Source organism: Mesorhizobium sp. M1A.T.Ca.IN.004.03.1.1, assembly GCF_003997555.1.
GTDB lineage: Bacteria > Pseudomonadota > Alphaproteobacteria > Rhizobiales > Rhizobiaceae > Mesorhizobium.
This window is the reverse complement of the sequence record NZ_RZTV01000005.1, coordinates 497,950-545,691: the sequence shown is the minus strand read 5'-3', so window position 1 is coordinate 545,691 and position 47,742 is coordinate 497,950. Positions and strand designations below refer to the sequence as shown.

50 protein-coding genes are annotated in these 47,742 nt (G+C 64.1%); 18 read left to right on the top strand and 32 right to left on the bottom strand.

From position 1 onward, the window contains the following. From EOD29_RS19800 to EOD29_RS19770, 7 genes are all read right to left on the bottom strand, one after another. The coding region (locus tag EOD29_RS19800) for a hypothetical protein (protein ID WP_206520476.1) at positions 1-864 on the bottom strand (864 nt) is incomplete at its 3' end. 49 nt (positions 865-913) lie between these two features. Beyond that, positions 914-1,174: a hypothetical protein gene (locus EOD29_RS19795; protein WP_127247525.1), complete on the bottom strand. Its 261-nt coding sequence runs from the start codon at positions 1,172-1,174 to the stop codon at positions 914-916. A gap of 27 nt (positions 1,175-1,201) precedes the next feature. Further along, complete coding sequence (locus EOD29_RS19790) at positions 1,202-1,801, bottom strand: hypothetical protein (protein ID WP_127247524.1); 600 nt, start codon at positions 1,799-1,801, stop codon at positions 1,202-1,204. A gap of 472 nt (positions 1,802-2,273) precedes the next feature. Then, on the bottom strand, positions 2,274-3,413 hold the full coding sequence (locus EOD29_RS19785; RefSeq protein ID WP_164763789.1) for an integrase: 1,140 nt from the start codon (positions 3,411-3,413) through the stop codon (positions 2,274-2,276). A 401-nt stretch (positions 3,414-3,814) separates the two neighbouring features. After that, positions 3,815-4,615, bottom strand: a complete 801-nt coding sequence (locus EOD29_RS19780; protein ID WP_127247522.1) for a class I SAM-dependent methyltransferase — start codon at positions 4,613-4,615, stop codon at positions 3,815-3,817. A gap of 476 nt (positions 4,616-5,091) precedes the next feature. Then, positions 5,092-6,177 carry a nitronate monooxygenase gene (locus EOD29_RS19775; RefSeq protein WP_245475366.1) on the bottom strand — a complete coding sequence of 362 codons (1,086 nt, stop codon included), beginning with the start codon at positions 6,175-6,177 and terminating at the stop codon, positions 5,092-5,094. Positions 6,178-6,242: 65 nt separating this feature from the next. Then, complete coding sequence (locus EOD29_RS19770; RefSeq protein WP_164763788.1) at positions 6,243-7,358, bottom strand: LacI family DNA-binding transcriptional regulator; 1,116 nt, start codon at positions 7,356-7,358, stop codon at positions 6,243-6,245. A 543-nt stretch (positions 7,359-7,901) separates the two neighbouring features. Here EOD29_RS19770 and EOD29_RS19765 point away from each other — a divergent pair. From EOD29_RS19765 to EOD29_RS19755, 3 genes are all read left to right on the top strand, one after another. After that, positions 7,902-8,864, top strand: coding sequence for a sugar-binding protein (locus EOD29_RS19765; RefSeq protein WP_067323936.1), 963 nt, complete (start codon positions 7,902-7,904; stop codon positions 8,862-8,864). A 121-nt stretch (positions 8,865-8,985) separates the two neighbouring features. Next, on the top strand, positions 8,986-10,551 hold the full coding sequence (locus tag EOD29_RS19760; RefSeq protein WP_067003266.1) for a sugar ABC transporter ATP-binding protein: 1,566 nt from the start codon (positions 8,986-8,988) through the stop codon (positions 10,549-10,551). Further along, complete coding sequence (locus EOD29_RS19755; protein ID WP_067323934.1) at positions 10,548-11,543, top strand: ABC transporter permease; 996 nt, start codon at positions 10,548-10,550, stop codon at positions 11,541-11,543. Before EOD29_RS19760 ends, EOD29_RS19755 begins: the two co-directional genes overlap by 4 nt. A gap of 142 nt (positions 11,544-11,685) precedes the next feature. Here the strand turns inward: EOD29_RS19755 and phnN are convergent, their stop codons facing one another. The 9 genes from phnN to EOD29_RS19710 all read right to left on the bottom strand — a co-directional run bounded on the left by phnN (position 11,686) and on the right by EOD29_RS19710 (position 21,352). After that, positions 11,686-12,312, bottom strand: a complete 627-nt coding sequence (phnN, locus tag EOD29_RS19750) for a phosphonate metabolism protein/1,5-bisphosphokinase (PRPP-forming) PhnN (protein ID WP_164747336.1) — start codon at positions 12,310-12,312, stop codon at positions 11,686-11,688. Then, positions 12,309-13,448 carry an alpha-D-ribose 1-methylphosphonate 5-triphosphate diphosphatase gene (locus EOD29_RS19745; protein WP_127247521.1) on the bottom strand — a complete coding sequence of 380 codons (1,140 nt, stop codon included), beginning with the start codon at positions 13,446-13,448 and terminating at the stop codon, positions 12,309-12,311. Before EOD29_RS19745 ends, phnN begins: the two co-directional genes overlap by 4 nt. Before the next feature lie 30 nt (positions 13,449-13,478). Then, positions 13,479-14,186: a DUF1045 domain-containing protein gene (locus tag EOD29_RS19740; protein WP_095799078.1), complete on the bottom strand. Its 708-nt coding sequence runs from the start codon at positions 14,184-14,186 to the stop codon at positions 13,479-13,481. Between the two features lie 149 nt (positions 14,187-14,335). Further along, positions 14,336-15,148, bottom strand: coding sequence for a 5-deoxy-glucuronate isomerase (iolB, locus tag EOD29_RS19735; RefSeq protein ID WP_095825587.1), 813 nt, complete (start codon positions 15,146-15,148; stop codon positions 14,336-14,338). A gap of 14 nt (positions 15,149-15,162) precedes the next feature. Continuing rightward, positions 15,163-15,375: a hypothetical protein gene (locus tag EOD29_RS19730; protein ID WP_067003268.1), complete on the bottom strand. Its 213-nt coding sequence runs from the start codon at positions 15,373-15,375 to the stop codon at positions 15,163-15,165. A 62-nt stretch (positions 15,376-15,437) separates the two neighbouring features. After that, positions 15,438-16,352 carry a myo-inosose-2 dehydratase gene (iolE, locus tag EOD29_RS19725; protein ID WP_127247520.1) on the bottom strand — a complete coding sequence of 305 codons (915 nt, stop codon included), beginning with the start codon at positions 16,350-16,352 and terminating at the stop codon, positions 15,438-15,440. Positions 16,353-16,514: 162 nt separating this feature from the next. After that, positions 16,515-18,365 (bottom strand): 3D-(3,5/4)-trihydroxycyclohexane-1,2-dione acylhydrolase (decyclizing), encoded by a 1,851-nt coding sequence (gene iolD, locus EOD29_RS19720; RefSeq protein WP_127247519.1) that lies wholly within the window; start codon positions 18,363-18,365, stop codon positions 16,515-16,517. A gap of 51 nt (positions 18,366-18,416) precedes the next feature. Then, complete coding sequence (gene iolC, locus EOD29_RS19715; protein WP_127247518.1) at positions 18,417-20,351, bottom strand: 5-dehydro-2-deoxygluconokinase; 1,935 nt, start codon at positions 20,349-20,351, stop codon at positions 18,417-18,419. Between the two features lie 155 nt (positions 20,352-20,506). Continuing rightward, positions 20,507-21,352: a MurR/RpiR family transcriptional regulator gene (locus tag EOD29_RS19710; RefSeq protein WP_164763794.1), complete on the bottom strand. Its 846-nt coding sequence runs from the start codon at positions 21,350-21,352 to the stop codon at positions 20,507-20,509. 158 nt (positions 21,353-21,510) lie between these two features. Between EOD29_RS19710 and EOD29_RS19705 the strand changes: the two genes are divergently transcribed. After that, a complete protein-coding gene (locus EOD29_RS19705; protein ID WP_095799073.1) occupies positions 21,511-22,620 on the top strand; it encodes a Gfo/Idh/MocA family oxidoreductase in 1,110 nt (369 codons plus the stop codon). Positions 22,621-22,632: 12 nt separating this feature from the next. Here EOD29_RS19705 and EOD29_RS19700 read toward each other — a convergent pair whose 3' ends face one another. Then, positions 22,633-23,334, bottom strand: a complete 702-nt coding sequence (locus EOD29_RS19700; RefSeq protein ID WP_067323916.1) for a YafY family protein — start codon at positions 23,332-23,334, stop codon at positions 22,633-22,635. A 127-nt stretch (positions 23,335-23,461) separates the two neighbouring features. Between EOD29_RS19700 and EOD29_RS19695 the strand changes: the two genes are divergently transcribed. After that, positions 23,462-24,097: a LysE family translocator gene (locus tag EOD29_RS19695; protein ID WP_127247516.1), complete on the top strand. Its 636-nt coding sequence runs from the start codon at positions 23,462-23,464 to the stop codon at positions 24,095-24,097. Positions 24,098-24,118: 21 nt separating this feature from the next. On the opposite strand, the gene EOD29_RS19690 is transcribed toward EOD29_RS19695, so the two are convergent. The 9 genes from EOD29_RS19690 to EOD29_RS19650 form a co-directional block, all read right to left on the bottom strand. Beyond that, positions 24,119-25,210 carry a 3-deoxy-7-phosphoheptulonate synthase gene (locus tag EOD29_RS19690; protein ID WP_067323911.1) on the bottom strand — a complete coding sequence of 364 codons (1,092 nt, stop codon included), beginning with the start codon at positions 25,208-25,210 and terminating at the stop codon, positions 24,119-24,121. Positions 25,211-25,495: 285 nt separating this feature from the next. After that, complete coding sequence (locus EOD29_RS19685) at positions 25,496-25,918, bottom strand: type II toxin-antitoxin system VapC family toxin (protein ID WP_067323909.1); 423 nt, start codon at positions 25,916-25,918, stop codon at positions 25,496-25,498. Next, entirely contained in the window at positions 25,915-26,181 is a 267-nt protein-coding gene (locus EOD29_RS19680) for a type II toxin-antitoxin system Phd/YefM family antitoxin (protein ID WP_067323907.1), read from the bottom strand. Before EOD29_RS19680 ends, EOD29_RS19685 begins: the two co-directional genes overlap by 4 nt. Before the next feature lie 155 nt (positions 26,182-26,336). Then, complete coding sequence (locus tag EOD29_RS19675) at positions 26,337-27,131, bottom strand: SDR family oxidoreductase (protein ID WP_127247515.1); 795 nt, start codon at positions 27,129-27,131, stop codon at positions 26,337-26,339. Between the two features lie 32 nt (positions 27,132-27,163). Further along, positions 27,164-28,156, bottom strand: a complete 993-nt coding sequence (iolG, locus tag EOD29_RS19670) for an inositol 2-dehydrogenase (protein ID WP_127247514.1) — start codon at positions 28,154-28,156, stop codon at positions 27,164-27,166. 83 nt (positions 28,157-28,239) lie between these two features. Beyond that, positions 28,240-29,010, bottom strand: a complete 771-nt coding sequence (locus EOD29_RS19665) for an ATP-binding cassette domain-containing protein (protein WP_067003269.1) — start codon at positions 29,008-29,010, stop codon at positions 28,240-28,242. Positions 29,011-29,012: 2 nt separating this feature from the next. Next, the gene (locus tag EOD29_RS19660) at positions 29,013-30,089 is read right to left on the bottom strand and encodes an ABC transporter permease (protein WP_127247513.1); all 1,077 of its coding nucleotides are present in this window, start codon (positions 30,087-30,089) and stop codon (positions 29,013-29,015) included. 180 nt (positions 30,090-30,269) lie between these two features. After that, positions 30,270-31,211, bottom strand: coding sequence for a sugar ABC transporter substrate-binding protein (locus tag EOD29_RS19655; RefSeq protein ID WP_067323901.1), 942 nt, complete (start codon positions 31,209-31,211; stop codon positions 30,270-30,272). A gap of 368 nt (positions 31,212-31,579) precedes the next feature. After that, entirely contained in the window at positions 31,580-32,611 is a 1,032-nt protein-coding gene (locus EOD29_RS19650; RefSeq protein WP_095799066.1) for a LacI family DNA-binding transcriptional regulator, read from the bottom strand. A 176-nt stretch (positions 32,612-32,787) separates the two neighbouring features. Between EOD29_RS19650 and EOD29_RS19645 the strand changes: the two genes are divergently transcribed. From EOD29_RS19645 to EOD29_RS19630, 4 genes are read left to right on the top strand one after another with little or no spacing between them, the layout of a single operon-like run. Further along, complete coding sequence (locus tag EOD29_RS19645) at positions 32,788-33,894, top strand: fatty acid desaturase family protein (protein ID WP_127247539.1); 1,107 nt, start codon at positions 32,788-32,790, stop codon at positions 33,892-33,894. Positions 33,895-33,940: 46 nt separating this feature from the next. Continuing rightward, positions 33,941-34,255 (top strand): MocE family 2Fe-2S type ferredoxin, encoded by a 315-nt coding sequence (locus EOD29_RS19640; RefSeq protein ID WP_127247512.1) that lies wholly within the window; start codon positions 33,941-33,943, stop codon positions 34,253-34,255. Positions 34,256-34,271: 16 nt separating this feature from the next. After that, entirely contained in the window at positions 34,272-35,489 is a 1,218-nt protein-coding gene (locus EOD29_RS19635) for an FAD-dependent oxidoreductase (protein ID WP_245475365.1), read from the top strand. Positions 35,490-35,526: 37 nt separating this feature from the next. Continuing rightward, positions 35,527-36,336 carry a 3-methyl-2-oxobutanoate hydroxymethyltransferase gene (locus tag EOD29_RS19630; protein WP_127247510.1) on the top strand — a complete coding sequence of 270 codons (810 nt, stop codon included), beginning with the start codon at positions 35,527-35,529 and terminating at the stop codon, positions 36,334-36,336. 18 nt (positions 36,337-36,354) lie between these two features. On the opposite strand, the gene EOD29_RS19625 is transcribed toward EOD29_RS19630, so the two are convergent. The 5 genes from EOD29_RS19625 to hslV form a co-directional block, all read right to left on the bottom strand. Beyond that, positions 36,355-37,314, bottom strand: coding sequence for a DUF1402 family protein (locus EOD29_RS19625; RefSeq protein WP_127247509.1), 960 nt, complete (start codon positions 37,312-37,314; stop codon positions 36,355-36,357). Positions 37,315-37,443: 129 nt separating this feature from the next. Then, positions 37,444-38,754 carry an ATP-dependent protease ATPase subunit HslU gene (gene hslU / locus EOD29_RS19620; RefSeq protein WP_127247508.1) on the bottom strand — a complete coding sequence of 437 codons (1,311 nt, stop codon included), beginning with the start codon at positions 38,752-38,754 and terminating at the stop codon, positions 37,444-37,446. A 5-nt stretch (positions 38,755-38,759) separates the two neighbouring features. Beyond that, a complete protein-coding gene (locus EOD29_RS19615) occupies positions 38,760-39,359 on the bottom strand; it encodes a DUF2585 domain-containing protein (protein WP_067002893.1) in 600 nt (199 codons plus the stop codon). 5 nt (positions 39,360-39,364) lie between these two features. Then, entirely contained in the window at positions 39,365-39,889 is a 525-nt protein-coding gene (locus EOD29_RS19610) for a GNAT family N-acetyltransferase (protein ID WP_127247507.1), read from the bottom strand. A 49-nt stretch (positions 39,890-39,938) separates the two neighbouring features. Next, positions 39,939-40,490, bottom strand: a complete 552-nt coding sequence (hslV, locus tag EOD29_RS19605) for an ATP-dependent protease subunit HslV (protein WP_067002895.1) — start codon at positions 40,488-40,490, stop codon at positions 39,939-39,941. A 203-nt stretch (positions 40,491-40,693) separates the two neighbouring features. Here hslV and hisB point away from each other — a divergent pair, with 203 nt between their 5' ends. The 9 genes from hisB (at position 40,694) to coaA (ending at position 46,470) form a co-directional block, all read left to right on the top strand. Further along, positions 40,694-41,293 (top strand): imidazoleglycerol-phosphate dehydratase HisB, encoded by a 600-nt coding sequence (gene hisB, locus EOD29_RS19600; RefSeq protein ID WP_127247506.1) that lies wholly within the window; start codon positions 40,694-40,696, stop codon positions 41,291-41,293. Between the two features lie 4 nt (positions 41,294-41,297). Beyond that, a complete protein-coding gene (locus tag EOD29_RS19595; RefSeq protein WP_127247505.1) occupies positions 41,298-41,774 on the top strand; it encodes a DUF2628 domain-containing protein in 477 nt (158 codons plus the stop codon). A 1-nt stretch (position 41,775) separates the two neighbouring features. Continuing rightward, positions 41,776-42,426: an imidazole glycerol phosphate synthase subunit HisH gene (hisH, locus tag EOD29_RS19590; RefSeq protein ID WP_095825520.1), complete on the top strand. Its 651-nt coding sequence runs from the start codon at positions 41,776-41,778 to the stop codon at positions 42,424-42,426. Next, complete coding sequence (locus EOD29_RS19585) at positions 42,427-42,717, top strand: DUF1330 domain-containing protein (RefSeq protein ID WP_127247504.1); 291 nt, start codon at positions 42,427-42,429, stop codon at positions 42,715-42,717. Positions 42,718-42,719: 2 nt separating this feature from the next. Beyond that, the gene (gene hisA / locus EOD29_RS19580; RefSeq protein WP_095776890.1) at positions 42,720-43,466 is read left to right on the top strand and encodes a 1-(5-phosphoribosyl)-5-[(5-phosphoribosylamino)methylideneamino]imidazole-4-carboxamide isomerase; all 747 of its coding nucleotides are present in this window, start codon (positions 42,720-42,722) and stop codon (positions 43,464-43,466) included. Further along, positions 43,463-44,302, top strand: a complete 840-nt coding sequence (locus tag EOD29_RS19575) for an arginase family protein (protein ID WP_127247503.1) — start codon at positions 43,463-43,465, stop codon at positions 44,300-44,302. The genes hisA and EOD29_RS19575 overlap by 4 nt, the downstream gene beginning before the upstream one ends. Beyond that, entirely contained in the window at positions 44,299-45,093 is a 795-nt protein-coding gene (hisF, locus tag EOD29_RS19570; protein WP_067003275.1) for an imidazole glycerol phosphate synthase subunit HisF, read from the top strand. The genes EOD29_RS19575 and hisF overlap by 4 nt, the downstream gene beginning before the upstream one ends. A gap of 9 nt (positions 45,094-45,102) precedes the next feature. Next, positions 45,103-45,426: a phosphoribosyl-ATP diphosphatase gene (locus EOD29_RS19565; RefSeq protein WP_127247502.1), complete on the top strand. Its 324-nt coding sequence runs from the start codon at positions 45,103-45,105 to the stop codon at positions 45,424-45,426. Between the two features lie 84 nt (positions 45,427-45,510). Next, positions 45,511-46,470, top strand: a complete 960-nt coding sequence (coaA, locus tag EOD29_RS19560) for a type I pantothenate kinase (RefSeq protein ID WP_067002907.1) — start codon at positions 45,511-45,513, stop codon at positions 46,468-46,470. A gap of 114 nt (positions 46,471-46,584) precedes the next feature. Here coaA and EOD29_RS19555 read toward each other — a convergent pair whose 3' ends face one another. Next, complete coding sequence (locus EOD29_RS19555; protein ID WP_127247501.1) at positions 46,585-47,709, bottom strand: phosphatase PAP2 family protein; 1,125 nt, start codon at positions 47,707-47,709, stop codon at positions 46,585-46,587. Positions 47,710-47,742: the final 33 nt, after the last annotated feature.

Below are 47,742 nucleotides of genomic sequence, written 5' to 3'. Positions count from 1 at the left end.
GACGAACCGACTTACGAAAACGCCACCCCATGACATCGCCCCCTCATTGCCCCTGAACAGCTTAACCCCGTCCACGATGTGAGCGTCTGTTTCTTCCGTGGCGTTTGCTGGCTTTGCCAGAGGCGCAACGACGCTCGACAAGTCGGTCGGTTTGTAACGTCGGCCTGGCTCGGCCAGAATGACGCGCGCTAGGCGCTTCACCCGGCCTTTGGCGATCTTCCCCGGTGTCGGGAGGTTCGGCGAGCCGGGGAGGCGCAACAGCCTGTCGATGTTCTGCACAGCATCGCCGCCGAGCTCGTGGGCCAGCGCTCTACCCTGGCCCTCCGCCCATGAGAGGAATTGGGCCGGGTCCAGCTTTTCCTTGAGCAGCCAGAGATATTGGAAACCGCCGCCTGAATCGACAATCACGGTCGGAGGGATGGCGCCGGCCTTAAGTCTCTCTGCCTGCGCGGCAAGCGTGTCACGCGCTCGCTCCACTTCAACGCCGTCGGCGGGATCGACGTCGGCATAAACGGCTCGTATCCGACCGATATGTTCCTTGCGTAGTTTCCCTTGCGGGGCGGTCGCGCCCGGTTCGTTTGCGGTGAGATAGAGATTTGCAGTTCCACTGTGCCGGTCGACGAACTCGGCAATCCCGCTCCAATCGCCTGCGGCGAAGGTGCGCGCGGCGATGGGCGGCCCGCTGTCAACAGTGGGATCGAAGGCAACGAGGTTGTGGCGCCCCGTTGCGTCGATCATTTTGAGGAACTGGATCGCTTCAGTTGCCGCCGGCGAGATGGCCGGGGGCCGGGCCTTTCCGACGACGTCGCCAAAGACCGATGGTTGCGCGGGTGTGGGGACGTGCTGTATATTCACCGGGTCCAAATACCTTTCAGGCCGGTGCGCTCTGCCAGGAGCGGCCGGCCGTTGTTTTTCAGGTGTTGTCGACTGCCAGATAGAGCCGCGCCGGGCGCGGCGGTGGGGCCGCCTGCAGCGCGTCGTCCACGAGCTCGGCGAGGCTCGGCACGGTCACGACGAGCGGCCCACCTGGTGTAACGCGGCAGCCATGCAGCCGCCCTTCCGCAACACGGTTTCGAACCCAATCGGATGACCGGGCGACGATCTCGCCGGCTTCTGCGATCGACACGAAAGCCCGGTCGCGCCAAGGCACATATTCGGTCTTCTGGATTTGCATTTTGGTCGCCTTCCTACTGTGAGGACGCTATGGTGCGGGCGCAATTCGCGCCGAAAAAGGGGCGTGCCTGCTGTCCCTTTTGGCGTGGGAGGTGGCAACACGTTCCGCAGCCATCTTGGCGTCCAGCTTCTCGAGGTCGAGGATGACGTCGAGCAGGATCCGCGCCGAGTGCTCGGCTGCCTCGGCGCGCGACAGCCCGGCATAGGCAACATAGGCGTGCGAGAAAATTCGCCTGAACCTCTTTTCGCGCTTTTCGACTTTGTCTTTGGTCGCCGGTTCGCCGAGCCATTTCGCGGCGAGCGCTGCCGGATTTCGGTGCTCGCCCCCGAAGCGGTGCCGCGCCGCCGCATAGATGACGATTTCGAAAAGATCGGTGCGCGGCCGGCCCAAGTTGGCCGGTCCGAAAGACTTCCGCCACTCTCGCAGCCACGGCTCGACGTCGACTTCGGTGGCGTACTTAACAAGGCGCTCAACGTCGGCCGGCGAGCCATCCAACGCGCATCCGGACGCACTCAGCATGGCGATTGCGAGATCCCGAACATTGCCCGGGCCAAACAACTCGACGATGTCTTCGGGACCGCGGTCGAGATCCGTGAGCGCGCGTTGCAACAGCGATTGCGCAGCCACGGCTACGCCTCCCAAGCTGCGCGGGATCGTTCAGACCGCTTTGCGCGAGCGGCAGCGCCACGATTGGACGGCGTCCAAGATTCGGCCGTCTTGACTAGGGCAATCAGGCTCGACGTCTCGACGAGCGTACGCCCGGCCAAACGCCGGAAGTTCAGCCGCCCTTCAGCGGCAAAGCGATAGAGAGATGCGGGTGATACGCCGGCGATTTCTGCCGCCGTGGTGAGCGGCAGCATTGGGCGCTGTTGCCACGGGACATTGATAGAAGTTGCGGGCGCGCGAGATGACGCTGAAGCGGGCATGGCCGTCCTTTGCTTTGGATGGGGCGCCGCTTTCCAGTCCAGGACAGCCGGTTCAGCAGAAGAATCAATATCGGCGCGATATGCCTTTTAACGTAGCATAAATCGCCAAGGCATCAAGTCTCTCACTATAATAACATGCGGATCGGGAATTATTCTGTATTACAGAATCCAATCTATATTGCCAAGGCGGCGCGACGCGCCAGTTCCTCCGTCGCGTCCACGATGAACGCCGAATAATGCCGCTCGATCATCTCCGAACTCGTGTCATGAAGCGCCGCGACCAGGCGAACGGGCAAGCCCGCCTTTAGCCCGCGCACGATCGACGAGTGCCGGAAAGCATACATGATGGTGTCCGCCGGCACGCCGGCGCGCTCGACCGTGACTGCCCACCAGTTGTCGACCTCGTAGGCCGGTCCCCACGGACGCCGGTGGTCTTTCTCCCATTTCACCGGACCGACGCTGCGGTACGCCCAACGCTCCAGAAGCGGCTCATCAGCCTGGCGACCGGTCACCGCCGGCCGAAGCTTGTCCAGCGTCTCGGCGGTGATGGGGACCGACACTGGCGGCCTGGCTTTGGCCGAACGGCCTTTCGACGATCCAGGCATCATCATGCGCAGCTTGTCGATCTGAAGATCCCCTACGCGGAGCCGTCGCATCTGAGAGTGCCGCGCTCCAGTGACCCCGGCCACCAAGACCAGACGGCCGAAATCTTCATCGACTTCGAACGCCGCGGTGATGGTCGAGCGAATTTGCTCATCGGACAGTAGCTGCTTGCGGGCGTCATCGGTGACGCTCATTGCGCGCGTCCCCACCTTGATCTCGGCAGCCAGGTGCGCGGGCAGTTCGCGCCGGTGGCGCTCGGCGGCGTCGTTCAGCGCCGCGCGAAGATCATTCATGAGCCGGTTCACGGTCGACGGCGCGATCGGCTTGGGATTGTCCTCGCCCTCGTCGAGCTCGACGAAGCCGCTGATGGGCAATCTACCGCGCCAGCTTTCGAGATCGCTTGCCCGGAGCTTCGCCAAGGGCAGCGCGGCAAATTCTTTGTCGGAGAGAACATGGCGGGTCAGGCGCCCTTCTGCATTGCCGCCTTCGCGGGCGGAGCGCTTTTTGCGCTTGGCGACGTAGCTCTCGACGGCCGTTCGCACGGTCGGAACGCTCGAGCCGTTTGCGGCCGACTGCGCGGCAGCATATTGCCGCCTGCTCCAATCAAGCGCCGCGGTGACTGCAGCACGGTAGGTGAGCGCGCCAGCCGGCGCGCCGTCGTCATCAGCGCTACCAAGCTTCTCTTCGACGCGGCGGCCGTCGGCGACCATCTTGGCGATCCAGACACCAGCGCCGCGGTTCGGCTTTCTATAGCCCAGGCTCACACCACCCCGGCCGCCGCTGACGCCGCCCCAATACGGGTTTTTTCGCGGGTCTAGACGGGCGCGCTTCGAAGGGCTATCGATCTTGGAAGTTCGCTGTCCCACAGAGCGTCCCACACAGATTTGAGAGATGACTGTGATAAGCATAACGGCAAGTGGCTGGGAAACAAGGCTTTCAGGATATCATGTTTATCCACGACCGGCCTTCACTCCGCCCTCCGAAGGCAGAGGTCACAAGTTCGAATCTTGTCGGGTGCGCCAACTATTGGCACCGCTGGCTGCCAGCACTGGCCGGCTAGGCGACCGCAGTTTCCGCGACGCCGTCCGCGCAGCTCAGATAGCGCCAAAGGTCAGGGCACGATGCCGCGGCAGGCCCAGGCGACGCTGGCGAAAGACCTCGGCCCATCGGCACGACCGGCCTCATAGGCCTCGTGGACTGCAGCCTCGGTGCGGGTCCGCTCGGCGGCGTCGAGCGTGGTCATATATTTGCCGAGCGGGCCTTCGCCGGCGGCAATCGGCGCCCAGTAGTCGTCGAAATTCTGGTAATCCATGCGGATCATCAGCTCGGTTTCGGTGACGTCGGTCAGGCCCTGTTCGACAAAGGTCCGCTTCATTTCGCCGGGCTGCATCATCGGCTGAAAGCAGTAGCGATTGCGCATCTGGCGGCCGCTTTCGCTGAGCGCGGCAACGGTGTCAATCATCATGCGCATGGCCGGCATGCCGCCGAGGTGATCCCACACCACGGCCGCGACCACGCCGCCAGGCCGCGTCACGCGGCGCATCTCGGCCACCGCCTTGCCGGTCTCCGGCACGAAGTGAAGGACCAGCAGCGCCAGCGCACGGTCGAACACATTGTCCTCGAAAGGCAGCGCCGTGGCGTCCGCCTGCTCAATAGTGATGCGCGGATCGGTGTTCCTCTCCTTGGCCGCCGCGACGAAGACGGCTGAGAAGTCGATGGCCTGGATTTCGGCGAGATCGCGCGACTTCGCCAGTTCGAAGGTCAGGCTGCCGGTGCCGCAGCCGACTTCGAGGATCTTCTCGCCGCCGGCCAGGCCGACGAAGTCGATGAACTTGGGCGCGAGCCTGCGGCTCCAGCGGCCCATGAGTTGCTCATAGCCGGATGCGGCGTGAACGGTGAAGCTTGATGTCATCCCGTCCTCCCTTGCTGGTTTCAGCCTAGACCCACGCGGGAACCATGCCAAGCAACGAAACCAGCCTCGGTCCCGAGATCGCACAGGTGGGCGTTGGCAGGAGCATACGATGCCGAGGCCGAGCGCCAGTCCGCTCTATCGCAACCAGATTGCCGCCGAGCGAGCCCGGATCGCCGAGATGAACGCGCCGGCGGAGGCGTTGCCAGTCCGCCGCCGAATCCAGTCATGGCCCGGCTTTTCGCCGCCGCAAGCGAGGATGCCGACGTGTTCCGCAGCGTGATCGAGATCGCCATGTGCGCTTCGCAGCCGCAGATCACCAGAGCGCATATGGCGGCAAAACTGGCCGAGTTGGGCGGCCGCCCCATGCCGCCCATGCCAGCATCATCGGTCGCGCGGATGGCATGCCTGCCTGCCGGCCGATCTTGTCGCAGTCCGGATTGGGACTTGTCCGGGACGTCAACGAGCGGAGACTTCGCTCACGCGGACATCGTTTTGCCGGTCGAAAGCGCTTCGAACACCTCACCGGTTTCGGCCACGAGCGTCTGCATCAATTCGCCCGCAGGAAGCTCCCGGTTCAAGGCGGCCGCCTGCCCATAGAGATGGAAGGCGTAATCTCCTTTTGCACCGGCCTCGCCGAGCGGAGCGCTGAGCGCAACCATTTGCGGGAAGTCGGGGAGGCGCGCCCGGTTCACCTCCATCTCCAAGGCGAAGCGGGTGCGTCTTGCCCGCGCCGCGCGGCCGGTGAAGGCATCGGTGACCATCGTGTCCATGTCCGTGGCGGCGCGGATCAGGGCTCGGCGCGGTCCGTCGGTGCCGGCCTCGTCGCAAGACAGGAAGCCGGTGCCGATCTGCACGCCGCTGGCGCCAAGCGCGAAGGCGGCCGCTATGCCGCGGCCGTCGGCGATGCCTCCGGCGGCAATGACCGGCAGCTTGACGGCATCCACGACCTGGGGAACCAGCGCCAACGTTCCCACGCCGTCACCGGGACGGTTGGGGGCGTGCGATCCCCTGTGGCCACCTGCCTCCCAGCCCTGAGCTATGACCGCGTCGGCTCCGCTGTCGGCGAGTTGGCGCGCCTCGGCGACATTCGTCGCGGTGCTGAGAACCACGATCCCCGCCTGCTTCAACTTGGCGACCGCGGCCGCGTCCGGAATGCCGAAATGGAAGCTGACGACCGGTGGCCGGATCTCGAGCAGCAGTTCAAGCTTTTCTTCGTCGAAACCCGGTCCGCTCGGCGGAAGCCTACGCGAGGGTTCGTCGAGCGACAGCTCCTCGTAGTAGGGCCGCAACCTGTCGATGACCTGGGTCAGTACGGCGTCGCTGGTGTCTGGTCTGGGAAAAACAAAGAAATTGAGGTTGAAGGGACGCTCGGTCGAGGCGCGCAGCTGGCGCGCAGCGGTGCGCAAGCCGTCCGGCAGCATCGATGCGCAGCCGAGCGATCCCAGCCCGCCGGCGTTGCTCACCGCGGCGGCGAGTTCCGGAGTCGCCGAGCCGGCCATCGGAGCCTGGATGATCGGGTGCTCGATCTTTAAGAGATCGCATAAACGACGGTTCGGCCACACGAGCGTTTTTCCTGTGTCGGGAAAGGAACACGCGCAATCCATCATAGGCCTGGATCAAGACGGGGTCACCGGAATTGTGCGAGGCACGCTCCCACGCTCTCCCGCTCCACCAGCGGGCATTCAAGCTTGGTGATGGGATAGCGGCCGCGGCCGGGCGTCGGCGGCGCCTCCAATTGCTCGATCGCCCATTGGCCCATCGCCAGATGCGGTAGGATCGATGTGGTCAGCGGCGGGGAGAGGTGGCGGGCGATCTCCTCATCGTCATAGCCGATCACGGAAATGTCCTCGGGGATATGCAGCCCCGCCTCCTTCAGCGCTTCGTAACAGCCGATCGCCGTGCGGTCGTTCTGGCAGAAGATGGCGGTCGGGCGGTCCTTCAGCGCAAGCAGCTTCACCGTCGCGGCATAACCGGCGCTGGCCGACCAGTCGCCCTCCACCACCAGGTCCGGATCGAAGGGGATATCGGCGGTGGCCAAAGCGCGGCGATAGCCCTTCAGCCGATCCTGCGCCGCCTGCATCCACGGCTCGCCGGTGATGGTGGCGATGCGGCGGTGGCCGCGGCTGATCAGATGCCGGGTGGAGCTCTGGCCGCCGGCGATCTCGGAAGGCACCACGGCCGGGAAGGCATAGTCGGCGGTGTAACAGTTGAGCAGGATGACCGGAATGTCGAGGCTGTAGAGGAACTCGGGCGCTGTGATCTCGCGGGTGAAGATGGTCATGTAGATCAGCGCCGAGAGGCCGCGCCGGGTGAGCGCCTGGATGGCACGCGGCTCCATGACGGTGTCACCCATGGTCTGCGCCACCAGGAGCACGTTGCCGGCATTCCACGAGGCCTGGCGCGCGCCCTCGATGGCCACCACCGCCTCGGGGCTGGTGGCGAGCTGGTCGACGGCAAAGCCGATAACGCCATCCAGCCCTTCGAAGGGCGTGACGGGCGGACGCAACGCTGAAAAGACCGGCGGCGAATAGCCCAGCGCTCTAGCTGCCTCGATCACGCGGTCGCGCGTCTGCTGCGACAGCCTGATGCCCGGCGAATTGTTGAGCACGAAAGAGACCGTCGCCTGCGAACAGCCGGCGGCCCTCGCTATATCGGTCATGGTGACCCGGCCCTTGGGCTTGGCCGAGGCCTTGCGGCGTCTGGACGTTTCCCGTGGATCGCGCAGTTGCGTCGGTTCGCTCATGGTCTTTTCCCAAACCTGCCGGGCTGTTCCGCAAAGCCCGCCACCGAGCGGGTATGCTTATAACTATTATCACTAACAAGGGCGTTGGCACCAGCCACGGCACGCGGCGACAAAATGGCCAAAAAGGTTAGCAAAGCTGTCAATTTTCCCGAGTTTTGCCGACCCGACCAGCGCAAATCCTGCTTCCGCTGGCGCCCACCGCGGCACTCGGTTCGCCGTGGCTGGGGCGCCGGTCCGATCCCGCGACTAATACTATTTACTAATATCGGTAAGCGATCTACTGTCAACGCGTCGCCGGGCGAGCTGCGGCGACGGCATCTGGGAGGAGCGCAGGTTCGCTGCCCGGCAATTTGCCGGAAGAGGGCTGCCCTCATCCTCACGAAAATGTCAGACAAATCGGACTATTTACGAACGTCAAATCTGTGTCTAGTGTTTCGGTCGCGGCTGGATCGGCCCCGGACTTAGGTGCCAGACCCTTGAGGAGGAGGGCGTCCAGGCCGCAGCCGAGACAGCAGCGATGAGTTTCAAAAGGGAGGTTGAAGCATGAAATCCATGATACGCAACGCGTCCGTCGCCGCGGCGGCCTTGGCTATTGGCCTGACGGCCAGCGCAGCCGTGCGCGCCGACGACAAGCCGACGCTGGCCTTTGTCGTCAACGGCGCGTCAGACTTCTGGAAGGCGGCGGAAGCCGGCGTGAAGAAGGCGCAGGGCGAACTGCCCGACTACAATCTCGAGCTGAAATATCCCGAGCAGTCGTCGGTCGCCATCCAGCAGCGCCTGATGGACGACCTTGTGACGGCCGGCGTGAAGGGCATCATGGTGTCGGCGGTCGACCCCAAGACCTCGACCGACGGGCTGAACAAGATCGCGTCGCAGACGGCTCTGTTCACCACCGACAGCGACGCCCCGCAGACCAAGCGCGTCGCCTATATCGGCTCGTCCAACGTCGATGCCGGCAAGCAGGCGGCCGAGATCGCCAAGAAGGCGATGCCGAACGGCGGCAAGTGCCTGGGCTTCGTCGGCCTGCTCGGCGCCGACAATGCCAAGGAGCGCATCGAGGGCATGAAGGAGGGGCTTGCCGGCAGCAAGATCGAGCTGGTGGACGTGCGCGGCGACGACATCGACCAGGCACGGGCCAAGAAGAATGTCGAGGACGCGCTGGTCGCCAGCCCCGACATCACCTGCATGGTCGGCTTCTACTCCTACAATACGCCGCGCATCTATGAGGCGCTTCGCGACGCCGGCAAGCTCGGCCAGATCACCGTCGTCGGCTTCGACGACGATCCGATCACGCTGGGGGGCGTCAAGGAAGGCACGGTTGCCGCGACCGTGGTGCAGCAGCCCTTCGAATGGGCCTATCAGGGCATGAAGCTGATGGCCGCCTACCTCAAGGGCGACAAGTCGGGCATTCCGGCCAACGGCTTGATCATCGTGCCGACCAAGATCATCGGCAAGGACGATGTCGACGCCTATGCCGCAAACCTGAAGGCGATGGCCGGCAAGTAATCGATGCACAGTTGCGCCGGCTCAAGCTTCGCCTTGAGCCGGCGTCCGTATTGACGGGCCGCATGCGGCCCGTCAGTCTGCAGTCTACCGGCTGCCGATAAGCGCGATGAACAATGGCGTGATGAATTATTCCGACCCATCCATCGTCCAATCCGCTCCGTTCCTGAGCCTCGAGGCCGTGCGCAAGACCTATCCCGGCGTCGTGGCGCTGGACGGGTTCTCGATGGAGGTCAGGCCGGGCGAGGTGATCGGGCTGGTCGGCGAAAACGGCGCCGGCAAATCGACATTGATGAAGATCCTCGGCGGCGTGACGCGGCCGGACAGCGGCACCGTCACCGTCGACGGCGTCGCGCATGACGGCTTGACCGTGGAAGCCAGCATCGGCTCCGGCATCGCCTTCGTGCATCAGGAACTCAACCTGTTCGAAAACCTCGACGTCGCCGCCAACATCTTCTTCGGCCGCGAGCCGCTGAAGGCCGGGCCGCTGAGGCTGGTCGACCGCGCCAAGCTGCGCGAGATGGTGGCGCCGCTCCTGAAACGCGTCGGCGCCAATTTCTCGGCCGACGCGCCGGTCGCCTCGCTGTCGCTGGCGCAGCAGCAGATGGTCGAGATCGCCAAGGCGCTGTCGATCAAGGCGCGGCTGGTGATCCTCGACGAGCCGACCTCCAGCCTGCCGATCGCCGAGACCGAAAAGCTGCTCGACGTGATCAAGGGACTGCGGGCGGAAGGCATCAGCGTCATCTTCATCTCGCACCGCCTGCACGAGGTCGAGCGCGTCGCCGACCGCGTCGTGGTGCTGCGCGACGGCATGCTGGCCGGCACGCTGCCGAAGAGCGACATCAATCACGACCAGATGGTCAAGCTGATGATCGGGCGCATGCTTAAGCAGCGCGAGAAAGCAGCGGAGGCGGGGCGCGCGCCGGGCGGCGTCGCGCTCTCGGCAACAGCGGTGCGCACCAGCGCCTATCCCGATCACCCGGTCGACCTGGAGCTTCGGCGCGGCGAAATCCTCGGGCTTGCCGGCCTGGTCGGCTCCGGCCGCACGGAGCTCGCGCGCGTCCTGTTCGGCATCGACGAGCGGCTCGGCGGCAGTGTCGCGCTGGACGGCAAGGCGCTCAATGTCGGATCGGCCGCCGATGCGGTGGCGAGCGGCATCTTCCTGGTGCCCGAAGACCGCAAGCTGACCGGCATCCTGCTCGATCTCTCGATCGCGCAGAACATTTCGCTGCCCAATCTGCCGGCGCATGCGAAGCGCTCGCTGGTGTCGACCAGCGCGGAGCTCGCCACCGCCGAGAAGCAGAAGAAGGATCTCGGCATCAAGGCGCCATCGGTCCTGACCCGCACCGGCACGCTGTCCGGCGGCAACCAGCAGAAGGTGGTTCTGGCCAAATGGCTGGCGATGAACCCCAAGGTGATGATCCTCGACGAGCCGACGCGCGGCATCGATATCGGCGCCAAGGCCGAGATCTACGCGCTGATGCGGGCGCTGGCCGATGCCGGCGTCGCGGTGCTGATGATCTCCAGCGACATGGAGGAGGTGATCGGCGTCTCGGACCGCATCGCGGTCATGCATGAGGGGCAGATCTCCGGCATCCTCGACCGGGACGATTTCAGCCAGGAGAACGTGCTGTTGCTGGCAGTGGGCAAGAAGCCGAAGCTGGCGCAAGCCGCGGGAGGAGCGCAATGAGCAAGAAAGACCTCGGCCTGCTGGTCCTGATCCTGGTGGTCGGTGCGGTGGTCACGGCTATAAATCCGCGCTTCCTCTCGACGATCAATCTCGCCAACACCTCCAACCTGGTCGCGCTGTTCGGCATCCTTTCGATCGGCCAGGCCTTCGTCATCATCACCGGCGGCATCGAGCTTTCGGTCGGTTCGCTGATCGCGCTGCTCGGCACGCTGTTCATCGACTTCATCGCCGTGCGCGAGATGGACTGGCCGTTGGCCTTCGTGCTGATCATCGTGCTCGGCGCCATCATCGGCTTCGTGCATGGCTGGCTGATCACGCGGCTCAAGATGCAGCCCTTCGTGGTGACGCTTTGCGGCCTGCTGATCTACCGCGGCGTGGCCCGCTTCTACACCGCCGACGGCACGGCGGGCTTCGCTTTCGGCCAGAATTTCCCGGATCTCGAATTTCTGACCGCCGGCCGCTCCGGCGGGTTGCCGAATTCCTTCATCGCGCTGATCGTGATCGCCATCGTCATGTGGGTGGTGCTGCACCGCTCGGTGTTCGGACGCTATCTCTATGCCATCGGCAAGAATGAGGAAGCGGCGAAGTATTCGGGCATCCGCACCGGGCGCGTGGTGATCGCGGCATACGTGATCTGCGGTGTGCTGACGGCGCTGTCGGCGATCTACTTCGCCATGTACACGCGCTCGATCTCGCCGGCGAGCCACGGCCAGTTCTATGAGCTCTACGCCATCGCCGCGGCGGTGCTCGGCGGCTTCTCGCTGCGCGGCGGCGAGGGCTCGCTCGTAGGCGTCATCCTCGGCACCGTGCTGCTGCAGGAACTGCAAAACCTCGTCAATCTGCTCGGCATCCCGTCCTCACTGAACTTCGCGGTGATGGGCGGCGTCATCCTGATCGGCGTGCTGGTCGACCAGCAGTGGGGTGTGTTCCGCGCCCGGCGGCGGATGATGGAGGCGTCGCGCCGGAATGTCGCCGGCGCGCCGGCGGAGTAGCTTCCCTCGTCCGATCTCGGTAGGCAGCGGGGCAAATTCCAACTTCGCGTGCTGCACACATTTTTTTGGCGTTGGCGCCGACATCAACAAGTCTCGGCCCAACCTCCCACTCGCAAGCCGGCATCACCTGAATCAATACACCTCAGATCATGTCCGAAAGGTCCGAAAACGCCATCGCCTTGCGCAGCACCTCGGCGAAACGCTCGCCGGCGATCTCTCTGGCGCCGCTGTTGTCGATGGAGGTGACATCCGGCCCGGAAAGCGTCACGCTGGTGCTGCGCGCCAGACGCGCCAGCACCTCGCCGCGCGATTCACGGCCGCGCGCCGCCAGCCGCTCGGCGAGGATCTCCGGCGCAGCGGTGATCTCGACCACCGCCAGGTTGGCATAGCGCTCACGCAGCGCCGGGATGACGGCACGGGAAACGTTGGCAACGGCGACATGACCATTGGCGATCGCCCAATCGACATCGGCCGGCAGGCCATAGCGCAGGCCGTGCGCGTCCCAGCAGATGACGAAGGCGCCGTCCGCTTCCGCCTCGGCGAAGGCGGCGTCGGCCAGCGTATCGTGGTCCTCGCTGGCGGAGTCGCTCGGACGGGTGATGACGCGGCGGACGAACTCCAGCCCCGTCTCGCCGGCAAAATGCGCCTTGGCGTAGCCGATCACCGTGTCCTTGCCGGCGCCGCTCGGCCCGACCACCACGACGAAGACGCCGTTGCGGATCGGAAGGGTCTCGGTGAGCTCTCGTTCGATCAGCGCAGAAACCATCATGCGACGCGCCTGCCCTGACGCCAGACGTTGCGCACGACCGGCACATGCTGGTCGACGCGCACGCGCACGAGGTCGGCGCGCCGGCCGGGCTCGATGACACCGCGATCGCTAAGGCCGACCGCTTCCGCTGGGTTCTTCGAGACCATGGCGACCGCCTGCGGCAGCGAAATGCCTTCCACGACATCGCCGAGGAAGAAGGCGGACTGGATCAGGCTGAAGGGGATATAGTCGGACGACAGGATGTCGAGCAAACCGTCGCCGGCAAGCGAGCGCGCCGACACATTGCCCGAATGCGAGGAGCCGCGCATGACGTTGGGCGCGCCCATCAGCACGCCGAGCCCTGCCGCCTTCGAGGCTCTCGCTGCTTCCTCGGTGGTCGGGAATTCGGCAACGCGCACGCCCTGCTCCACCGCCTCGTCGACATGGCCGGCTGTCGCATCGTCGTGGCTGGCAAGCACGATGCCGCGCTCGCGGCAGGCGGCGGAAATGAAGACGCGGTTCGGCCCGGAATTCTTGGCCGATTCGGCCATACGCTTCGCGCAGAATTTCTCGAAGTCGCGGTCGGTCAGCTTCAGTTTGCGCTGGTAGCAATAGGCGTAGGTCTCGAGATCGACGAACTGGCGCGGGCCCGGCGCGTGGTCCATCAGCGAGGCGAGCTTCACCCTGTCGTCGGTCTCGAAATTGGCGAAGGCCTCGAGGCAGTCCGGCGCCGAGACCTCGCAGCGCAGATGGATGAAGTGGTCGGCCCTGAGCCGATCCTGGCGCACGCTGTCCTCGATCGCATCGGCGAGCTTGCGCACGTCGTCGGACTTCAGGTCGGCATCCTCGTCCATGCCGACGCGCAAGGCGTCGAGCACCGTGGTGATGCCGGCGGTCGCCACCTGCGCATCGTGGGCGAGCACGGCGGCGATCGGGTTCCAGCGCACTTTCGGACGCGGCGCGTAATGGCCTTCGAGGTGATCGGTGTGCAGTTCTACGAGACCTGGGATGATGTAGTCGCCGCCCATGTCCTCGCCGGTGCGGGCCGCACCCAGCTCGATCGCGGCGATCAGCCCATCGCGCAGCAGCAGCGAGCCCGCGACGATCTCGTCGGGCAGCACGATGCGGGCATTGTTCAAAACGGTCTCGGCGGTCATTTCAGCAGTCCTATCTCAGGCGGGCGGACATCAGGCGGTTTTTCTGGCCGGGCCGCGTCCAAGCACGTGGTGCGAGAGCACCATGAAGGGCGCGCCCGGTTCGGTTTCGACGAACAGCGTCAGCGCATCCACCGGCACCGGACGCTGCAGCACATCCGCGAACAGGCTGTCGATTGCAGCGCGAAGGCGCGGGCTTTCCTGTGGCCCGACCCGTCCGGAGAGCGTCATGTGGAAGCGGAACGTCTCGAAGACGTAGGGATAACCCCACTGGCAGAGGTTGCGGAACTCATCCGGCTTCAGCGAGTCTGGGCTGCGGCGCTCGATCTCGGCCTCGGTCAGCGGCGCACGGAAGCGGTCGAAAGCGCGCACGACCTCGCCGGCGAAACTGTTGAGCGGCTCGAAAGGACTTCCCGGCACGAGCGCGAAAAAGCCGTCGATCTGACCGACGACCAGACGCGGGACGACGACTGGTGCCGTGGCCTCGGCGAAATCGTCGAGCGCCGCCCGCAGCGAGGCTTCCGTTTCGCTGGGCGCCAGCCGGAACGGCGCCTTCAGCGTCGCGTGGAACCCATAGCGCCGTGCCGAGGCGGTGTGGAAGGCAACTTCCGCCGCCGACAGGTCACCCACACCCTCGACCGGCCGCGTCGGCGCGCCGAACGGGTCGCGCCCCAGCCAGTTAGCGGCAATCCGCGCCAGCGGCTCATCCTGCCTCGGGGTAAAGTAAATGGCATAGCGCATCGAAAATCCTCGTCAGACCGCTGCCATAGGTGATTTCCATGACGGATTGACGAAGCTTTCATGGGTTTTCGAAGGCAACCCAGGCTCCGGCGGTCCTTAGCCGACGATTTTCCCGAACTGGACCAACAGGTTGAGGGCTATGAAAAATCTCACGCCTTCATCAGCCACTCATGCTCGGCGGCGTTGTGGAATTTCCATGTCCGCTTCGGGCCGGCCATGACATTGAGATAATAGAGATCATAGCCGTGGCAGGCCGCACACGGGTGGTAGCCCTTCGGCACCAGCACGACATCGCCGTCCTCGATCGCCATCGCCTCGTCCAGATCGCGCACGCCATTTCTGTCGGCGTCGGTGTAGACGCGCTGGAAGGCGAAACCCTGCGGCGGGTTGAGGCGGTGATAATAGGTCTCCTCGAGATAGGACTCGGCCGGCAGATTGTCCTGGTCGTGTTTGTGCGGCGGATAGCTGGAGGTATGGCCGCCGGGCGTGATGACCTCGACCACCAGCAGCGAGTCGGCCGGCTTGCCCTCGGGCAGGATGTTGGTGACGTAGCGGGTGTTGGTGCCCTTGCCGCGCACTTCCTGACCGAGATCGTCGGGCGCAATGACGCGGGCGGGCAGGCTGCCGCCAAGACCGGGCGCCGAGCAGACGGCAAGCTCCAGCTCGGTGTCGGCGGTCACTGCCCAGTCGGAGCCTTGCGGCACATAGACCGACCAGGGCTTGCCTTCGAAGGGCGACATGCGCTCGCCGAGCAGGCCGAGATCCTTGCCGCCGGCCGCAGCCTTGCCCTTGCCGGTGACGAACACCAGGCAGACCTCGCGCTCGCCCGTCTTGCCGGCGGCCGTCTCGCCCGGCCGCAACCGGTGGAGATCGAAACCCACGTAAGTCCAGCCCGCGCTTTGCGGGGTGACGTGGGCGACGTGGCCGTGGCCCTTGTCGGCCTTGACGAGCAGTTTCGACATTTTTGTCTCCTGGGTCATTCCTTCGGCTCGGCCGGAGGCTTGGGCTCCTCGGCCGGCTTGTAGAGGTAGAAGAACTGCCACACCGCGTAACCGGCGAAGCCGAGCGCGATTACCCCCCAGAACGGCGTGCCGGAGGCGAATTCGATCACCGACCAGATTAGGCAGACGGCGACGACGGCAATGCGCCGCCACAGCGGTCGGAAGAAGGGGTGTTCATAGTCTTTCATCGCGCCAATCCGGGACTTGTCCAAACGCATCAGATAGAGCGAGCGGCCGGACGATCCACCGCTTACGCCGGGAAGCCCTGCGTCTCGACCGTATAGCCGGCGGCCGTCATCACCCGCATCAGCTCCTTATGGCCGACCTCAGCCATCCTCAGCGGCGGGTTCTTTTTCGGATCCTGCTCGGCCTCGACCACGAACCAGCCTTCATAGCCGTAGTCGGCGAAGCGTTGGACGATCGCGCCGAAATCGAGCGAGCCGTCGCCGGGCACGGTGAAGGCGCCGAGCGCGACGGCATCGAGGAAGGACTGTTTCGTGCGGTCGAGCCCGTCGATCACGTTCATGCGCACGTCCTTCACATGGACGTGGTTGATGCGCTTGTGGTGGTTGTCGATGGCGCGCAACACATTGCCGCCGGCGAAGGCGAGGTGGCCGGCATCGAGCAGCAGCGGGATGCCCTCGCCCGAATGATGGATGAAGGAATCGAGTTCCGGCTCGGTCTCGATCACGGCCGCCATGTGATGATGGTAGGAAAGCGGCATACCCTGGTCGGCGCACCATTCGCCGAATTCGGTGACGCGGCGGCCATAGGCCTTCATCTCGTCGCCGGAAAGCCGTGGCTTGGTGGCAAGAGGCTTGGTGCGGTCACCCTGGATGGAGCGGCCGACCTCGCCATAGACTATGCAGGGCGCGTTGACCGCCTTGAACAGGTCGATCATCGGCTGGATGCGATCCTTGTTGCTTGCCAGGTCCTCATCGACCAGCGTGCCGGAGAACCAGCCGCCGCAGAGCGTGACGTCGGCCTCTTTCAGGATCGGCAGCATCACCTTCGGGTCGTTGGGGAAGCGGCGGCCCATCTCCATGCCGGTGAAGCCGGCCGAGCGCGACTGGCGCAAACACTCCTCCAGCGACACATCATCGCTCAATTCCACGAGATCGTCGTTCCACCACGCGATGGGAGACATGCCCAGTTTGGCTTTCAAGTCGTCACTCCAGGTTCGGATCGTTCAACTTTCGCTCGTCGGCGCTGCCCTCATCCGCCTGCCGGCACCTTCTCCCTGGAAATGACGGGGAGAAGGGACAGGCTTCAGCGGTGGCGGCCCCCTTCACGGGGAGCAGGGCAAGGGTGAGGGGCAGCGCCAGCTTCAATCACCTAAGCTCTGCATGAGCTTTTTCTCGTCATACGCCTTGCGCGCGGCGTTCACCTGCGGCCGCGACGAGACTTCCGGCACGGCAACATCCCACCAGTGGCCGCCGGCCTCGGTCGACACCAGCGGATCGGTGTCGATGACCAGCACGGTGGTCTTGTCGTGGCCCTTCGCCTTGGCGAGCGCCGTCTCGAGTTCAGCAATCGAGGCCACCTTCTCGGCGACGGCACCGAGGCTTGCCGCATGGGCGACGAAGTCGACGTCGGGCATCACCTCGTGGCGAGCGTCCTTCAAAAGATTGTTGAAGCTGGCGCCGCCGGTCGCCATCTGCAGCCGGTTGATGCAGCCATAGCCGCGATTGTCGAGCAACACGATGGTGAGTTTCAGGCCGAGCATCACCGACGTCGCGATCTCGGAGTTGAGCATCAGATAGGAGCCGTCGCCGACCATGACGACGACTTCCTGGTCGGGTTTCGCCATCTTGACGCCGAGTCCGCCGGCGATCTCGTAGCCCATGGTCGAGAAGCCGTATTCGGCGTGATAGGAACCGGGCGCGCCCGCTTGCCAGAGCTTGTGCAATTCGCCGGGCAGCCCGCCGGCGGCATGCAAAAGCGTGACGCCCGAGCCCATCACGCGTTGCACGGCGCCGATCACCTGCGCGTCGGAGGGACAGGCGGCGTTGGTCGAGGCCGTCACCTTGGCGGCGGCAGCCTGCCATTCCGTCTTGCCCTTCAGCGCATTGTCGGTCCAGGCGGTCGGCGCCTTCCAGCCCTTCAGCGCGGCGGAAAGCTCGGCGAGCCCTTCGGTGGCGTCGGCAACCAGCGGCAGCGCCCAGTGCTTGCCGGCATCGAAGACCTGGGTATTGAGCCCGATGATGGTGCGGCCGGCATTCTTGAACAGCGCCCAGGAGCCGGTGGTGAAGTCCTGCAGCCTGGTGCCGACGGCAAGAACCACATCGGCCTCTTCCGCCAGCCGGTTGGCCGCTGAGGTGCCGGTGACGCCGACGGCCGCCATGTTGAGCGGATGATCGTCGGGCAGCGAGGATTTGCCGCCTTGGGTCTCGCAAACCGGAATGCCGGCGCCCTGCACCAGCTTGGCCAGCTCTCCGGAAGCCTGCGAATAGAGGACGCCGCCGCCGGCGATCACCAGCGGCTTCTTGGCGTTCTTCAGCGCCGCCACGGCGACGGCCAGCTCGTTGCGATCCGGGCGCAGCCGGCGTGGCGTCCAGACGCGCTCGGCAAACAGGCTTTCCGGATAATCATAGGCCTCCGCCTGCACGTCCTGGCAGAGCGAAAGCGTGACCGGGCCGCATTCGGCCGGATCGGTCAGCACCTGCATGGCGCGGTTCAGCGCCGGGATGATCTGCTCCGGCCGCGTGATGCGGTCGAAATAGCGCGAGACGGGGCGGAAGCAATCGTTGACGCTCGCCGTGCCGTCGGAGAAATCTTCGGCCTGCTGCAGCACCGGGTCGGGCAAGCGGTTGGCGAAGACATCGCCGGGAAGCAGCAGCACCGGTAAGCGATTGACGTGGGCGAGCGCCGCAGCCGTCACCATGTTGAGCGCGCCGGGGCCGATCGAGGTGGTCGCGGCCATGAAGCGGCGGCGGAAATTCGCCTTGCCGTAAGCAATCGCCGCATGCGCCATCGCCTGCTCGTTATGGGCGCGGAAGGTCGGCAGCTCGTCGCGGACCTGGTAGAGCGCCTCGCCGATGCCGGCGACATTGCCGTGGCCGAAGATCGCCCAGACGCCGCCGAAGATCGGCACCTTCTTGCCGTCGATCTCGGTCATCTGGCGGCTGAGAAAGCGGGTCAGCGCCTGCGCCATCGTCAGGCGAACGGTGTTGGTCATTGTCGTTTCCTCCGGCTTTCCCTGTGCCGCCTAATATGCTGCCCGTTCTTCTTATGCTGCTTTGCGGCCGCGCGCTGCAAGCCATGCCTCGGTCAATTGCTCGAAGCGCGAGGCCATGTCGGCGACAGCCTCGTCATCCGAGATCTTGCCGGCCAGCCATTGTTCGGCGGCATTGACAAAGATGGTGCGACCGACGGCAAATCCCTTGACGATCGGCGCATTGGCGGTGGCGGCAAAGGCGGCGACCAGCTCGTCCTGCGGCGCCTCCAGACCGAGCAGCACGACGCCGCGGCACCACGGATCATTCTTGACGATCACCTGCTCTATCCTGGCCCAGGCCCCTGCCGAGGCTTGCGGCTCGAGCTTCCACCAGTCGGGCTTGATGCCCAGCGCATAGAGTTCTTCAAGGGCGCGCGGAATGGTGGTGTCGTCGAGCGTGCCGTGCTTGCCGGCGATGATCTCGACGAGCAGTTCCCTGCCGACTTTCCGCGCCGCCTCGAACAGGGCTCGCAGTTTTTGCTGCTGCTCTGTCTTCAGCGCCTCCGGATCATCCGGATGATAGAAGCAGAGGCACTTGATGCAATGGTCGACCGGCCATTCGGTGAGCTGCGAGCCGACGTCCTGCGAGAATTCGAAGCGCAGCGGCCGCGATCCGGGCAATTCGACCGGCCGACCGAGCCAGGCAAAGGGATGGCGGGCGAACTCGAACATGGCATCGCGGCCGTATTTCTCATCGATCAGCATGCCGTAGCCGTCGCGACCGGCGGCGACCTTGGCCGCCGCCTTGACGGTGAGCACCTTGAAGTCGGGGATGCGCGAGACATCTGCACCGACCCTGGCGGCGACATCTTCCAGCTGGACGCGGTGGTCGCAAGCGAGCGCCATCAGCGAAGGGATGTCGCGCCGCCGCGTCGTCGCCCAATGGATGTGGTTGATTGCCTCGTCCTTGCGCAGCGCCAGATGCTTGCTGCCGTGCTTCAGAAAAAACTGCAGCTCCTCGAAGGTCGGATATTCCGGCGCGCACAGCAGGCGCGACACGGCGAAGGCGCCGCAGGCATTGGCCCAGGTCGCCGCCGTGGCAAAGCTTTCGCCGCCGAGCCAGCCGCGCAGGAAGCCCGACATGAAGGCGTCGCCGGCGCCGAGCACGTTGTAGATCTCGATCGGGAAGCCCTCGCCGACGACGCCGTCCTCGAGGTCGTCGCTGATCGGCCCGTCATAGACGATGCAGCCTTTGGCACCGCGCTTGAGCACGATGGTAGCGGCCGACAGCGTGCGGATCGTCTTAAGCGCGCTCAAACAATCGTCGGCGCCGGAGGCGATCATGATTTCCTCCTCGGTGCCGACGATGAGGTCGCAATCGGGCAGCACCGTCTTCAGCTGCGCCGAGACCCGGTCCGACTTGACGTAGCGCTCGAAGCCCTCTGCATGGCCGGCGAGCCCCCAGAGGTTCGGGCGGTAGTCGATGTCGAACACGACCTTGCCGCCCTTGGCCTTCATCAAACGGATCGCCTTGCGCTGTGCGGCATCCGAGTTGGGACGCGAGAAATGGGTGCCGGTGACGACCACGGCGCGCGCCGAGGCGATGAAAGCCTCGTCGATGTCCTCTTCGGCGAGCGCCATATCGGCGCAATCCGAACGATAAAAAATCATCGGCGAGACGCCTTCGTCCTCGACGGAAAGCAGCACCAGCGCCGTCAGCCGTTCCTTGTCGGTCTTCAGGCCGTCGACCGAGACGCCCTCACGCCTGAGCTGCTCGCGGATGAAACGGCCCATCTGCTCGTCGCCGACGCGAGTGAGCAGCGCCGAGCGCAGGCCGAGCCTTGCCGTGCCGACGGAGATATTGGCCGGGCAGCCGCCGACCGACTTGGCGAAGGAGGTTATGTCCTCCAGACGCGAGCCGATCTGCTGGCCGTAGAGATCGACAGAGGCGCGGCCGATCGTGATGACGTCGAGCGGCGGATATTTCGCTTCCACGGCTTCGCCCATTCGAACCTCCCATCGGCTTTGTTGTGCAGAGCAGCGTCGTTTTGGGCAGCACGCGCGAACGGCGGCGTGACACCGTCAATATGAAATAATAATTCCAATCTATAGTCAATATGGAATGAGTGTTCCCTGATGGAAAAACGCCCGTTCGGGGCCGCTCAGGCCTTGCGCTTGCGGCCGGCGTCGCGCCGCTTTTCGCCGACGGCAACGGTCAGCGCCATGGCAAGCGCCATCGTTGCCGACAAAGAGCGGAAGCCGCCGAAATCGGATTCGGCCACCTCGAACCAGACCTTGGCGAATTGGGCGAGCGGCGAGAACGAGCTGTCGGTGATGGCGACGATGGGCACGCCCTGCTCGGCCATCGAGCGCGTCTCCTCGATGGTCGCAGGCGCGTAAGGCGAGAAGCTGATGGCGATGACGGCGTCGCGCGGCGTGGCGAAGCCGATCATCTCGGCATTCAAGCCCGCGGCCGACTCGATCAGTTGGTTGCGGATCTTGAGCTTGCCAAGCGCGTAGGCGATGTAGGAGGCGACCGGATAGGAGCGGCGCTTGGCCAGCACATAGATCGTCTCGGCCTTTGCCAGCAGCGTGATCGCCTGTTCGAAATGCACATCGTTCAGCGCGCGCGAAATGTCGCTGAGCGAGGTGCTGGCGGCAGCCACGAAGCCGTCGAAGATCGCCCGGTGTCCGGCGCCTTCCTCGGCCTTGGCGCGCAGCGCCGCCAGCCGCTCGTCATAAGACGAATTGCGTTCGCGCAGCCGCTCGCGAAACACCTGCTGCAGGCTGGTGAAACCGTCGAAGCCGAGCTGCTGGGCGAAGCGGATCAGCGTCGAGGGCTGGACGCCGGCGGAAGCCGCGATACTCGCCGCCGTGCCGAAGGCGATGTCGTCGGGATTGTCCAGCGCATAGGCGGCGATCTGCGCGATGCGCTTGGGCAGACTGGTGCGCCGCTCCAGGATCGTCGTGCGCAAGGTCTCGAAATCGCGAGGCACCCGTCCGTCCATCGTCGCTCCGCCCACGGCCATGCTGGTGTTCCCTCTCCTGCCTCATCATAGCGGTTTCGCGCAAGAACACCATAAAAAATGATTTGGACGTTCCATTCTCGGCTGAAATGGATTAATTCATCCATGCGAATTCTTCCCCTTCAGCGGAGACAATCGACATGGTCGGAGTGGGCCTCATCGGCACGGGCTTCATGGGCAAGTGCCACGCCATTGCCTGGAACGCGGTCGGCACCGTCTTTCCCGATGTCGAGAAGGCGAGGCTGGTGCATCTGGGTGAGGTCAATGACGAGCTTGCAAAGCGCAAAGCGGCCGAGTTCGGCTTCACTCGAGGCTCGGGCGACTGGCGTGCCGTCGTCAACGATCCGGAGGTCGATGTCGTGTCGCTGACCACGCCCAACCAGTTCCATCCGGAAATGGCGATCGCCATCCTCGACGCCGGCAAGCACCTGTGGTGCGAGAAGCCGATGGCACCGAGTTTTGCCGAGGCCGAGGCGATGGCAAAGGCAGCGACCAAATCCGGCAAGGCTGCCGTGCTCGGCTACAACTACATTCAGAACCCGGCCATCCGCCACATCGGCGCGCTGCTTGAGGAAAAGATCATCGGCGATGTCAATCTCGTGCGCATCGAGATGGACGAAGATTTCATGGCCGATCCCGAGGCGCTGTTCTTCTGGAAGCATGAGGCGGCTTCCGGTTATGGCGCGCTCGACGATTTCGCGGTGCATCCGCTGTCGCTGATCAAAGTGCTGTTCGGCCGCGTCGCTCGCGTCATGTGCGACATGGCGAAACCCTATGCCGACCGGCGCGTCGCCTCCGGCGGCCGCCGTGCGGTCGAGACCTACGATATCGCCAGTGTTCTGATGCATCTGGAGAACGGTGTCGCCGGTACGCTGCTGGTCAACCGCTCGGCCTGGGGCCGCAAGGGCCGTATCGCCCTCCAGATCTTCGGCTCGAAAGGCTCGATCCTCTACGACCAGGAGCGAATGAACGAGTTCCAACTTTATCTGACCGCCGACCGGCCGACCGAGCAGGGCTACCGCACGATCCTGCTGGCGCCGCACCACAAGCCCTACGATTCCTTCGTGCCGGCGCCCGGCCACGGCCTCGGCTTCAACGACCTTAAGATCATCGAATGCCGCGAGCTTTTGATGCGGATCGCCGGCAAGCCGGCGCGGACCATCGACTTCGACGAGGGGCTGGAGATCGAGCGGACCGTGCATGCGATGGCGCGTTCGTTCCAGGAACAGCGCTGGGTGGATGTGAGGTGAGCTGGCTCCCCTTCAGGTGCCGGCGGCGGCTGCTGCATTGATCTCCCAGCCGTCCACCCAAACCTGCCGCAGTTGATCGCCTTCGCCTTTGAACCATAGGCCGGTCGGCTGGCAATCCTCGATGCGGTCGCTGCGGAAATTGCGGATGGCCTGGCGCAGTTCGCACCAAGCGACGATGTTGGCGGTCTCGGCGTAGTAGATCAGCGCGATCGGACGGACGATACGCTGTGTGTCGCGGCCGGCTTCGTCGCGGTAGGCAAGGTCGAGCTTCTCCTCGTCGCGGATGGCGCGGCGCACCAGAGCCAGATCGACCGCCGCGGCCGCAGGCGCAAAACCCCAGGCATGAAGTGCGTTGGCGTCGAGCGTCTGGCGCAAGGGCGGCGGCACCGCGCCGGAGATCTTGGCGCCGACGCGCTTTGCCGCCTGCTTGAGCTCGTCATCGCCGGTGCGTTCCAGCAGCGCCAGCGACAGCACGATCGCCTCCATCTCCTCGATCGAAAACATCAGCGGCGGCAGGTCGAAGCCGGGGCGCAGGATATAGCCGATGCCGCGCCCGCCCTCGATCGGCACGCGCATCGCCTGCAGGGCTGCGATGTCGCGATAGACGGAGCGCACCGTCACTTCCAGTTGCTCGGCAATCGTCGCCGCGGTCACCGGCTTCTTGGCCAGCCGCAGGATCTGGATAATTTCGAACAGACGCGAGGCCTTGCGCATTTTTCCACTCGATCGTAACGCAACTGACACACCCCCGTCAGTTGGGACGACCTATAGGGCCGCGCATCGGTTTGAAAATCAACAGATTCCTCAGCGTCCTTGGCGGGCGCTGCGACAGGCAACTGACATGAGTTACACGGAAAATCTCTGGCTATTCTTCATCCTGCTGTTCGGCATCATCGCCGTTCCAGGCATGGACATGCTGTTCGTGCTGGCCAATGCGCTGACCGGGGGGCGCGACAGGGGGCTGGCGGCGACCGGCGGCATTATGCTCGGCGGCGTAGTGCATACGTTGAACGGGGCGATCGGCGTCGGGCTGCTGATTCATTTCGTGCCGGTCCTGTTCAAACCGCTGCTGATCGCCGGCGCCGCTTATATGGCCTATATCGGAATTTCGCTGATGCGCAGCTCGATCACCATCAGCGATGACGGGCCCGCCGGCAGCCGCTCCGCCTGGAAAGCCTTTCGCCAGGGATTGGTCACCTGCCTGATCAACCCCAAGGCCTATCTGTTTATCCTTGCCGTCTATCCGCAGTTCCTGAAGCCGGTTTACGGTCCGATCTGGATGCAGGCGACCATCATGGGACTGCTGACTGTCGTCACACAAGCAGGAATCTACGGCGGCCTCGCCATCACCGCCGGGCGCAGCCGGGCGCTTCTGGTCGGCAATCCGCGGGCAACGGTCATTGCCGGCCGTGCGGCCGGGCTGCTTCTATTCGCGGTCTCGGTATTCACCGCATGGGAAGGGCTGAGGGCGGCGTGAACGCCGCCCTCGCCAGGGTTGTCAGGCGGCGCCCTGACGGGTGGCGAGCAGTTCGCGCTTCACCGACCGGCGCCACTCGACGGCGCCGGCAAGTCCGTGCAGCACCGTTTCGGTGGTCGCCCAATCGATGCAGCCGTCGGTGATGCTCTGGCCGTAGGTGAGCTGCTTGCTGGGCACGACGTCCTGACGGCCGGCGACGAGATTGCTCTCGATCATGACTCCGATGATGCGCTCGTCGCCCGCTGCGACCTGGCCCGCCACGTCGTGCGCGACTTTCGGCTGGTTCTCCGGCTTCTTGCCGCTGTTGGCGTGGCTGACATCGATCATCAGGCGCGGCGCGATGCCGATGCGGCCGAGCTCCGCGGCGGCCGCGTCGACGCTTGCCGCGTCGTAGTTCGGCGCCACGCCGCCACGCAGAATGACATGGCAGTCTTCGTTGCCGGTCGTCGCCGCGATCGCGCTGCGGCCGCCCTTGGTCACCGCCATGAAATGATGCGGCTGGGCGGCGGACTTCACCGCCTCGCCGGCGATTCTCAGATTGCCGTCGGTGCCGTTCTTGAAACCGACCGGGCAAGAGAGGCCCGACGCCAGCTCGCGGTGGATCTGGCTTTCGGTCGTGCGCGCGCCGATGGCGCCCCAGGCGACGAGGTCGGCGATGTATTGCGGCGTCGTCATGTCGAGGAATTCCGTCGCCGCCGGCAGGCCGAGATTGTTGACGGCGGAAAGCACGTTGCGCGCCATCCGCAAGCCTTTGTCGATGTTGAAGCTGCCGTCGAGATCGGGATCGTTGATCAGGCCCTTCCAGCCGACCGTGGTGCGCGGCTTCTCGAAATAGACGCGCATGACGATCTCGAGCCGGTCGGCCAGGGCCTCGCGCAGCGCCGCCAGACGGCTGGCGTAGTCCACGGCGGCGACCGGATCGTGGATGGAACAAGGGCCGACGATGACGACCAGTCGATCGTCGGCCCCGGTCAGGATGGAATGGATGGCGTTGCGCGAGGCGGCAACGGTGCGCGTCGCCGTGAGCGAGCGCGGTATCTCGCGCATCACGTCGTCCGGCGTGCTCAGGACTTTGAGTTCCTTGACCCGTAGGTCGTCTGTGGTGGTCAACACGGCTTTCTGCTCCTGGTTAGGAGACCTGCCGGCTGAAACGAAAAAGCCGCCAGGTCTGGCGGCTTTTCGGATTAGATGCTGCAATCTTCAGATCGAGCGCAATCCTCCCGCCGCCAGCGAGCTACCGTAGCTAAAGTACCAAAACGAGGCGGTCAGGTGGATCATGCGGCTCATATAGTCGATGCCGCGGCGCTTGTCACGTCCTCATGAAGCTAAGCATTTGCTTGGTTTGCGCCGTGCTCCGTGGCCTCGGGAAAAATAGAGCATCATGCAGCGGTTCACGGTTCATGCAGACCATGGATCGAAAAGTTCGATTGCAAAGCCTTCGAAATCCTTCGAATTACGCGTTGCCAAGGTGAGCTGCTTCGCAATCGCGGTGGCGGCGATCAGACCGTCCATCGACGACAGACCGTGACCGCGGCGCTTGGCAATGCCCATCAGGTCGCCCCAGGCCAAGGCAACGGCTTCGTCCACCGGCAAAACCCTTTGCTCGAAGCGCTGCGGCAAATCTCGAGCGAGCCATTCGGCCAGTGCCTCTCGTTTGCGGCCCTCATCCATGAGGGAAACGCCGCGCCGGATCTCGGCGATCGACACGACGCTGATGAATGATCGATCCTCATCAAGCCCGTCCAGCCACTTTAGAACGCCTACATCCGGCGCCGGCCTCGTCACCTCTGACAGGACATTGGTATCGAGCAGAAGCCTCAAAGCGGCTGATCACGCGGTTCGTCGGGTTGACGCTCAAGGTCGAGATCGGCGCCGCGCAGCGGCGACTCCAGGAGGAACTCCGCAAGCGTTCCTTTGCGGGCGGTCTTCCGCCGCCATTCCTCTGCGGACACGACGACAACGCTTGGTTTGCCGTTACGGGTGATCGTCTGAGGCGAAGATTGCGCCCGATCTATTACCTCCGAGAGCCGGGCCTTTGCCCCAGCGACCGTCCAGCTCGTATCTTCTTTCGGTCCGGGCAGCATCTCAATCTCATGACTACTCTGACCATCTTGACTATACCGGAATAGCGATGCTGCGGCAACAGGGGCTCTCAGGGGCCGCGTACCTTTGGGCGCACGAGGCTGATCACATCTCCACCCATAGCTGGCCGGCTTCTGGCGTAAGGCTACTCGTGTCACTACTCCCCGATCACGCCAGCTATGTTTTGATCATAATCGACCAGCGAGCCGGTCATGACGCCGGCCTGCGGGCTGAGCATATAGGTGATCAGCCGGGCAAGCTGCGCCGGCTTGACCAACTGGCCCATCGGCTGCGCGGCCTCGGCCTTTTCCAGCCAGTCGTCCGGCGCATCGTGCCACTTCTTCTGCACGATCGCCTCGCCCTCGGTATCCATCCAGCCGGGCAGCACCGCGTTGCAGCGGATGCGGTTTTTCCGGTAGGAGCTGGCGACATTCTTGGTCAGCGTCATCAGCGCGCCCTTGCTGGTCGAATAGGGCGTCAGGAAGGACTGGCCGGCATGCGCCGACATCGACAGCACGTTGACGATCGAGCCCGGCACCCTGCGCTCCAGGAGATGCGCGACGAGGCCTTGCATCAGGAAAAAGGGGCCGCGCACATTGGTGTCGAAGATCTGGTCGAAAAGCTCTTCCGATGTCTCGACCAACGAGCCGCGGGCCGAAGTGGCGGCGGCGTTGACCAGCGCGTTCAAAGTGCCGAAATGCGCGAGCGCCGTTGCGACGGCGCGCTTGCAGTCGGCGACCTTGGCGACATCGGCGCTGATGAAGATGGCATCGACACCGTTCATCTTGAGCGCTGCGACCGCCTTGTCACCTTTGTCCTGCGAGCGGCCGACCAGCGCCAGCGCGCGGCAACCCTCGTCGGCCAAGGCTTCCGCCACGGCGAAGCCGATGCCCTGCGCGCCGCCGGTGACGATGGCGCGCGTTTCTGAATTGCGACCGGCTAGACCGTTCATCGCTCTGGCTCCTGTAATCGAGTTTCAAACCTTCAGGCGACGCGGACGGTCTTGCCTGTCTTGGCAGACTCCAAGGCGGCATCAGCCAGCTTCAAGGCGACCAGCCCGTCCTTGCCGCTCGGCGCCGCCTTCTTGCCGGCAGTCGCGGCGGCGATGAAGGAAGCGATCTCGTTGGCGTAGGCGTCGATGTAGCGGGTCATGAAGAAATCGTGCAGCGGCGGGCGCGTGTAGCCCTTGTCGTTGGCGAGTTCGATCGACACCGGCCGCTGATTCTCGGCCGCAACCATGCCCTTCGAGCCGTGCGCCTCGATGCGCTGGTCGTAGCCATAGGTGGCGCGGCGCGAGTTGGAGATGACGGCCTGCTTGCCGGACGCGGTTTCCAGAATGACGCTGACGGAGTCGAAATCGCCCGCTTCGCCGATCTTCTTGTCGACCAGCACCGAGGCGTGCGCGCTGACGGCAACCGGCTCTTCGCCGAGCAGGAAGCGCGCCATGTCGAAATCATGGATGGTCATGTCGCGAAAAATGCCGCCGGATCGCGCGATGTAGTCGAGCGGCGGCGCGCCCGGATCACGCGAGGTGATGGTGACCATCTCGACATCGCCGATGGCGCCGTCGTCGATCGCCTTGCGGACGGCGGCGAAATGCGGGTCGAAGCGGCGGTTGAAGCCGACCATCAGCGTAGCGCCGGCCTTGTCGACCACGGCCAGGCACTGCTCGACGCGCTTGACGTCGAGGTCGATCGGCTTCTCGCAGAAGATCGCCTTGCCGGCCCTGGCGAAGCGCTCGATGAGGTCGGCGTGAGTGTCGGTCGGCGTGCAGATGATGACGGCGTCGATGTCCTTGGCCTGCTCGATGGCGTCGATGCTGCACACCTCGGCCCCATAGGCGGAGGCAAGCTCCGTCGCCGCTTTCTCGAAGGCGTCCGCCACGGCCACCAGCTTGGCCTGCGGGTTTGAGGCTACGGCGCGGGCATGCACCTTGCCGATACGGCCGGCGCCGAGAAGAGCGAAGCGGAGAGTCATGGAATGTCCTTTGAGGGTGGCTCTAAAACGTGTCCGCGCCGGCCGGCGCGGACGATTTGGTCTGGTCCCGTCGTGGCGCCTGGTCAGGCGGCCTGAAGCTCCGCCTGCCCGGTCTTGGCGCCGGTGATGTAAGCGACGATGTCGTTGCCGTCGGTGTCCTGCTTGCGCAAATTGGCGACGATGCGGCCGCGCCGGAAGACGACGATGCGGTCGACCAGGTCGAAGACCTGGCGCATGTTGTGGCTGATCAGGATCAGCGGCTCGCCGTTCTCCTTCAGCGTGCGGATGATGTTTTCGACCTGCGCCGTTTCCTGCACGCCAAGCGCTGCGGTCGGCTCGTCCATGATGATCAGCTTGGAGGCGAAGGTTGCGGTCCTGGCGATCGCCACGCATTGGCGCTGGCCGCCCGACATGTGGCGGATGGTGCTGGAAAGGTTCGGGATCTTCACCGCGGTGCGGATCAGCGCCGCTTCCGTCGCCCTGCGCATCGCCTTGCGGTCGAGAATCGAGAAGGGGCCGAGGTTGAAAAGCACCTTCTCCCGGCCGAGGAAGAGGTTCGACGGCACGTCGAGGTCGTCGGCCAGAGCCAGGTTCTGGAACACGGTCTCGATGCCGGCCTCGCGCGCCTCGATCGGGCCGGCGAAGTTCACTTCCTTGCCGTCGAACCAGATCTTGCCGTCGGTGCGCTGCTCGACGCCGGTGATCTGGCGCACGAAGGTCGACTTGCCGGCGCCGTTGTCGCCCATGATGGCGACATGCTCGCCCTTGCGCAGCTCGAAATTCGCCTCCTGCAGCGCGTGAACGCCGCCATAATGCTTGGTGAGGTTTTCGGTCTTCAGAACGATATCGGACATGGTCAAGCTCCTATCGCCCGGCGGCGCTGGCGCCATTGATCGAGAACGACTGCGCCGACGATGATCACGCCCTTGACCATCTCCTGGTAGTAGGCGTCGAGGCGCAGGAAGGTGAAGCCGGAGATGATGACGCCGAAGATCAGCGAGCCGATCACCGTGCCTATGATAGACCCGCGGCCGCCCGAGAGCGAGACGCCGCCGATGACCGCCATGGCGATGGCGTCGAGCTCGTACATCACGCCCATGCCGGCCTGGGCAGTGAGGTTCTTGGAGGAGAGCACCACCGCGGCGATCGAGGCGAGGATGCCGGCAATCACATAGACCAGCACCTTGTGGTTGGCGATCTTGATGCCGGACATGCGCGCGGCGTCCTCGTTGGAGCCAATGGCGTAACAATGCTTGCCGTATCGGGTGTAGCTCAGGATGAGCTGGAACAGGATCGCCAGTGAAATGAAGATGATGACCGGCATCAGCCCCTTGCCGATGGCCGCGAAGCTGTCGGTCGGGAACGAGATCGGTTGGCCCTTCGACCACCATTTGGCGATGCCGCGCGCCGTGACCATCATGCCGAGCGTGGCGATGAACGGCGGAATGCGGGTGTAGGCGATCAGGGCGCCGTTGATCAGGCCGGCAATCAGCCCGCAGCCGATCGCGACCAGCAGCGGCACGATGACCGCCAGGTCGGTCCATCCGTAGTCAATGAACATCGCCTTCGGGTTGGGATTGCCGTTGACGGTCGCAACCTGCGCGAAACTCATGGCGATCATGGCGGTGGCGCCGACGATCGAGCCCGAGGACAGGTCGATGCCGCCGCAGATGATCACCTGCGTGACGCCGATGGCGATGATGCCGACGATCGACACCTGCAGGATGATGATCTGCAGCCGCTGCTCGTTGAAAATAGCATCGACGTTATCGCGGGTGTTGAAGAGGAAGCTGTCGCCGAGGAAGACGCGGCCGATCAGCTCGAATGCGCCGACCAGGATGACCAGCGCCAGAAACACGTTGAACTCGGCAGGCCAGGGGCGCTTTTTGGCGTCATAGCTCAGCCCGCCAATGCCATGCGATGTCTGTGACACGTCTTCTTCCTCCGAATGACCGCGCCCGCTCTCCCGCCCGGTCGGGCGGGAGAAGGAAGGGAGCGACGCTGCTCTGTCTGCAGCCGATTTCAGCCAACTCGATGCGTCGGAGCGCCGCTCCAGGGTTTGTCCTCACGCAAGTCCGTACGGAAAACTTCCTGGAATTGCGTTGGCGCGACCTCAGTTCTTCTTCAGGAACTTGTCGATGTTCGCCGGCGTCACGAGCTGGAAGGGGATGTAGACCTTGCGCTCCACCTTCTCGCCCTTGGCGAGCTTCAGCGCCGCATCGAGCGCGCCCGCGCCCTGGCCCGCCGCGTCCTGGAAGACCGTGACGTCGAGATCGCCCGCCTGCATCGCGGCCAGCGCGTCCTGGGTTGCGTCGACGCCGCCGACCACGACCGACTTCATGTCGATATTGGCGGCCTTCATCGCCTGGATGGCGCCGATGGCGCTTTCGTCATTGTTGGCGATGACGCCGTCGAACGGCTTGCCGGACGACAGCCAGTTGGTCATCAGGTTCTGCGCTTCGTCACGCTTCCAGTTCGAGGTCTGCTTGTCGATGATTTTGATGAAGTTGCAGTCCGGCGTGGCAATCACTTCATCGATATCCTTAGTGCGCTGCACCGCCGCCTGATTGGATAGCTCGCCCATGATCACATAGACATTGGCTTCCTTCTTGCCGGCTTCCTTGAACAGCCGGCAGATTTCCTTGGTCTCGAGCGTGCCGGACTCGGCCTCATTGGACGCGACGAAAGCCTGGTTGTCGGGCAGCTTGTCGACATTGACCGGCTCGCGGTTGACATAGACCAGCGGGATCTTGGCCGCGGCCGCCGCATCCGACATCGCCTGGGTGGCCGAAGTGTCGACCGGGTTGACGATGATCGCGTCGACGCCCGAAGCGGCGAAGTTCTTGATCTGGTCGAGCTGCTTGGCCACGTCGTTCTGCGCGTCCTCGACCTGCAGTTCGACGCCGTCCATGCCCTTGGCCTGGGCGATCATGCCGTTGCGCAGCACCGTCAGGAAATTGTCGTCGAAAAGAGCCATCGAGACGCCGATCTTGGCGGCGAAGGCGGACGAACACATCAGCGCCGAAAGCGCGACGCCCAAAAGCAGTTTCTTCATTTTAGTTTCTCCTCCACTTGGTGTCCGGCTGCACCGATTGAACCGGAATCCCCGATGTTACCGGGGAATCTCTCCCATGGCCCTTCCGGCGGCGTTTTCCTCGCATAATGGAACGCCTGGTCCTCTGTTTGAAACAGATGTTCCGGAACGAAAGAACCAAAATACCCAGTTGGTGAAATATTTATTCCATTTCGCTTACAGCCGTCAAGGGAGATTCGAAATGGGCGTGCCGGTTTTTCGATGAAGACAAGCGTGCAGCGCCCTCGCGGCCGGGCATGCAAACGTTCTGCGGCGGACTTCCGGGCAATTTCACGGCGCGAAAGAATTCCATCAGCCTGATGGATCACATCATTCCGACGGAAGGCGGCTTAGATGTTTTCCGGCAGATAGATGTCGAAGGGGAGAAAAGTCTGGCCGGGCGCATTGGCGGCGCCGGTCTCGATGGCATGCGCCATCAGCCCGACAAGCTCGCGGCAGAGCGCCGCCAGCGGGGTCGAGATCACCATGGTCAGGATGTTGTCGGCAAGTGCCGCGCGCGACTCCGCATTGATCTCGTTGCAGACGACCACCGGCATATGCGCCGGCTTCGCCGCCCTCAACGCCGCGACCGCGCCCTCCATGCCGCCGCCGGCGACGTAGCAGCCGGCAAGGTCGGGATGCCGAGCCAGAAGCTCGAGCATCGCATCATGCGTCACCTGGTTGGCCTCCAGGTTGACCAGCGTCTCCATCACAGTGAAATCCGGCGCATGCTCGCGAAAATAGGAGCGGAAGCCGATCTCGCGCAGCTCGTGACCATGAAAACGGTGGCTGCCGACGAAAAGCGCGACCTTGCCTGGCTTGCTGGCGGCCTTGGCGATCATCCAGGCCGCGGTGCGTCCGACCTTGCGGTTGTCGAGCCCGACATAGCCTTCACGGATGCCGGCGGCGAAGTCGGAGAGCAGCGAAAAGACCGGCTGCCCTCGCGCCTTCAGCGCCTCGACCACCGCCGTCAGGGTGGGATGGTCCGGACCGACCACGGCGATGGCCCTGGATTTCGCCGCCAGCTTGCGCATCTGGGCGGCGATCTCATCGGGCGCCAGCGAAGCGGCGAAGTCGATCGTCGCAGTGCCCCGGAAACGTTGCGATTGCGAGACGGCAAGCTCCAGCTCGCGCGCGAAATCGCCGTAGAAAACGTCATTGCCGCGCAGCAGCAGGAAGCCGAGACGATATTCGGGCAACTCCTGGCGCATGCGCTGCCTGATCAGGCCAGCGGCGTGATAGCCGATGTCGGTCGCCGCCTCGTAGACGCGACGCGCCGTCTCCTCGCGCACCGGCAGGCGATTGTTCAACACCCGGTCGACCGTGGCGACGCTGAAGCCTGAAACGCGCGCGAGATCGGTGATTGTCGGCCGCTTTGCCATGAGTGCTCCATCGCTTGCCCGACTCAGATTAGCCCAATCTGATAGAAAATGATAGAATCTATCTTTGAGACATTGAGGCTATCATGACTTGGCGCTATGGTGAAGTCGAAGCCAGCCATGGGCGAGGCGCGGCATTGCCGAGGGCCATTCGCCAGGTGCTGATGGAGGACCCCGCAATGACGGCAATCACGTCTCCGGCGCCGTCCGGACGCGACTACAGCCTGACCGGCCGCGACGCCAAGCGCGCGATCGAGAACGGTCTTTCGGCGGCCCAGTGGTACCACACCGAGATCCCGCGCAAGCAGATGAAGGAGCTGATGCAGCGCTCCGACCAGCCCGCTATCCGAGACACCATCATCTGGCTCGGTGCGCTGTTCCTCAGTGGCGCGGGCGGCGCTTGGTTCTGGGGCAGCTGGTGGTGCGTGCCGTTCTTCTTTGTCTATGGCACGCTGTACGGTTCCTCGACCGACTCCCGCTGGCACGAATGCGGTCACGGCACGGCCTTCCGCACCCAATGGATGAACGATGCGGTCTACCAGCTCGCCTGCTTCATGATCATGCGCAATCCGGTGACCTGGCGCTGGAGCCATACACGCCACCACACCGACACCATCATCGTCGGCCGCGACCCGGAGATCGCCGTCATGCGACCGCCGGACCTTTTGCGCGTTGTGCTGAATTTTTTCGGCATGCTCGATGCCTGGCATGCGATGACCGACATGGTGCGCAATGCCGCCGGCGTCATCAGCGCCGCAGAACAGACCTTCATCCCGGAACAGGAGCAGCCCAAGGCCATCCGCATCGCCCGTATTTGGCTCGCCATCTATGTCGCGACCATCGCGCTGGCGCTCTATCTGCATTCATGGCTGCCGCTGATGCTCGTCGGCCTGCCCCGCCTCTACGGCGCCTGGCATCACGTCATGACCGGGCTGCTGCAGCATGGCGGGCTGGCCGACAATGTCATCGACCATCGGCTGAACAGCCGCACCGTCTACATGAACCCGATCAGCCGGTTCATCTACTGGAACATGAACTACCATGTGGAGCACCACATGTTCCCGATGGTGCCCTACCACGCGCTGCCCAAGCTGCATGAGCTGATCAAGCACGATTTGCCCGCGCCGACGCCGTCGATCCTGGCCGGCTACCGCGAGATGATCCCGGCCTTCCTGCGCCAGCTGCGCAACGAGGACTACTTCCTCAAGCGCGAGCTGCCGCCGACGGCAAAGCCCTACCGGGAAGAGCTGCACAACGACAATCCGGTAGCGGCCGCGGCCGAGTGACCGGATCCGACACAACCGACAACGAAGAATTTCGCCGGAGGACGACATGAGCGACTGGGTCGAGGCCTGCGCGGCCGGAGACATCGACGAGGAGGACGTAATGCGGTTCGATCATGCCGGCCGCACCTACGCCATCTATCGCAGCCCGGAGGACGAGTATTACGCGACCGACGGCCTGTGCTCGCATGAGAAAGTGCATCTGGCCGATGGGCTGGTGATGGACGACATCATCGAGTGTCCAAAACACAATGGCCGCTTCAACTACAAGACCGGCGACGCGCGCGGGGCGCCGGTCTGCGTCAATCTCAAGACCTATCCGGTCAAGGTCGACGCCGGCAAAGTCTTCATTCAGCTTGGGTGACGGCATGGCGGGAGGAATGGTCATCATCGGCGCCGGCGAGTGCGGCGGTCGTGCCGCGCTTACCCTGCGCGACCTTGGTCATGAAGGGCCGGTGACGCTGGTCGGCGACGAGCCGCATCTGCCCTATGAACGGCCGCCGCTGTCGAAGGAGGCGATGACCAGCGAGGCGCCCCTCATCAAGGCGATCGCCAGCGACGAGCTTCTGGCCGAACACTCGATCCGCCACATCCATTCCGTTCGGGCCGTCGCTATCGACCGCGCCGCGCATCTCGTGCGCCTCTCCGACGGCTCTTCGCTTGGCTATGGCAAGCTGCTGCTCGCGACCGGGTCCGTGCCGCGCAAGCTGCCGATGCCTGGTCTGGGCGGCCGCTGCGTTTATCTCAGGACCTTCAACGACGCGCTCGCGATCCGCGCCCATCTCAAGCCGGAGAACCGCGTCGCCATCATCGGCGGCGGTTTCATCGGCCTCGAGCTTGCCGCTTCGGCGCGCAAGCTAGGCGCAAAGGTCACGGTGCTCGAGGCGCAGCCGCGCATCCTGATGCGCGGCGTGCCGGCCGAGGTCGCGGAAATCATTCATAAGGCGCATCAGGCCGAAGGCGTGAAGGTGCTTACCGGCCAAGGCATCACGGCGATTGCCGATGACGGCACGCAAGTTCGCATCACGCTTGCCGACAGGCAGGACATCGTCGCCGATCTTGCCGTGATCGGCATCGGCGCGGTGCCGGTGACGGCGCTCGCTGCCGAAGCAGGACTTGCGATCGACAATGGTATCGCCGTCGATGAGAACCTTTGCACCGCGGATCCGGATGTTTTTGCCGCCGGCGACTGCTGCTCGTTCCCGCTCGCCGTCTATGGCGGCCGGCGCGTGCGGCTGGAAGCCTGGCGCAACGCGCAGGAGCAGGGCGCGCTCGCCGCGAAGAACATGCTGGGCGCCAACGAGGCGCATGCCGCGGTGCCGTGGTTCTGGTCGGATCAATATGGGCTCACGCTGCAGATCGCCGGGCTTTCGGACGAAGGCCGCTCGACCGTACGGCGCGACCTCTACGACGGCGCCTTCATTCTGTTCCACCTGGCCGAGGACGGCAGGCTGGTCGCCGCCAGCGGCATCGGGCCCGGCAATGCGGTGGCGCGCGACATACGGTTGGCCGAGATGCTGATCGCGAAGCGGGCGACGCCCGCGCCTGAGGCGCTCGGCTCGCAATCGGTCAAGCTGAAGTCGCTGCTGGCGGCATAGGCCCGAGTAATCGCTGGAAACGAGGGGATCCACGGACATGGCACGCAACAGACCGACCGTCGCCGATTTGCAATTGCTGAAGGGCAAGCGCCAGCTTTCGAAGCTGCGCGTTTTCTCGCTGGAGGAGGCCGAGGCCGCCGAGCGTGCCGGCATCGACATCATCTCGGTCCCCTATGATCTTATCTTCGATCCGCGTTTTCGCGACGCCGCGCCCACCTGCTTTGCCATTCCCGGCGACGAACGCATCAAGCTGGGCGCAACCACCGACGAGATCCTGCGCATGGCGGTGAAGCTGCGCGCGGCCAGCGCCGACGCCATGTATTGCTCGGCCAGCCTGCAGACCATCCGCCGGCTACGCGACGAGCACATTCCGGTCTGCGGTCACGTCGGGCTGATCCCGGCGCATGCGACCTGGACGGGCGGCTTCAAGGCGGTCGGCAAGACGGCCGAAAGTGCCGCCTTCGTCTGGAAGCAGGTCAAGGACCTTGAAGCCGCCGGCGCCTTCGCCGCCGAGATCGAAGTTGTGCCGGCCCCGGTTGCAAGCGCGATCTCGCGGCGTACATCGCTGATCATGATCTCGATGGGCGCCGGCGCCGGCTGCGATGCGCAATATCTGTTCGCGGAAGACGTGCTCGGCAGCAATCGCGGCCATTATCCGCGCCATGCCAAGCGCTACCGCGACTTCGCGGCGGAGTTCGACCGCCTGCAGAGCGAGCGCATCGCGGCCTTCCGCGAATATGCAGACGATATCCAGGCGGGCGCCTATCCAGAGCCGCGGCACATGGTCGAGGCGGATGCCGACGAAATGCGCAAGTTCGAGGCGTTTCTCGCCTCGGAAGGCTACTGAGCCACCCGGCTCAGCCGGCTAGAACAGCGTCTTCAGCTCGTCCAGCTTGTCGTTGACCAGCCAGCCGTAATAATTCTCCTCGGGCAGCTTTTCCGGTTCCCCGGCGGCGCGACGCTTCTCGTTCTCCTCCTCCAACGCATAGGCGCGCTGCTCGGGATTGCCGACATTGTAGAGCGTGGCGGTCAGGCCCGGATTGTGCGAGATGTCGAAGCCGGCGATGCTGTTGTAGGCGTCGATCGACTTCCTGATGGTCGCAGCGACGTAAGGCAGCGTGAGGTCGGGATCCATGATGGTCTTGTAGACCGTGTTCGGATCATTGACGTCGAGCTCGGGCAGGCCGGAGAGCTTGTGCACGAGATCGCTCATCTGCAGCGCCGTCAGCGGGTTGAGCTGGCCGAGTCCGAAAGTCTGGCCGGCATAGTAGGGTTGGAAGAAAGTGGCTCCGAAGCGGTCGTTGGGGAAGCTGGTCCCGCCGACGGTCTTGCCACGGAAGGAATGGTTCCACACCTGCTCGCGGCATTCCCAGAGATCGTAGCTGTCGGTTATGCCGGCGCATTTCTGGAATTGCGGCCGCTCAACGAAATCGCTGACGTCCTCCCCTTCATAAGCAAAGGTGAGCTTGCTCGACAGGTAGGACATCGCCTTGACGTAATAGGTCTGCAGCCGATCATAGGCGTCGACATTGTAGGTGTGCTCGCCGACGATGGCGCCGACGATGTGCATCGGATCGATGTCGTAGGCGGCCGCCACTTTCCTGATCTTGGCGCGCAGCTCGGCATCGTTCTGCAAGAGCGCGTAGACCTTGCGATACTTGGCCTGGAAGCTGGTGTTGGTGGCCTGAGTGCGCCGGCTGGAAGCGCCCGGAATATCCGGCTGCACGCTGTTGCGATTGCCCGGCGGCACCATGGTCGCCGCGTTCGCCGTTGCCATCGCCGCGGCCAATGCCAGCCCAACAAAAAGAAGTATGCGTTTCTTCATCCACCGCCGCCTTCAAGTCGGCGGCAAACTAGGTAAAGCGCGTGGGAGAGTCGAGACGAGGCAAGCTTCCGACGGGACGAAAGGTGGCCAGATGGTACCATCTGGCCACACATCGCCGGGCTTCGCCCGTTAGAGGATGAATCGTGACAGGTCGGTGTTGCGCGAGAGATCGCCGACATGCTTCTGCACGTAGTCGGCATCGATGGTGACCGCCGTGCCGTGGCGGTCCGGCGCGTCGTAGGAAATCTCGTCCAGCACCCGTTCCATCACCGTCTGCAGGCGTCTGGCGCCGATGTTCTCGACATTGGCGTTGAGGTCGACGGCAATGCCGGCGAGCGAATCGATGGCGTCGTCGGTGAAGGCCAACTCGACGCCTTCGGTCTTCATCAGCGCAACATACTGCTTGATGAGGCTGGCCTCCGTTTCGGTGAGGATGCGGACGAAATCCTGCTTCTCCAGGGCACGCAATTCGACCCGGATCGGCAAGCGGCCCTGCAGCTCCGGAAGCAGGTCCGAAGGCTTGGAGACGTGGAACGCGCCCGAGGCGATGAAAAGAATATGGTCCGTCTTGATCGGCCCGTACTTCGTCGCAACGGTGGTGCCTTCAACCAGCGGCAGCAGATCGCGCTGAACGCCTTCACGTGAGGGACCGCCCGAAATGTCGCTCCTGGCCGCGATCTTGTCGATCTCGTCGAGGAACACGATGCCGTCATTCTCCGTCGATTCCAGCGCCTGGCGAACCACCTCGTCCTGGTCGAGCAGCTTGTCGGACTCGTCATTGATCAGTAGCGCGTAGGATTCCTTCACCGTCGTCTTGCGGGTCTTGGTCTTCCTGCCGCCCATCGCCTTCGACAGCATGTCGTTGATGTTGAGCACGCCGATATTGGCGCCCGGCATGCCGGGGATCTCGAAGCCCGGCATACCGCCGGTGCCGGTGTCCGCCACCTCGATCTCGATCTCCTTGTCGTCGAGCTCACCGTCGCGCAGCCGCTTGCGGAAGCTGTCGCGCGTGGCCGGGCTCGCGGTCTTGCCGACCAAAGCTTCGAGCACGCGCTCTTCGGCATTGATGTGAGCGCGCGCCTTGACGTCCTCACGCATCTTCTCGCGCGTCAGCCCGATGGCGACCTCGACGAGATCGCGCACGATCTGCTCGACGTCGCGGCCGACATAGCCGACCTCGGTGAACTTGGTGGCCTCGACCTTGACGAAAGGCGCGCCGGCCAGCCGCGCCAGCCGGCGCGAGATCTCGGTCTTGCCGACGCCGGTCGGGCCGATCATCAGGATGTTCTTGGGCATCACCTCTTCGCGCATCTGGCCCTCCAGCTGCTGGCGGCGCCAGCGGTTGCGCAAGGCGATCGCCACGGCGCGCTTGGCGTCTTTCTGGCCGATGATGAAGCGGTCGAGTTCCGAAACGATTTCGCGGGGAGAAAAGGTGCTCATATTACTCAAATTCCACTTTGCCACTGCCTGATGGACTCGAACGGATGCAGCAGCATGATCACGTTGAGCGTCAGATTGTCCCGGATGATGTAGCCCGTGCCGAATTCGAAAATGAGCGCCAGAGCCACGATCACCCATATAGGGAGCTTTCGCGCCATCACAAATCCGAGCGCCATGAACAGCGTGTCGGACACCGAATTGATGATGCTGTCGCCGTAGTAGTTGAGGGAGATGGTGCCGGCGCGGTAGCGGTCGATGATGAAGGGGCTGTTCTCCAGGAGTTCCCAGCCGCCTTCGATGAGGACGGCGAAAGCCAGCCTCAGCCCGACGGGCGAGCGCGGGAACAGAGCCCAGGCCAGCGCATAGAACAGGAAGCCGTGGATGATGTGCGAGAAGGTGTACCAGTCGGCGATGTGCTGGGAATTCTCCGAGCTGTTCACCACACCGTGCCAGAGCTTGACGTAGCCGCAGGTGCAGATCGGCGGATGGCCCATGCCGTAGAGAATGCCGGCCTGGAAAACGACGAGAGCCAGCACCAGCAGCAGCCCCATGCGCCAGCTGTCTTCATAGGCCGACAGCGTCTTGTCTCCCCCGGATGCGGTCATTGTGATCAGTCCCCCTCTTGTTGGTCGATTTCGGCCGCATCGACGGCCATCAGCACGACGTCCCCATATTCCGAATGCCTGCGGCCGATCGGCCTGAAGCCGGCCTTTTCATAGGCGCGGATGGCGCGGCCATTGCCGGGATGCGGATCGATGACGACGCGCGGCGCGCCTTCCTCGAACAGTTCCGCGACGAACTGGCGGACGATGGCCGAGCCGTGGCCGATGCCGACCAGGTCCGGCGGCCCGATCGACAGATCGATACCCAGCGTGCCGAATGGCTGGTCGGCGTAAGGATGGTTGTCCTCGAGATGCGGATCGTAGCTCTGCAGATAGGCGATCGGCTTGCCGCCCAATTCGACGATCAGCGGCTCCACCGAAACCGACCCGATATGCTCGCGTATCTCGGCGATCTCCTTTTCCGGATCGCCCCACCATTCGGCGATATGCGACTCGGCAAGCCAGCGGGCGATCATCGGCAGATCCTTTTGGGTGACCGGCCGAAAATCGTAGCTGTCTTCCTGTTCGACCATGATTTGTTCCAGAAGCCGATTCCCATTTTTCGGGATCATGGCCGGCCGCCTAGGCGGCATCGAGCGTTTCGACGACGAAGCTGCTGTTGGTGTAGACGCAGATATCGGCGGCGATCTGCATCGCCCTGCGGGCGATCTCCTCGGCGTCCTTGTCGGTGTCCATCAGCGCGCGGGCGGCGGCGAGCGCGTAGTTGCCGCCGGAGCCGATGGCCATGACGCCATGTTCTGGCTCGAGCACGTCACCGGTGCCGGTCAGCGCCAGCGAGACCGACTTGTCGGCGACCAGCATCATCGCTTCCAGGCGGCGCAGATAGCGGTCGGTGCGCCAGTCCTTGGCGAGCTCGACGCAGGCGCGGGTCAGTTGGTCAGGATATTGTTCGAGCTTGGCTTCGAGGCGTTCGAGGAGGGTGAAGGCGTCGGCGGTGGCGCCGGCAAAACCGGCAATGACACTGCCGCCCTTGCCGATGCGGCGCACCTTGCGGGCGTTGCCCTTCATGATGGTCTGGCCAAGACTGACCTGGCCGTCGCCGGCGATGACAACCTTGCTGCCCTTGCGCACGGTGACGATGGTCGTGGCGTGCATGGTCAGTTCATTCGACATTTCCTGCTCCGAGTCGCGCTATCCCTCAAAGGCGATTGACGCGGTACGAGTGACTTTGATCGGCCATATGTATGCATAGGGCGAGTGATTGCAAACCATCCGCGGCAAGGCCGATACAGTCCGGAATGGCAACTGGCAATCGCCGGATCATGCTGATAGAAGGCTCTCGTTTTCAAGCCCGCGCCTCTGAACAGGACAGACTGATGCCGCCCCGTTCCGCAGAAATCAACCGCAAGACCAAGGAAACCGAGATTTCCGTATCGGTCCATGTCGACGGCACGGGTAAATCCGACATTTCGACGGGTGTCGGCTTCTTCGACCACATGCTCGATCAGCTGTCGCGCCATTCGCTGATCGACATGACGATCGAGGCCAAAGGCGATCTTCACATCGACGACCATCACACGGTCGAGGATACCGGCATTGCCATCGGCCAGGCGCTGAGCAAGGCTTTGGGGGAGCGGCGCGGCATCATGCGCTATGCCTCGATCGAGCTGGCTATGGACGAGACGCTGACCCGGGCGGCGATCGACGTTTCCGGCAGGCCGTTCCTGGTCTGGAACGTTTCCTTCTCGTCGCCGAAGATCGGCACATTCGACACCGAGCTGGTGCGCGAATTCTTCCAGGCGCTGGCGCAGAACGCGGGCATAACGCTGCATGTGACCAACCACTACGGCGCCAATAACCATCATATTGCGGAAACCTGCTTCAAGGCCGTGGCCAGGGCGCTGCGCGTGGCGCTGGAGCCTGACCCGCGCCAGCCCGATGCGGTGCCGTCCACCAAGGGATCCCTGAAAGGATAACCCTATGGCCATCTATGTCGTGATGGAGCCGCCTGCAGGGGGCAACGAGAAGGACGCCGCCCTGGTGCGCGACAGCTTCACCTGGCTCGGCTTCCTGTTCTCGCCGATCTGGCTCGCCTGGCACCGCCTCTGGATCGAGGCCCTGCTCACCTTCGCGGCCATGGCGGCGTTGTCCATGCTCGGCGAGAAACTAAGGCTTGAATGGGCTGGATCGGCGCTCTCGCTGCTGGTGTCGCTCTATATCGGCTTCGAAGGCCAGGCTGCCCTGCGGATCGCGGCGCTCCGCCGCCGCGGCTGGCGGGAATGGGGCGTCGTCGAGGCCGGCAGGCTCGGCGATGCCGAGGTCCGTCACGCGCTCGAAGCCAGCGAGCGCACGCAGGAACAGGCGCCGATGCCGCACATCGTGCCCGACACCAACCTGGCGCGGCCGGCGCAGACGGGCATGGCGCTGGGGCTGACCCATACGCCGGGAAGGCCCTGACATGCGGGTAGCGATCATCGACTATGGGTCGGGCAATCTGCGCTCGGCCACCAAGGCCTTCGAGCGCGCCGCGCATGAGGCGGGCATCGCCGCGACCATCGATCTCACCGCCGACGCCGAGCGGGTGCGCAGCGCCGACCGCGTCGTCCTGCCGGGCGTCGGCGCCTATGCCGACTGCGCGGCCGGCCTGCATGCCGTCACCGGCATGTGGGAAGCGGTGGAAGAGGCGGCGCTTCGCAAAGGGCGGCCGTTCCTCGGCATCTGCGTCGGCATGCAATTGATGTCGGAACGCGGGCTGGAAAAGACCGTCACCGAGGGTTTTGGCTGGATTGCCGGCGACGTCAAGGAAATCACGCCGAAGGATCTGGCACTGAAGATCCCGCAGATCGGCTGGAACACGATCGAGCTCGCGCGCAAGCATCCGCTGTTTTCGGGCATCGAGACCGGTCCGAAAGGGCTGCACGCCTATTTCGTCCATTCCTACCACCTGGAGGCGAGGAACCCGGCCGAGGTGCTGGCGACGGCCGACTATGGCGGGCCGGTGACGGCGGCCGTTGCCCGCGACAACTTTGCCGGCACGCAGTTCCATCCCGAGAAAAGCCAGGCGCTCGGCTTGGCGCTGATCACCAATTTCCTGAATTGGAGGCCCTGAATGAGCAAGAAGGGCTACTGGATCGCCATGATCGATGTCCGCGACCCGGACACCTACAAGAAATACATCGAGGCCAACGCGAAGGCCTTCGCCAAATTTGGCGCGAAGTTTGCTGTTCGGGCCGGCCGCCATACCGACCCGGAGGGGGCAACGGGAAACCGCCATGTCGTGGTGGAGTTCGATTCTTACGACAGGGCGCTCGCCTGCTATCAGTCGCCCGAGTACCAGGAAGCCTTGAAATTCCGGCAGGCGGCATCGACCGGCCACTTCGCCATCGTCGAGGGCGCCTGATCGTGATCCTGTTTCCGGCAATAGACCTCAAGGACGGCAAATGCGTGCGCCTGAAGCACGGCGACATGGCAACCGCCACCATCTACAACGATGACCCGGCGGCCCAGGCACGAGCCTTCGAAGAGCAAGGCTTCGAATGGCTGCACGTCGTCGACCTCAACGGCGCCTTCAAGGGACAGAGCGTCAATTCCGCGGCGGTCGGCGCCATCCTCAAGGCGACGAAGAACCCGGTGCAGCTCGGCGGGGGCATCCGCACGCTGGCGCAGATCGAGGACTGGCTGGACCGCGGGCTGGCGCGAGTCATCCTCGGGACCGTGGCGGTGCGGGAGCCCGAACTGGTGAAGGAGGCATGCAGGACCTTTCCCGGCAAGGTAGCAGTCGGCATCGACGCCAAGGGCGGCAAGGTGGCGGTCGAGGGCTGGGCCGAAGCCTCGGAACTCGGCGTCATCGAATTGGCGAGGAAGTTCGAAGGTGCGGGCGTGGCCGCCATCATTTACACCGACATCGACCGCGACGGCGTGCTCTCCGGCATCAACTGGGATGCCACCATCGACCTTGCCGAGGCGGTATCGATCCCGGTGATCGCTTCCGGCGGATTGGCCTCTATCGCCGACATCGTGCGCATGACCATGCCCGATGCGAAGCGCCTGGAGGGCGCGATCTCCGGCCGCGCGCTCTATGACGGGCGCATCGACCCGGCGGAGGCGCTCGCCATCCTGCGCGGCAACAACGCGGAGGCACGAGCGTGAACATCTCGATCATCCTGGGATCTTATGACAGCGGCCACTTTCACGGCCGCTGTGGCCAAGGCCCCGATGCGCTGATCTCCGGCGGGCTGGCCGAGGCGCTGAAGCTTGCCGGTCACGACGTCGAGGTGCGCGACATCGGCAAGGTCGTCGAGGACGAGCAGGAGCGCGAGATCGGCACGGGATTTGCCGTCTGCAACGTCGTTTCGGGCGAGGTCCGCATCGCGCTGGACAACGGGCGCTTCCCCATCGTTCTGGCCGGCAACTGCCTGACCAGCGCGGGCGCGGTTGCGGGCGAAGGCGCGGATGCCATCATCTGGGCCGACCAGCATGGCGACCTCAACACGCCGGAAACCTCCACCTCCGGCTTTCTCGACGGCATGGCGCTGGCAACGGCGCTTGGATTGTGTTGGCGGCGCATGGCGGCGCAGATTCCCGGCTTCAAGCCGATCGAGCCGGCCCGCTGTGTCCTGGTCAACGCACGCGACCTCGATACGGCCGAGAAAGAGCTTTTGGAGAAGCTGCCGATCATCCGCACCGAGTGTCCGGACTGGGCAGTGGCCGCGGCGAAGCTGAAGGCCATGGGTGCCGAGCGCATTCACATGCATGTCGACCTCGACGTGCATGATCCGGAAAAGCTGCAGGCCAATCGTTACGCAACGCCTGGCGGCCCGGCGCCGGAGCAGGTCCGCACCGCGATGTGCGGCCTTGCCGGCCCGCTCAGCATCGCCGGGCTTACCATTTCCGCCTACGATCCGGCGTTCGACCCGAAGGGCGAGGTGCCGCCGCAGGTCGGCGAGCTGGTGGTCGACCTTTTGTCGACCATGGAGGGGCGCTGATGCTGAAAGCCCGCGTCATTCCCTGTCTCGACGTCAAGAACGGCCGCGTGGTCAAGGGCGTCAATTTCGTCGACCTGGTCGATGCCGGCGATCCGGTCGAGGCGGCGAAGGCCTATGATGAGGCGGGCGCCGACGAGCTCTGCTTCCTCGACATCACCGCATCGTCCGACAATCGCGAGACGATCTTCGACGTGGTCGCCCGCACGGCCGAACAATGTTTCATGCCGCTCACCGTCGGCGGCGGCGTGCGCCAGGTGGCCGACATCCGAAGGCTGCTTCTGGCCGGCGCCGACAAGGTATCGATCAACACGGCGGCGGTGAAGAACCCGGATTTCGTCGCGGAGGCTGCCGACAAGTTCGGCAACCAGTGCATCGTCGTCGCCATCGACGCCAAGAAAGTATCGGCTGCCGGCGAGGCCGACCGCTGGGAGATCTTCACGCATGGCGGGCGCGAGAAGACCGGCATCGACGCGGTCGAGTTCGCCAAGAAGATGGTCGATCGCGGCGCCGGCGAGATCTTGCTGACCTCGATGGACCGCGACGGCACCAAGGCCGGCTACGATATCGCGCTGACCCGCGCGATCGCCGATGCCGTGCGTGTGCCGGTCATCGCTTCGGGCGGCGTCGGCACGCTTGATCACATGGTGGAAGGCATCCGCGATGGCCATGCCGCCGCCGTGCTTGCCGCCTCGATCTTTCATTTCGGCACCTACACCATCGCCGAGGCCAAGGCGCATATGGCGGGCGCCGGCCTGCCGATGCGGCTGGACTCGACCGTTCATCGGACTTAAACCACTGCTATGGCTCAATTTTCACTCGCCGAGCTGGAAACGATAATTCATCAGCGCGCCCATTCCGGTGATCCGGAGTCATGGACGGCGAAATTGTTCGCCAAGGGCATGGACAAGGCGGCGCAGAAGCTCGGCGAGGAAGCGGTCGAGGCCGTGATCGCCGCCGTTCGCGGCGACCGGCAGGCCCTCGTTTCGGAAAGCGCCGATCTTCTATATCATTGGCTGGTCGTCCTCGTGATCGCGGGCATTCCGCTGGAGGACGTGCTGAAGGAGCTCGAGGGCCGCACCGGCCGCTCGGGCGTCGCTGAAAAGGCGTCCCGGCCCCGGGGCTGACCGCTAAAGACGGATGGAGCATGATGTCGTCCGAAAACCGCTCCACACTTTTCGGCATCATGCTCTAGGAGGGCAGGAGACTCGATGGACCAGCTTGCTCCGACCGAGAAATACTCCCCCTTTCGTTTCTTCTCGGCCGAGCAATGGTCGCAGTTCCGCGCCGACACGCCGCTCACGCTGACCGAGGACGAGATCGACCGGCTGCGTTCGCTCAATGACCCGGTCGACCTCGAAGAGGTCAAGCGCATCTACCTCTCGCTTTCCCGTCTGCTTTCGGCGCATGTCGAGGCGAGCCAGCTGCTGTTCAGGCAGCGCCAGGCCTTCTTCAACGCGCAGGACGTCGTCAAGACGCCGTTCATCATCGGCATCGCCGGCTCGGTCGCCGTCGGCAAATCGACCACCGCTCGCGTGCTTAAGGAATTGCTGGCGCGCTGGCCGTCGAGCCCGAAGGTCGATCTCATCACCACCGACGGCTTCCTCTTGCCGAACGAGATCCTGCGCCGCAACAATCTGATGGAGCGCAAGGGCTTTCCAGAAAGCTACGACGTCGGCGCCCTGCTCCGCTTCCTTTCCGGCATCAAGTCGGCGCAGCGCGACGTCCGGGCCCCGGTCTACTCGCACCTGACCTACGACGTCATTCCGGGCGAGTTCGTCACCATCGACAGGCCGGACATTTTGATCTTCGAAGGCATCAATGTTTTGCAGCCGGGCAAGCTGCCGAAGGACGGCAAGATCGTGCCGTTCCTGTCGGATTTCTTCGACTTCGCCATCTATATCGATGCCGACGAGAAGCTGATTCACCAGTGGTACACCCAGCGCTTCATGCGACTGCGCGAGACTGCCTTCCGCAACCCGGACTCCTTCTTCCACCGCTATTCGCAGCTGTCGGAGGATGCCGCCCGCGCCATCGCCGAGGGCCTGTGGAGCAACATCAACCTGAAGAATTTGCGCGAGAACATCCTGCCGACCAGGGCGCGCGCCGACCTCATCCTGCGCAAAGGCGCCAACCACCTGGTCGAAGAGGTGGCATTGCGGAAACTCTGATAGAATCCGGCGGACCGGCGCCTAAAGCGCATGGCCCTGGCGTCGATTCAGGCGACGCGCTTCCAAATTAGTCTTTGTTCTTAGTCGGCGGCAGCTTCGATAAGGAGCCGGGTCTCAGCAGACCGTAGCGGCCGCCACGGGACGGTTGACGGCTCCGATCGGCATGTTCGGCACGAGGCGACGGTCCGCGGGGATCAGCTTGCGAGCGACGATGTAAATCACAGACACGACGATGACGGCGACATAGCTGTCTATTGCATAGTGCCATGCCAGATAGACCGAGCTGACAGCAACAAAGGCCACGTAGAGCAGAGCGAAGGCGCCGAGGAGGCGGCTGTATTCGCGCACGAACAATGCATTGAGCATTGCAAGGCCGACGTGAACGCTGGGAAACGCCGAGATACCCGTGGCAAAACCGGTCTGCTTGGCCTCATACAGCGACCATAGATACTGCTGGTAGGCGGCCGCGGAGTTGCTTGACCCAGCCCCGCGGGCCAGGAATGCAAGCTGTTCACCAAATCGCGCCGTGTCTCCCGTGACCGCGCCGTAAAATGCCGGACCCGCCGAGAGGAACAGCGCCGCCAGGATGTTTCCGACCAGGATCCAGACTGCCATAAAGCAGGCGAGATAGCGCGTTCGGGCCGATGCCACCATGGGCGATGTCGCGACGAAGAACAAGCCGACGAAATTCAGCAGAAACCAGAAGACGTTGTAGTTCCATTCTATTATGACGCGCACCAGATCACTTTCGGCCACGGAGTAGAGCCAGCGCCACGGATCGGCGCCCAAATGGAGGAAAGCGTCGATGTCCGCGTGCAGGACATCGAATTGAAAACCGCCTTGCCAGGCCGACATTCCGTTTTTCACGGAAGTGAAATTTCCCTGAAAGATCATGAGCGCCATCAGAAGGCACAATCCCGATAGCGAATATGCCAACCGCCCGGTCGAAAACACTCTTTTCGCAACCAAACGTCGCCGGGAATTGAAGCGATGCATAATGAGAATTGCGTCGGCAAGGATTGCTATTGTGGGCAGTGCGAAGCCGTTGAGGGAAATCCAGGACCCGAAATATATCGAGAACGCGAGGCGGTCGGCCGCGCCAATCGCGTTCAGAAAGATCAGCCCGGCCAAAACATAAATGACGATGGCCAGATAGAGGCCCGAATCCCTCCGAACGAGTTGGGCTGCCTCCGTGACGATTGCCCACAGGCCGCGGAGGACCGAATAGCTTTCCGTCATTGCCGAGCCCCAAGCTGCAATAGCTGCCCGTCT

What these genes read in the sequence shown, in the direction of transcription:
- EOD29_RS19795 (WP_127247525.1), bottom strand. Translation starts at nt 1,174, where the DNA reads ATGCAAATCCAGAAGACCGAATATGTGCCTTGGCGCGACCGGGCTTTC.
- EOD29_RS19785 (WP_164763789.1), bottom strand. Translation starts at nt 3,413, where the DNA reads ATGGTCGCCGACGGCCGCCGCGTCGAAGAGAAGCTTGGTAGCGCTGAT.
- EOD29_RS19780 (WP_127247522.1), bottom strand. Translation starts at nt 4,615, where the DNA reads ATGACATCAAGCTTCACCGTTCACGCCGCATCCGGCTATGAGCAACTC.
- EOD29_RS19770 (WP_164763788.1), bottom strand. Translation starts at nt 7,358, where the DNA reads ATGAGCGAACCGACGCAACTGCGCGATCCACGGGAAACGTCCAGACGC.
- EOD29_RS19765 (WP_067323936.1), top strand. Translation starts at nt 7,902, where the DNA reads ATGAAATCCATGATACGCAACGCGTCCGTCGCCGCGGCGGCCTTGGCT.
- EOD29_RS19760 (WP_067003266.1), top strand. Translation starts at nt 8,986, where the DNA reads ATGAATTATTCCGACCCATCCATCGTCCAATCCGCTCCGTTCCTGAGC.
- EOD29_RS19755 (WP_067323934.1), top strand. Translation starts at nt 10,548, where the DNA reads ATGAGCAAGAAAGACCTCGGCCTGCTGGTCCTGATCCTGGTGGTCGGT.
- phnN (WP_164747336.1), bottom strand. Translation starts at nt 12,312, where the DNA reads ATGATGGTTTCTGCGCTGATCGAACGAGAGCTCACCGAGACCCTTCCG.
- EOD29_RS19745 (WP_127247521.1), bottom strand. Translation starts at nt 13,448, where the DNA reads ATGACCGCCGAGACCGTTTTGAACAATGCCCGCATCGTGCTGCCCGAC.
- EOD29_RS19740 (WP_095799078.1), bottom strand. Translation starts at nt 14,186, where the DNA reads ATGCGCTATGCCATTTACTTTACCCCGAGGCAGGATGAGCCGCTGGCG.
- iolB (WP_095825587.1), bottom strand. Translation starts at nt 15,148, where the DNA reads ATGTCGAAACTGCTCGTCAAGGCCGACAAGGGCCACGGCCACGTCGCC.
- EOD29_RS19730 (WP_067003268.1), bottom strand. Translation starts at nt 15,375, where the DNA reads ATGAAAGACTATGAACACCCCTTCTTCCGACCGCTGTGGCGGCGCATT.
- iolD (WP_127247519.1), bottom strand. Translation starts at nt 18,365, where the DNA reads ATGACCAACACCGTTCGCCTGACGATGGCGCAGGCGCTGACCCGCTTT.
- iolC (WP_127247518.1), bottom strand. Translation starts at nt 20,351, where the DNA reads ATGGGCGAAGCCGTGGAAGCGAAATATCCGCCGCTCGACGTCATCACG.
- EOD29_RS19710 (WP_164763794.1), bottom strand. Translation starts at nt 21,352, where the DNA reads ATGGACGGACGGGTGCCTCGCGATTTCGAGACCTTGCGCACGACGATC.
- EOD29_RS19705 (WP_095799073.1), top strand. Translation starts at nt 21,511, where the DNA reads ATGGTCGGAGTGGGCCTCATCGGCACGGGCTTCATGGGCAAGTGCCAC.
- EOD29_RS19700 (WP_067323916.1), bottom strand. Translation starts at nt 23,334, where the DNA reads ATGCGCAAGGCCTCGCGTCTGTTCGAAATTATCCAGATCCTGCGGCTG.
- EOD29_RS19695 (WP_127247516.1), top strand. Translation starts at nt 23,462, where the DNA reads ATGAGTTACACGGAAAATCTCTGGCTATTCTTCATCCTGCTGTTCGGC.
- EOD29_RS19680 (WP_067323907.1), bottom strand. Translation starts at nt 26,181, where the DNA reads ATGCTGCCCGGACCGAAAGAAGATACGAGCTGGACGGTCGCTGGGGCA.
- EOD29_RS19675 (WP_127247515.1), bottom strand. Translation starts at nt 27,131, where the DNA reads ATGAACGGTCTAGCCGGTCGCAATTCAGAAACGCGCGCCATCGTCACC.
- iolG (WP_127247514.1), bottom strand. Translation starts at nt 28,156, where the DNA reads ATGACTCTCCGCTTCGCTCTTCTCGGCGCCGGCCGTATCGGCAAGGTG.
- EOD29_RS19665 (WP_067003269.1), bottom strand. Translation starts at nt 29,010, where the DNA reads ATGTCCGATATCGTTCTGAAGACCGAAAACCTCACCAAGCATTATGGC.
- EOD29_RS19655 (WP_067323901.1), bottom strand. Translation starts at nt 31,211, where the DNA reads ATGAAGAAACTGCTTTTGGGCGTCGCGCTTTCGGCGCTGATGTGTTCG.
- EOD29_RS19650 (WP_095799066.1), bottom strand. Translation starts at nt 32,611, where the DNA reads ATGGCAAAGCGGCCGACAATCACCGATCTCGCGCGCGTTTCAGGCTTC.
- EOD29_RS19645 (WP_127247539.1), top strand. Translation starts at nt 32,788, where the DNA reads ATGACGGCAATCACGTCTCCGGCGCCGTCCGGACGCGACTACAGCCTG.
- EOD29_RS19640 (WP_127247512.1), top strand. Translation starts at nt 33,941, where the DNA reads ATGAGCGACTGGGTCGAGGCCTGCGCGGCCGGAGACATCGACGAGGAG.
- EOD29_RS19635 (WP_245475365.1), top strand. Translation starts at nt 34,272, where the DNA reads ATGGTCATCATCGGCGCCGGCGAGTGCGGCGGTCGTGCCGCGCTTACC.
- EOD29_RS19630 (WP_127247510.1), top strand. Translation starts at nt 35,527, where the DNA reads ATGGCACGCAACAGACCGACCGTCGCCGATTTGCAATTGCTGAAGGGC.
- EOD29_RS19625 (WP_127247509.1), bottom strand. Translation starts at nt 37,314, where the DNA reads ATGAAGAAACGCATACTTCTTTTTGTTGGGCTGGCATTGGCCGCGGCG.
- hslU (WP_127247508.1), bottom strand. Translation starts at nt 38,754, where the DNA reads ATGAGCACCTTTTCTCCCCGCGAAATCGTTTCGGAACTCGACCGCTTC.
- EOD29_RS19615 (WP_067002893.1), bottom strand. Translation starts at nt 39,359, where the DNA reads ATGACCGCATCCGGGGGAGACAAGACGCTGTCGGCCTATGAAGACAGC.
- EOD29_RS19610 (WP_127247507.1), bottom strand. Translation starts at nt 39,889, where the DNA reads ATGGTCGAACAGGAAGACAGCTACGATTTTCGGCCGGTCACCCAAAAG.
- hslV (WP_067002895.1), bottom strand. Translation starts at nt 40,490, where the DNA reads ATGTCGAATGAACTGACCATGCACGCCACGACCATCGTCACCGTGCGC.
- hisB (WP_127247506.1), top strand. Translation starts at nt 40,694, where the DNA reads ATGCCGCCCCGTTCCGCAGAAATCAACCGCAAGACCAAGGAAACCGAG.
- EOD29_RS19595 (WP_127247505.1), top strand. Translation starts at nt 41,298, where the DNA reads ATGGCCATCTATGTCGTGATGGAGCCGCCTGCAGGGGGCAACGAGAAG.
- hisH (WP_095825520.1), top strand. Translation starts at nt 41,776, where the DNA reads ATGCGGGTAGCGATCATCGACTATGGGTCGGGCAATCTGCGCTCGGCC.
- EOD29_RS19585 (WP_127247504.1), top strand. Translation starts at nt 42,427, where the DNA reads ATGAGCAAGAAGGGCTACTGGATCGCCATGATCGATGTCCGCGACCCG.
- EOD29_RS19565 (WP_127247502.1), top strand. Translation starts at nt 45,103, where the DNA reads ATGGCTCAATTTTCACTCGCCGAGCTGGAAACGATAATTCATCAGCGC.
- coaA (WP_067002907.1), top strand. Translation starts at nt 45,511, where the DNA reads ATGGACCAGCTTGCTCCGACCGAGAAATACTCCCCCTTTCGTTTCTTC.
- EOD29_RS19555 (WP_127247501.1), bottom strand. Translation starts at nt 47,709, where the DNA reads ATGACGGAAAGCTATTCGGTCCTCCGCGGCCTGTGGGCAATCGTCACG.